Origin of the sequence: Arthrobacter wenxiniae, from assembly GCF_013376105.1 — a bacterium.
GTDB lineage: Bacteria > Actinomycetota > Actinomycetes > Actinomycetales > Micrococcaceae > Specibacter > Specibacter wenxiniae.
This window is the reverse complement of sequence record NZ_JAAMFM010000011.1, coordinates 57,672-107,775: the sequence shown is the minus strand read 5'-3', so window position 1 is coordinate 107,775 and position 50,104 is coordinate 57,672. Positions and strand designations below refer to the sequence as shown.

47 protein-coding genes, 7 tRNA genes, 2 pseudogenes and 2 riboswitches (1 of these 58 running past the window's edge) are annotated in these 50,104 nt (G+C 67.6%); of the genes and pseudogenes, 22 read left to right on the top strand and 34 right to left on the bottom strand.

What is annotated here, in order from left to right:
• A pseudogene (locus G6034_RS19800) lies at positions 1 to 308 on the top strand (transposase); the annotation flags it as partial.
• On the opposite strand, the pseudogene G6034_RS09570 reads toward G6034_RS19800, so the two are convergent.
• Positions 278 to 1,312, bottom strand: a pseudogene (locus tag G6034_RS09570) (IS256 family transposase); the annotation flags it as partial. The pseudogenes G6034_RS19800 and G6034_RS09570 sit on opposite strands and share 31 nt — an antisense overlap.
• Before the next feature lie 105 nt (positions 1,313 to 1,417).
• The gene (locus G6034_RS09565; RefSeq protein WP_176634877.1) at positions 1,418 to 2,782 is read right to left on the bottom strand and encodes an MFS transporter; all 1,365 of its coding nucleotides are present in this window, start codon (positions 2,780 to 2,782) and stop codon (positions 1,418 to 1,420) included.
• Between the two features lie 134 nt (positions 2,783 to 2,916).
• On the opposite strand from G6034_RS09565, the gene G6034_RS09560 reads away from it, so the two are divergent.
• From G6034_RS09560 to G6034_RS09545, 3 genes are all read left to right on the top strand, one after another.
• Positions 2,917 to 3,582 carry a GntR family transcriptional regulator gene (locus G6034_RS09560; RefSeq protein WP_176634876.1) on the top strand — a complete coding sequence of 222 codons (666 nt, stop codon included), beginning with the start codon at positions 2,917 to 2,919 and terminating at the stop codon, positions 3,580 to 3,582.
• Positions 3,583 to 4,428: 846 nt separating this feature from the next.
• A complete protein-coding gene (locus G6034_RS20455) occupies positions 4,429 to 4,812 on the top strand; it encodes a helix-turn-helix domain-containing protein (protein WP_425485493.1) in 384 nt (127 codons plus the stop codon).
• A gap of 3 nt (positions 4,813 to 4,815) precedes the next feature.
• Positions 4,816 to 5,055, top strand: a complete 240-nt coding sequence (locus G6034_RS09545) for a hypothetical protein (protein ID WP_176634873.1) — start codon at positions 4,816 to 4,818, stop codon at positions 5,053 to 5,055.
• 4 nt (positions 5,056 to 5,059) lie between these two features.
• Here the strand turns inward: G6034_RS09545 and G6034_RS09540 are convergent, their stop codons facing one another.
• Together G6034_RS09540 and G6034_RS09535 are read right to left on the bottom strand one after the other, a co-directional pair.
• Positions 5,060 to 6,109, bottom strand: coding sequence for a tyrosine-type recombinase/integrase (locus tag G6034_RS09540; protein ID WP_246295569.1), 1,050 nt, complete (start codon positions 6,107 to 6,109; stop codon positions 5,060 to 5,062).
• A gap of 183 nt (positions 6,110 to 6,292) precedes the next feature.
• Positions 6,293 to 6,373, bottom strand: a tRNA-Leu gene (locus G6034_RS09535).
• Positions 6,374 to 6,560: 187 nt separating this feature from the next.
• On the opposite strand from G6034_RS09535, the gene G6034_RS09530 reads away from it, so the two are divergent.
• A complete protein-coding gene (locus G6034_RS09530; RefSeq protein WP_176634871.1) occupies positions 6,561 to 7,163 on the top strand; it encodes a response regulator in 603 nt (200 codons plus the stop codon).
• Between the two features lie 105 nt (positions 7,164 to 7,268).
• On the opposite strand, the gene pyk is transcribed toward G6034_RS09530, so the two are convergent.
• The 11 genes from pyk to hisI form a co-directional block, all read right to left on the bottom strand.
• Positions 7,269 to 8,753 carry a pyruvate kinase gene (gene pyk / locus G6034_RS09525; protein ID WP_176634870.1) on the bottom strand — a complete coding sequence of 495 codons (1,485 nt, stop codon included), beginning with the start codon at positions 8,751 to 8,753 and terminating at the stop codon, positions 7,269 to 7,271.
• Between the two features lie 69 nt (positions 8,754 to 8,822).
• Positions 8,823 to 10,277, bottom strand: a complete 1,455-nt coding sequence (locus G6034_RS09520; RefSeq protein WP_176634869.1) for a glutamate synthase small subunit — start codon at positions 10,275 to 10,277, stop codon at positions 8,823 to 8,825.
• Positions 10,270 to 14,922, bottom strand: a complete 4,653-nt coding sequence (gene gltB, locus G6034_RS09515) for a glutamate synthase large subunit (protein WP_176634868.1) — start codon at positions 14,920 to 14,922, stop codon at positions 10,270 to 10,272. The genes G6034_RS09520 and gltB overlap by 8 nt, the downstream gene beginning before the upstream one ends.
• An 811-nt stretch (positions 14,923 to 15,733) precedes the next feature.
• Positions 15,734 to 16,930: a prolipoprotein diacylglyceryl transferase gene (gene lgt, locus G6034_RS09510; RefSeq protein ID WP_176634867.1), complete on the bottom strand. Its 1,197-nt coding sequence runs from the start codon at positions 16,928 to 16,930 to the stop codon at positions 15,734 to 15,736.
• Positions 16,927 to 17,793, bottom strand: a complete 867-nt coding sequence (gene trpA, locus G6034_RS09505; protein ID WP_176634866.1) for a tryptophan synthase subunit alpha — start codon at positions 17,791 to 17,793, stop codon at positions 16,927 to 16,929. The genes lgt and trpA overlap by 4 nt, the downstream gene beginning before the upstream one ends.
• Positions 17,786 to 19,219: a tryptophan synthase subunit beta gene (trpB, locus tag G6034_RS09500; RefSeq protein ID WP_176634865.1), complete on the bottom strand. Its 1,434-nt coding sequence runs from the start codon at positions 19,217 to 19,219 to the stop codon at positions 17,786 to 17,788. Before trpB ends, trpA begins: the two co-directional genes overlap by 8 nt.
• Positions 19,220 to 19,319: 100 nt before the next feature.
• On the bottom strand, positions 19,320 to 20,150 hold the full coding sequence (gene trpC / locus G6034_RS09495; protein ID WP_176634864.1) for an indole-3-glycerol phosphate synthase TrpC: 831 nt from the start codon (positions 20,148 to 20,150) through the stop codon (positions 19,320 to 19,322).
• A gap of 2 nt (positions 20,151 to 20,152) precedes the next feature.
• Positions 20,153 to 20,437, bottom strand: coding sequence for an HGxxPAAW family protein (locus G6034_RS09490; protein ID WP_176634863.1), 285 nt, complete (start codon positions 20,435 to 20,437; stop codon positions 20,153 to 20,155).
• A gap of 95 nt (positions 20,438 to 20,532) precedes the next feature.
• Positions 20,533 to 21,126 carry a Trp biosynthesis-associated membrane protein gene (locus G6034_RS09485; RefSeq protein WP_176634862.1) on the bottom strand — a complete coding sequence of 198 codons (594 nt, stop codon included), beginning with the start codon at positions 21,124 to 21,126 and terminating at the stop codon, positions 20,533 to 20,535.
• Positions 21,123 to 22,718: an anthranilate synthase component I gene (locus tag G6034_RS09480; RefSeq protein ID WP_176634861.1), complete on the bottom strand. Its 1,596-nt coding sequence runs from the start codon at positions 22,716 to 22,718 to the stop codon at positions 21,123 to 21,125. The genes G6034_RS09485 and G6034_RS09480 overlap by 4 nt, the downstream gene beginning before the upstream one ends.
• A 45-nt stretch (positions 22,719 to 22,763) precedes the next feature.
• On the bottom strand, positions 22,764 to 23,225 hold the full coding sequence (gene hisI, locus G6034_RS09475; RefSeq protein ID WP_176634860.1) for a phosphoribosyl-AMP cyclohydrolase: 462 nt from the start codon (positions 23,223 to 23,225) through the stop codon (positions 22,764 to 22,766).
• Positions 23,226 to 23,362: 137 nt separating this feature from the next.
• Between hisI and G6034_RS09470 the strand changes: the two genes are divergently transcribed.
• The gene (locus G6034_RS09470) at positions 23,363 to 24,007 is read left to right on the top strand and encodes a TIGR03085 family metal-binding protein (RefSeq protein ID WP_176634888.1); all 645 of its coding nucleotides are present in this window, start codon (positions 23,363 to 23,365) and stop codon (positions 24,005 to 24,007) included.
• Here the strand turns inward: G6034_RS09470 and hisF are convergent.
• The 15 genes from hisF to G6034_RS09395 all read right to left on the bottom strand — a co-directional run bounded on the left by hisF (position 24,004) and on the right by G6034_RS09395 (position 35,945).
• A complete protein-coding gene (gene hisF, locus G6034_RS09465; RefSeq protein WP_176634859.1) occupies positions 24,004 to 24,774 on the bottom strand; it encodes an imidazole glycerol phosphate synthase subunit HisF in 771 nt (256 codons plus the stop codon). The genes G6034_RS09470 and hisF overlap by 4 nt on opposite strands.
• A gap of 11 nt (positions 24,775 to 24,785) precedes the next feature.
• Positions 24,786 to 25,631, bottom strand: a complete 846-nt coding sequence (gene hisG, locus G6034_RS09460; protein WP_176634858.1) for an ATP phosphoribosyltransferase — start codon at positions 25,629 to 25,631, stop codon at positions 24,786 to 24,788.
• Positions 25,632 to 25,714: 83 nt separating this feature from the next.
• Positions 25,715 to 25,978: a phosphoribosyl-ATP diphosphatase gene (locus tag G6034_RS09455; RefSeq protein WP_176634857.1), complete on the bottom strand. Its 264-nt coding sequence runs from the start codon at positions 25,976 to 25,978 to the stop codon at positions 25,715 to 25,717.
• Between the two features lie 260 nt (positions 25,979 to 26,238).
• The gene (gene ribH, locus G6034_RS09450) at positions 26,239 to 26,724 is read right to left on the bottom strand and encodes a 6,7-dimethyl-8-ribityllumazine synthase (RefSeq protein ID WP_176634856.1); all 486 of its coding nucleotides are present in this window, start codon (positions 26,722 to 26,724) and stop codon (positions 26,239 to 26,241) included.
• Positions 26,721 to 27,413 carry a GTP cyclohydrolase II gene (ribA, locus tag G6034_RS09445; RefSeq protein ID WP_176634855.1) on the bottom strand — a complete coding sequence of 231 codons (693 nt, stop codon included), beginning with the start codon at positions 27,411 to 27,413 and terminating at the stop codon, positions 26,721 to 26,723. The genes ribH and ribA overlap by 4 nt, the downstream gene beginning before the upstream one ends.
• A complete protein-coding gene (gene ribB, locus G6034_RS09440; RefSeq protein ID WP_176634854.1) occupies positions 27,406 to 28,086 on the bottom strand; it encodes a 3,4-dihydroxy-2-butanone-4-phosphate synthase in 681 nt (226 codons plus the stop codon). The genes ribA and ribB overlap by 8 nt, the downstream gene beginning before the upstream one ends.
• Positions 28,083 to 28,742 carry a riboflavin synthase gene (locus G6034_RS09435; RefSeq protein WP_176634853.1) on the bottom strand — a complete coding sequence of 220 codons (660 nt, stop codon included), beginning with the start codon at positions 28,740 to 28,742 and terminating at the stop codon, positions 28,083 to 28,085. Before G6034_RS09435 ends, ribB begins: the two co-directional genes overlap by 4 nt.
• A complete protein-coding gene (gene ribD, locus G6034_RS09430) occupies positions 28,743 to 29,816 on the bottom strand; it encodes a bifunctional diaminohydroxyphosphoribosylaminopyrimidine deaminase/5-amino-6-(5-phosphoribosylamino)uracil reductase RibD (RefSeq protein ID WP_176634887.1) in 1,074 nt (357 codons plus the stop codon).
• 56 nt (positions 29,817 to 29,872) lie between these two features.
• Positions 29,873 to 30,616: a nicotinamide riboside transporter PnuC gene (gene pnuC, locus G6034_RS09425; protein WP_176634852.1), complete on the bottom strand. Its 744-nt coding sequence runs from the start codon at positions 30,614 to 30,616 to the stop codon at positions 29,873 to 29,875.
• A gap of 108 nt (positions 30,617 to 30,724) precedes the next feature.
• Positions 30,725 to 30,869: riboswitch (FMN riboswitch) on the bottom strand.
• A 154-nt stretch (positions 30,870 to 31,023) separates the two neighbouring features.
• Positions 31,024 to 31,701 (bottom strand): ribulose-phosphate 3-epimerase, encoded by a 678-nt coding sequence (gene rpe, locus G6034_RS09420; RefSeq protein ID WP_176634851.1) that lies wholly within the window; start codon positions 31,699 to 31,701, stop codon positions 31,024 to 31,026.
• Positions 31,702 to 31,722: 21 nt separating this feature from the next.
• Entirely contained in the window at positions 31,723 to 33,291 is a 1,569-nt protein-coding gene (locus G6034_RS09415) for an RsmB/NOP family class I SAM-dependent RNA methyltransferase (RefSeq protein WP_176634850.1), read from the bottom strand.
• A complete protein-coding gene (gene fmt / locus G6034_RS09410; protein ID WP_176634849.1) occupies positions 33,288 to 34,208 on the bottom strand; it encodes a methionyl-tRNA formyltransferase in 921 nt (306 codons plus the stop codon). Before fmt ends, G6034_RS09415 begins: the two co-directional genes overlap by 4 nt.
• Positions 34,205 to 34,768, bottom strand: coding sequence for a peptide deformylase (gene def / locus G6034_RS09405; protein WP_176634848.1), 564 nt, complete (start codon positions 34,766 to 34,768; stop codon positions 34,205 to 34,207). The genes fmt and def overlap by 4 nt, the downstream gene beginning before the upstream one ends.
• 113 nt (positions 34,769 to 34,881) lie before the next feature.
• Positions 34,882 to 35,724 carry a cytochrome gene (locus tag G6034_RS09400; protein ID WP_176634847.1) on the bottom strand — a complete coding sequence of 281 codons (843 nt, stop codon included), beginning with the start codon at positions 35,722 to 35,724 and terminating at the stop codon, positions 34,882 to 34,884.
• Positions 35,725 to 35,870: 146 nt separating this feature from the next.
• Positions 35,871 to 35,945, bottom strand: a tRNA-Val gene (locus tag G6034_RS09395).
• Between the two features lie 408 nt (positions 35,946 to 36,353).
• On the opposite strand from G6034_RS09395, the gene G6034_RS09390 reads away from it, so the two are divergent.
• From G6034_RS09390 to G6034_RS09370, 5 genes are all read left to right on the top strand, one after another.
• Positions 36,354 to 36,426, top strand: a tRNA-Gly gene (locus G6034_RS09390).
• A 24-nt stretch (positions 36,427 to 36,450) separates the two neighbouring features.
• Positions 36,451 to 36,524: transfer RNA gene (locus G6034_RS09385), tRNA-Cys, on the top strand.
• Positions 36,525 to 36,587: 63 nt separating this feature from the next.
• A tRNA-Val gene (locus tag G6034_RS09380) sits at positions 36,588 to 36,659 on the top strand.
• Positions 36,660 to 36,721: 62 nt separating this feature from the next.
• Positions 36,722 to 36,794: transfer RNA gene (locus G6034_RS09375), tRNA-Gly, on the top strand.
• Positions 36,795 to 36,861: 67 nt separating this feature from the next.
• Positions 36,862 to 36,936, top strand: a tRNA-Val gene (locus tag G6034_RS09370).
• A gap of 65 nt (positions 36,937 to 37,001) precedes the next feature.
• On the opposite strand, the gene G6034_RS09365 is transcribed toward G6034_RS09370, so the two are convergent.
• Together G6034_RS09365 and G6034_RS09360 are read right to left on the bottom strand one after the other, a co-directional pair.
• Positions 37,002 to 37,316 carry a DMT family transporter gene (locus G6034_RS09365; RefSeq protein WP_176634846.1) on the bottom strand — a complete coding sequence of 105 codons (315 nt, stop codon included), beginning with the start codon at positions 37,314 to 37,316 and terminating at the stop codon, positions 37,002 to 37,004.
• A gap of 12 nt (positions 37,317 to 37,328) precedes the next feature.
• Positions 37,329 to 37,390, bottom strand: a riboswitch (guanidine-III (ykkC-III) riboswitch).
• Positions 37,391 to 37,443: 53 nt separating this feature from the next.
• The gene (locus G6034_RS09360) at positions 37,444 to 37,941 is read right to left on the bottom strand and encodes a MarR family winged helix-turn-helix transcriptional regulator (protein WP_246295566.1); all 498 of its coding nucleotides are present in this window, start codon (positions 37,939 to 37,941) and stop codon (positions 37,444 to 37,446) included.
• 88 nt (positions 37,942 to 38,029) lie between these two features.
• Here G6034_RS09360 and G6034_RS09355 point away from each other — a divergent pair, with 88 nt between their 5' ends.
• The gene (locus G6034_RS09355; RefSeq protein ID WP_176634845.1) at positions 38,030 to 40,273 is read left to right on the top strand and encodes an MMPL family transporter; all 2,244 of its coding nucleotides are present in this window, start codon (positions 38,030 to 38,032) and stop codon (positions 40,271 to 40,273) included.
• A gap of 81 nt (positions 40,274 to 40,354) precedes the next feature.
• Positions 40,355 to 40,540, top strand: coding sequence for an antitoxin (locus G6034_RS09350; protein ID WP_176634844.1), 186 nt, complete (start codon positions 40,355 to 40,357; stop codon positions 40,538 to 40,540).
• 102 nt (positions 40,541 to 40,642) lie between these two features.
• Here G6034_RS09350 and zapE read toward each other — a convergent pair whose 3' ends face one another.
• Positions 40,643 to 41,755: a cell division protein ZapE gene (zapE, locus tag G6034_RS09345; RefSeq protein WP_176634843.1), complete on the bottom strand. Its 1,113-nt coding sequence runs from the start codon at positions 41,753 to 41,755 to the stop codon at positions 40,643 to 40,645.
• 253 nt (positions 41,756 to 42,008) lie between these two features.
• Here zapE and G6034_RS09340 point away from each other — a divergent pair, with 253 nt between their 5' ends.
• From G6034_RS09340 to ybaK, 3 genes are all read left to right on the top strand, one after another.
• The gene (locus G6034_RS09340) at positions 42,009 to 42,929 is read left to right on the top strand and encodes a sulfurtransferase (RefSeq protein ID WP_176634842.1); all 921 of its coding nucleotides are present in this window, start codon (positions 42,009 to 42,011) and stop codon (positions 42,927 to 42,929) included.
• 50 nt (positions 42,930 to 42,979) lie between these two features.
• Positions 42,980 to 43,438 carry a SufE family protein gene (locus tag G6034_RS09335; RefSeq protein ID WP_176634841.1) on the top strand — a complete coding sequence of 153 codons (459 nt, stop codon included), beginning with the start codon at positions 42,980 to 42,982 and terminating at the stop codon, positions 43,436 to 43,438.
• 213 nt (positions 43,439 to 43,651) lie between these two features.
• Positions 43,652 to 44,182 carry a Cys-tRNA(Pro) deacylase gene (gene ybaK / locus G6034_RS09330; RefSeq protein ID WP_176634840.1) on the top strand — a complete coding sequence of 177 codons (531 nt, stop codon included), beginning with the start codon at positions 43,652 to 43,654 and terminating at the stop codon, positions 44,180 to 44,182.
• On the opposite strand, the gene G6034_RS09325 is transcribed toward ybaK, so the two are convergent.
• A complete protein-coding gene (locus G6034_RS09325) occupies positions 44,179 to 45,411 on the bottom strand; it encodes an alpha/beta hydrolase family protein (RefSeq protein WP_176634839.1) in 1,233 nt (410 codons plus the stop codon). The genes ybaK and G6034_RS09325 overlap by 4 nt on opposite strands.
• A 124-nt stretch (positions 45,412 to 45,535) precedes the next feature.
• Between G6034_RS09325 and G6034_RS09320 the strand changes: the two genes are divergently transcribed.
• From G6034_RS09320 to G6034_RS09295, 6 genes are all read left to right on the top strand, one after another.
• A complete protein-coding gene (locus G6034_RS09320; RefSeq protein WP_176634838.1) occupies positions 45,536 to 46,027 on the top strand; it encodes a hypothetical protein in 492 nt (163 codons plus the stop codon).
• Positions 46,028 to 46,041: 14 nt separating this feature from the next.
• The gene (msrB, locus tag G6034_RS09315; protein ID WP_176634837.1) at positions 46,042 to 46,461 is read left to right on the top strand and encodes a peptide-methionine (R)-S-oxide reductase MsrB; all 420 of its coding nucleotides are present in this window, start codon (positions 46,042 to 46,044) and stop codon (positions 46,459 to 46,461) included.
• Positions 46,462 to 46,641: 180 nt separating this feature from the next.
• On the top strand, positions 46,642 to 48,027 hold the full coding sequence (locus tag G6034_RS09310) for a DUF6421 family protein (RefSeq protein WP_246295559.1): 1,386 nt from the start codon (positions 46,642 to 46,644) through the stop codon (positions 48,025 to 48,027).
• Positions 48,028 to 48,045: 18 nt separating this feature from the next.
• Positions 48,046 to 48,744, top strand: coding sequence for an SDR family oxidoreductase (locus G6034_RS09305; protein WP_176634836.1), 699 nt, complete (start codon positions 48,046 to 48,048; stop codon positions 48,742 to 48,744).
• Positions 48,745 to 48,754: 10 nt separating this feature from the next.
• Complete coding sequence (locus G6034_RS09300) at positions 48,755 to 49,828, top strand: beta-eliminating lyase-related protein (protein ID WP_176634835.1); 1,074 nt, start codon at positions 48,755 to 48,757, stop codon at positions 49,826 to 49,828.
• A 62-nt stretch (positions 49,829 to 49,890) separates the two neighbouring features.
• A protein-coding gene (locus G6034_RS09295; RefSeq protein ID WP_176634834.1) for a DUF3000 family protein crosses the window boundary here: on the top strand, positions 49,891 to 50,104 show its 5' portion. The gene runs 356 nt beyond the window's last position; the window shows 214 of its 570 coding nt (coding positions 1–214); the start codon lies at positions 49,891 to 49,893; its stop codon lies off the right edge, out of view.

The following is a 50,104-nucleotide window of genomic DNA, read 5'->3' as shown; positions in this document are numbered from 1 at the left end:
CCACCCATTATCCCGATGTCGGCATAACACCCACTACGCGGCGAACCTGATGGCCGCGACACCGAAGAACCTCTGGCCGGCAGTGAAGGCCATGCTGCACTCCGTCTACGACCAGCCGGACCCTGCCAGTGTGAACGCCCAATTCGACCGGCTCCTGGACTAACGTCGAGACGAAATTGCCTAAGGTGTTCGCGCACCTGGACGCTGCCAGGGCGGAGATCCTCGCGTTCACCGCGTTCCCGAAGGACGTCTGGCAGCAGGTCTGGTCAAACAACCCCAACGCGTTGGTGGTGCACACGATCCGTCGGATCTCCCGGTCGAATTGCAGGAACGGGACGAACTCGGCCCACGCGTTCTCCCACAGCCTCACGATCGCCGGATACTTGCCGCCCCACGCCTCGCTGAATTCCAGGAACCGGGTCTCGGCCTCGTCGGCGGTCGCAGCCTGGTAGACCGGCTTCAGGGCCCGGGAGATGGCATCCCAGTCCTTCCGCGACGCGTACTTGAAGCTGTTGCGCATCAGGTGCACAACCCACGTCTGCACGATGGTGTCGGGCCAGACCGCAGCGACGGAGTCGGGCAGCTGCTTTAGGCCGTCGCACACGATCATCAGGATGTCTTCGGCGCCCCGGTTCTTGATCTCGGTGAGCACCTGCAGCCAGTACTTCGCGCCCTCCCCACCGTCCCCGGCCCACAGGCCCAGAATGTCCCGGTTGCCCTCCGCAGTGACGGCAAGGGCGACGTAGATGGGCCGGTTCGCGACTTGGCCGTCCCGGACTTTCACCTGGACCGCGTCGATGAACACAACCGGATACACCGGATCCAGCGGCCGGTTCTGCCACTCCGCCATCCCGTCCAACACCTTGTCGGTGATCGTGGAGATCGTCGTCTTGGACACGTCACTGCCGTAGACGTCGGCCAGGTGCGCGGCGATGTCCCCATGTGTCATCCCCCGCGCCGATAGCGACATGACCACATCCTCTATCGAGCCCAACCGGCGCTGGCGCTTGGCCACGACCGCGGGCTGGAACGTGCCGGCCCGATCCCTGGGCACCTCGATCTGGACCGGGCCGGCGTTGGTCAGCACCGTCTTGGCCCGGGTGCCGTTGCAGGCGTTGCCATCCGCCGAACCGCCGCGCTCGTGCTTGTCGCAGCCGAGGTGGTCGGTGATCTCGCCCTCCAACGCGGACTCCAACACCAGCCGGGTCAACTCAGCCAACAGCCCGCCCTCGCCAGCCACGGACAGCCCCTGCTACCGCGCCCCCTCGACCAGGCTCGCCACCAGCTGCCGGTCCACCGTCGGCGCTGGCACCGGCACCCTCTGCACCCGTTCCTCAACTGCGGCGGCGGCCTCGTAAAGTTCGATGTCGGCGGACGGCCAGATTTACGCACCTGTGCTAAGTAAACGGCATTGGCGTTAGTCCGGGAGTGGCTTACCTCGGGTCTCCTTGAGGAACGGAACCACAACCAGACCGAGAACGTAGACCGATCCCATCCAGATCGCCGCCGGAGCAATGCCGCCGAACAGCAGAACCAGGCTTCCCGTGATGATGGGCCCGATCCATGCGATGAGTCTGGTCCCGTTGAAGATCGTGGAGATCGCGGTGGAACGCACCGCCGTTCCGAACAGCTCCGGTAGGTAGAGCGGCATCCACACGAAACCGCCAAGGGTGAACATGCCGTTGACTGCGGCGACGATGAGGAAGGTCTGGACGTTGCCTGGCCAGAGATAGGTAATCGGCGTCAGTGCCGCGGATCCGATTAGGAAAACCACGATCAAGGCGCGACGTCCAAGCCGGTCGGCGACGAACGCGGCTCCGATGTAGCCGATAATCGAGCCAATCGTGTAGGTGACAACGGCTAGCTGTGCCCAACCGGCGGGATTGGGCACGCCCTGCCGAGTTGCAAGCACCACGGCAAACCTGGGCAGGAACGAAGAGATGGCATACCAGCCGGCAATCGTGACCAGTGACAGCGCGAGGGTCAACAGCACTTTCTTGCGGCTCTCGGGTTCGGCGAATATTCGCGTCAGGGTGAGCTGTCGTATTCTGTGGACAGTCTTGACGGTCGCGTTGAGTTCGCCGCGGGCAACCTTCGTGCCGCGTCGAGTCATGGCGCGCTGCCAGCGTTCCGATTCGGGGACTCGGGTGCGCAGGAAAAGCACTAGTAGTGCGGGGAGCACCCCGATGACGAACATCATCCGCCACGCCCCGGGATCGATACTCGCGATCACAAGCCAGGCGACTGCCGCGAGCAGGGAGCCGATACCAAATCCCGACTGCACGATGGCTGCGCCCTTGGTCCTCGACCGCTCCGGCCAGACTTCTTGGATCAGCGAGGCACCAGTGGCCCACTCGCTGCCGAGGGCAAGTCCGGTAAGAAAGCGCAAAGCGACCAGCATCCAAATCGAGCTACTGAAGGCGGTCAGCCCCGTCAGGATCGAGTATGCCGCGATCGACCAAAGCATCACAGGTTTCCGGCCGACGTAGTCGGCAATCGTTCCACCGATCAGACCACCCACCCCCGACCCCAGCAAGGTGATACCGATAACCAGTCCCGCATACAGGGCGGTGTGGACCTGTTGGTCCGGACTCAACAATTGAGCGAGCGCTGGGCCGACGATAATGATGAGCGCGTAGGTCTCAAAGCCATCAAGGGCCCACCCCAGCATGGCTGCGACGAGGACTCTGCGGTGTGTTCGCGTAAGGCCGCGCCACCACGGGATGTTTGTGCGGCTGTCAATGTCTGGTGGCGTCGGAGAAGTGGCTACTGGTTCGACCATGGGCATCCAATCAACTACGTTGTCGATGAGTTTTGCATACAATGTATGCACAGTGCCTCACGGTATACCATGGGTGACAGCGCACGCAATAGATGATGAGGCCGGTCGCGACGCTAATCTAACAAGGGTGGGACATGCAATTGCACGGTGGGTACGTTCCGCAGGCCGACGGCAATGCGAATGCGGGCGTCGTTGAGCGACTCCGTGAAGCGATCGTCCGGGGCGAAATCGAGCCTGGAGAGCGAATTAGGGAAGCCGAGGTCGCATCGCAGCTTGGGGTGAGCCGCACGCCAGTGCGAGAAGCGTTTCTCGTGCTCGCCGCCGAGGGGTTGTTGACACTGCAGCCGGGGAAGGGTGCTCATGTGCGCGTGTACAGCGCGGAGGACATTCGCATCGTGCACGAGGTTCGCAGCTTGGTGGAGGGTTGTGCGGCGAAGTTCGCGGCCGACCGCATCTCGAACCAGCAATTGGATCTCCTCAGAGAGAGCTGCGAGCGGCTGGAGGCGTTGCCGGACGGCGCCGTCTCCGATTGCAATGAGGAGAATCTTCGCTTCCACAACTTGATCTTCTCCGTCGTCGGCAATGCCCAACTCATGCACGTGGCCCGACATCTGCTGGAGGTTCCTCTTCCGTACAAGCGCGACTACTGGAGCGATCCAGCGAGGAAGCGGCGCTCGGAGCTCGCGCACCGTCGTGTTTACGCCGCGTTGCTCGTCCGGGACGCGTTAGCTGCGGAGGAGGCCATGCGGGAGCACGTGGCAGATGTCGGCCAGGACGTCTCCCAGGTGATTGCGAACTGACAGGGTCCGGCGAGATCGTTGGCCTGCCGCAGTCAGCGGCGCCCGTGCCCGTGCCCGTTGCATCATTTCAGTTACGGCCATGAGTCAAAGGGACTGGGAATCCCCTGCGGCGCTTCTATGTATGCCACGCGTTGTCGAGGGTCGTGGTGTTTGAATTGAAAATGTGGTATAAGCGCCGGGCGAGATAGCACTTGATGCACCGGCGCATTTCCTTGGTGGTGCGTCCTTCGCCTTCTCGTTTCTGCACGTACGGCCTCACCCATTCCATGGCGACGGGCGCTCAACAACTTGACGTGCGCAAAAATCTCGAGCGGCACTCTCATGCGCCCCGCTAGCCACTCCGCGGCCATCGTCGAGCATCGCCACCGCCAACCGTCCCACACCACGCCGCCCCTCACACCAGTTCCACCGACACTCGGCTGTGCTGTTACCACAACCAAAAAATCCTTCACACCTCTTGCATCAACGGTCGTGCCCGTCGACTTCAGCCACGACGGTCACTCACGCTGTAAAGCCCTTCCGGCACCATGAACTGGTATGGATACGAAAATTTGCAGCGAATGCGGGACCGCCTTTGACCCGCGACGTGCCACGCGGCAGTACTGCTCCCCCACGTGCTCCCGGCGTCACCGTGACCGCGAATGGCAGAAACGCAACCGACCCAAGTCCCGGCAAATGCTGCAGACGCAGCTATCCGATACTGCCGTGGAAAGCAGGAGTCATCCAATGGTGGGAGGGCCGAAATTCCCATGCCCACGAATGCTTCCAACGGGCACTTGAGGCCGACCCTGATTACCGGCTGGCCCAACTAACGGACCAGATGCTGGGCGCCCACATCATCGCCCCATGGGCCATGGACCGCAACGCCGCCTACCAGCCACCCATGAACCGCGGACCCGGCATCGAAGGCCTAGACATGGCGTAACAACAGGGCACCGTCATTCCCATCTGCTGGCAATCCGAAAGGAATTTGCGATGACCACTGACCATGGACTAGCCGCCGGCCCCCTTGAACCTGCGAAGTGGATGTCTCCGCGAGATATATGCAACGAGCTCCACATTCCCCGCCAGACCTACTACCAATGGCGGGCCAAGAGGCTGGGGCCGCCCGCCTACAAATTTGGGAAACTCATACGTATCAACAGGGAAGACTTCAACTCCTGGATGGCAAGCCACGCCGAGGTCACACGCGCTGCCGATCATGGCTCCCAGATTGCGAATGAGGCATAAACCATGGATCGAGAATTCTTTGAACCCCAACAAGCTGCGGAATTGCTGCACTGTTCAGAGGCCTGGTTGAGGGCAGGTGCGGCCAACTGCAAATTCCCACATCTTGCCTGGGGCAAAGGAAAAATCGTCTTCACGGACAAGCATTTGGAAGAGATTGTTGATCTCCGCGAGATTCGGGCCCATTCAACCGCTCAAGACATCACCCGCCGGATAGGGACTCGTGCGACTGGCCGGCCCCACTAAAGACTCAGGAGGTCCCCAACGAAGCGTTCCACGATTTGGACGATCTGCCCGTTGCCGTGGCAGCATCCTTCAAGGCTTCAGGCATGAGATGACCGTACACTTGCTCAGTGGTTCGTGTAGACGAATGCCCCAGCCTTCGGGAAATGGTGAAAAGCGACACGCCCTCCTGAATCAGCCAGGAGGCATGGGTATGCCTCAAGTCATGGATCCGAGAATTCTTCTTCAAGCCGTGCGCTTGTGCGGAGGCCACCGCGGGTACCCAATAGTGGTGCCAAAAAAGCTTATGGACGATTCGCCCGCCCGACGGGGCGGCGAAAAGGAGAGCGGTGCGTGGGCGCCCCGCCACCAGCGGCGCCAAGATGTCAACAAGCTGTTGGTCCAGCGAGACCGTCCGATTCCCCGCGCGTGTCTTAGTGGAGCCTATCTCGTACTGGGAGTCTGCCACTCGTTTCCAGGCTTTGTTGATGCGGACGGTGGCCGGATCGGACTGGAGGTCCAAGTCACCCACACTGACGGCCGTTGCCTCACCGAAGCGAGTCCCCGTGGTGACCAGAAAATTAGTGAACGCCTTGTACCTCTCCCCCATGGCATTCATAATCATGGCAAATTCAGCATGACTGAGGAATTGTGCTTCGTCCTCGGCTTTGTCGTCAGAAGGCAGCTCAACTCCGATGCAGGGATTGTCCGGCCGATATTGCAATCTCACCGCTGTCTTCATGGCAGCGAAAATAAGTCCGTGGTTGTTTCGGATTGTCTTAGCCGAGCAGCCTTTGGACTGCATCGTCTTGACCCATTGGGTAAGGTGCCGGTAGTCAAGCTTATCCAAGGGAATGTGGCCAATGACGCCGGCAATGTGCAGGTCGAGCATGGTTTGGTATGTGTGGATCGTGCCAACCGATGGACGCGTCAACAGAATTAGGTGTTCCTGGATGACGGCGGTGAAAGTAGGTTTCTTTTTATCGTTTTCGATGAGTGCCGTCTGGGCAATTTCAAAGGACTGCCCGTTGGTGTCCAGCAGTCTCTTCAGGAGATTGGCTTCGACTTCCGTGGCCATGCTGATCCCGTGGTTTCGTCTCGTCTCAGGGTCCCGCCAACGGACCATGTACGTCCGGGATCCATCCTTTTTGACGCGCTCACTAATGCTTGCCATAGCCAAATTGCTACGCCGCTGTACACAATTTTTGAATTTTTGTACACACTCAGAGGCTCAATATGCCTCTGACCTGGGGTAATACGGTGCCCGAGGTGGGACTCGAACCCACACACCTCTCGATACTGCATTTTGAGTGCAGCGCGTCTGCCATTCCGCCACTCGGGCCAATGCAACAAGGCAAAAAGAACTTCGTTACAAAGATCACGCGCCCGTCCGTGAACCACTCCGTGACGCGTGCGCGAAACTACTCTACATGCCGATAGGCTGTTTCGTAGAACCAAGCGCCACTCGCGTGCCTCGACTTCGGACCCGTGTCCAGATATCGCGGCCCACTGCTTCCAAGGAGCCATCAGTGTCCGAACAATCGGAATCCAGCAACACGACCCCCGCACGCCGCGTCATCGTCGCCGAGGATGAGACCCTGATCCGGCTGGACATCATGGAGATCCTGCGCGGCGAAGGGTACGACGTGGTGGGCGAGGCCGACAACGGTGAAAAAGCTGTGCAGCTGGCCAAGGAGCTCAAGCCCGACCTTGTCCTCATGGACGTCAAGATGCCCGTCATGGACGGCATCACCGCGGCCGAACAGATCGTCAAGGCACGCATCGCCCCCGTCGTCCTGCTGACCGCGTTCAGCCAGAAGGAACTCGTCGAGCGCGCCCGCGACGCCGGCGCCATGGCCTACGTGGTCAAGCCCTTCACCCCCGCGGACCTCATCCCGGCGCTTGAGATAGCACTCTCCCGCCACGAGGAAATCAAGGCCCTCGAAAGCGAAGTCTCCGACCTCCAGGAACAATTCGCCACCCGCAAGCTCGTCGAACGCGCCAAGAGCCTGCTCACCACCAAGATGGGCCTCACCGAGCCGGAGGCGTTCCGCTGGATCCAAAAGACCTCCATGGACCGCCGCCTGAGCATGCGCGAAGTCGCCGAGACCATCATCAACCAGGTCAACTAGGGCTCGACAGGCCCGGCCACCGGCAGGGGCTCGGCCACCGGCAGCACCGATTAACGTACGACGGCGGCACCCGGGAGGGTGCCGCCGTCGTACGTTGCGCCGTGGTTAGGCAGTCGGCCAGGGGCCAACCTTTTCCCTGCCGGCGGCACCGCCGTTGGCACTCTTGCCCGTGTCCGCCGAATCGCCGACCCGGTGGACCGTCACCAAGTTCGTCGAGCCCACCTGTCCGGGAGGCGAACCGGCCGCGATGACCACCATGTCGCCCTCGCTCACCAGCCCCTTCGCCAGGAGGGTGCGGTCCACCTGCGCCGTCATGGCGTCCGTGTGTGAAACGGTCGGCACCAGCACCGGCTCAATGCCCCACGTCAGCGCCAGCTGGTTGCGCACCTGCTCAACCGGGGTGAAGGCAAACACCATCTTGGCGGGACGGAGGCGGGAGAGGCGGCGGGCCGAGTCGCCGGACTGGGTAAACGTGGCCAGGAACTTCGTGTCAAGCTGGTCGGCAATCTGGACGGCCGCCGCGGTGATGACGCCGCCACGGGTGTGCGGCTGCGTGCCGAGGCTCGGGATGCGCTTGAGGCCGTGCTTCTCGGTGGCCTCAATGATCCTGGCCATGGTCTTGACCGTCTCGATGGGGAACTTGCCCACGCTGGTCTCCCCCGACAGCATGACCGCGTCGGCGCCGTCAAGCACGGCGTTGGCGCAGTCGGAGGCCTCGGCCCGGGTGGGGCGGGGGTTGTCGATCATCGACTCCAGGACCTGGGTGGCCACGATGACGGGCTTGGCCCAGCGGCGCGCCAGCTCCACGCAGCGCTTCTGCACCAGGGGCACGTCCTCAAGCGGAAGCTCCACGCCGAGGTCGCCACGGGCCACCATGATGGCGTCAAAGGCATCAACGATGGCTTCGAGGTTGTCCACCGCCTGCGGCTTTTCAATCTTGGCGATCACCGGCACGCGGCGCCCGGCCTCGTCCATGATCTCGTGCACGCGCTTGATGTCGGAGGCGTCACGGACAAAGGACAGCGCCACCAGGTCGACGCCGCATTCCAGCGCCCAGCGCAGGTCGGACTCGTCCTTCCCGCTCAGTGCCGGCACATTGACGGCAACGCCGGGCAGGTTGATGCCCTTGTTGTTTGAGACCTTGCCGGGCACTGTCACCACGGTGACCACCTTGACGCTGTCGACGGCGGTGGCCCGCACGGAAACCTTGCCGTCGTCGATGAGCAGGGTGTCGCCCACCTTGACGTCTTCGGTCAGCGACTTCAGCGTGGTGGAGCAGATGTCCTTGGTGCCGGGGACGTCCTCGGTGGTGATGGTGAAGACGTCGCCCACGGCCAGGTCGTAGCCCTCGCCGTTGGCGAAGCGGCCCAGGCGGATCTTCGGCCCCTGCAGGTCGGCCATGATGGCTACCGTCCGGTGCAGTTCGGCCGAGGCCTTGCGCACATTGTCATACGTGATCTGGTGCACGGAGTAGTCGCCGTGGCTCATGTTCATCCGGGCAACATTCACGCCAGCATCCAGGACGGCCAGGGTGTTCTCATAGCTGGCGATGGCCGGCCCGAACGTGGCCACAATTTTTGCGCGTCTCAATTTACCTACCTAGTGGTGTGGTTGACAGGGGAATTCTTTCGTCCCTGCTTCAAGCCTAGCTGTTAGCCGCTACACACCGATAGCCGAGTCAGTGGGTGAGACGGGCGCGGGAAGAAAGGTCTCCCCCATCAGGAACCTGTCCACTGCGGCCGCGCACGCACGCCCTTCGGCAATGGCCCACACAATCAGCGACTGGCCGCGACCGGCGTCCCCGGCCGCGAACACCCCGGGCCGGCTGGTCATGTAGAAGCCGTCCCGGTCCACGTTGGAGCGCCCGTCCAGCTCAACGGGCAGCTGGTGGGTCAACTCGGCCGTCTCCGGTCCCGTGAAGCCCAGCGAGAGGAACACCAGGTCGGCCGGAATGGTCCGCTCGGTGCCTTCCTTGGGCACGCGCCGGCTCCCCACATATTCCGTCTCCGCAATTTTCAGCCCGGTCAGCACGCCGTTTTTGCCGAGGAACTCGACGGTTGAGGCCAGGTAGGTGCGCTCCCCGCCTTCCTCATGGGCGCTGGCGACCTCAAACAGGTTCGGGAACGTCGGCCACGGCTGGGCGGAGTTGCGCTCCAGCGGCGGCTGCTTCCCGATGGCCAGCGTGGTGACGGACGCCGCCTGCTGGCGGTGCGCCGTGCCCAGGCAGTCGGCCCCGGTGTCGCCGCCGCCCAGGATGATCACGTGCTTGCCGCGGGCGTCAATCTGGTTTTCCACCACATCCCCCGCCACCACCCTGTTGGATTGCACCAGGTAGTCCATGGCAAAGTGCACGCCTTCCAGCGCCCGTCCCGGGATGGGAAGGTCCCGGGGCACCGTGGCACCCGTGCACACCACGACGGCGTCATAGCGCCTTCTCAGTTCCTCCCACCCGATGTCCTTGCCAACCTCGACGCCGGTGCGGAAACGGGTGCCTTCCGCCACCATCTGCTCGAGCCGGCGGTCCAGGGTCTCCTTTTCCAGCTTGAAGTCGGGGATGCCATAGCGCAGGAGCCCGCCAATCCTGTCGTCGCGCTCATACACGGCAACAGTGTGGCCCGTGCGCGTGAGCTGCTGTGCCAGGGCCAGGCCGGCCGGCCCTGAGCCGACGACGGCGACCGTCTTTCCCGTGAGCCGGGCCGGCGGCAGCGGGTGGACCCAGTCCTGGGCGAAGGCCTCGTCGATGATGGAGACCTCCACCTGCTTGATGGTCACGGCCGGCTGGTTGATGCCCAGCACGCAGGCCGCCTCACACGGTGCCGGGCAGAGCCGGCCGGTGAACTCGGGGAAGTTGTTGGTCGAGTGGAGCCGTTCAATGGCCTCCTGCCCCTTGTCCCGCCAGGTGAGGTCGTTCCACTCGGGGATCAGGTTGCCCAGGGGGCAGCCCTGGTGGCAGAACGGCACGCCGCAGTCCATGCAACGGCCGGCCTGTGCCTTCAGCACACCCTTTTCCTGGGACTCGTAGACCTCTTTCCAGTCCATGATCCGGACCGGGACCGGCCTGCGGGCCTGGGTGATGCGTTCCCGATTCTTCAAAAATCCGCGCGGATCAGCCACCGGTAACCTCCAAGATCTTCTGCCAGACGGTGTCGCCGTCCGGATCCTCGCCCAGCCCGGCTGCTGCCATGCGGGTTTCCAAAACTGCTGCGTAGTCGCGCGGGAGCGCCTTCACCAGGCGGGCCACGGTGGCGGGGAAGTCGGCCAACAGCGCCCCGGCCACCTCCGAGCCCGTCTCGTCCCGGTGCTTGGCCAACAGTGCGTGGACAATGTCCGCGTCGCCGGCGTCGAGCGGGCGCAGTTGCAGCTCGCCCGAATCCAGCGCCGACTTGTTGACGTTGGGCACCTGCAGGTCCAGGACATAGGCGGTGCCTCCGGACATGCCGGCGCCGAAGTTGCGCCCGGTGGGGCCCAGGATCAGCGCCGTTCCGCCGGTCATGTATTCGCAGCCGTGGTCGCCGATCCCTTCCACGACGGCCGTGGCACCTGAGTTGCGGACCAGGAAGCGTTCGCCCACCTGGCCGCGCAGGAACATCTCGCCGCTGGTGGCGCCGTAACCGATCACATTGCCGGCGATGACGTTCTCCGCCGCCGTGAACGCGTTGGCCCGGTCGGGCTGGGCCGTGATGCGACCGCCGGAGAGGCCCTTGCCCACGTAGTCGTTGGCGTCGCCGTATAGCCGCAGCGTAATGCCGGCCGGCAGGAACGCGCCAAGCGACTGGCCGGCCTGGCCGGTCAGCGTCACGTCGATCGTGTCCGGCCCCAGCACGTCAATGCCAAACGTTTTCGTGACGTGCCAGCCCAGCATGGTGCCCACCGAGCGGTCCGTGTTGACCACGGGGACGCTGATGCGCACGGGCGCCCGGTCAGCCAGCGCCTCGGCGCTCATGGCGATCAGCTGCTGGTCGAAGTGCTTGTCCAGCTCGTGGTTTTGCGTCGTGAGGTTGCGGACGGGCGTGGACGCGGGGACACCGGCGTCGGACAGGATGGGCGAAAGGTCCAGACCCGCCGTCTTCCAGTGGTTCAGCGCGTCGTGGGTCTCCAGCACTCCGCCCTGGCCAATGGCCTCCTCAAGGCTCCTGAAGCCGAGTTCCGCCAGGATCTCGCGGACTTCCTCCGCCAGGAATTCAAAGAAGTTCACCACAAATTCCGGCTTGCCGCTGAAGCGCTTGCGCAGTTCCGGGTTTTGCGTGGCCACGCCCACCGGGCAGGTGTCCAGGTGGCACACGCGCATCATGACGCAGCCGGACACGACCAGCGGGGCCGTGGCAAAACCGTATTCCTCGGCACCCAGCAGCGCGGCCACCACCACGTCGCGGCCCGTCTTCAGCTGCCCGTCCACCTGCACCACCACGCGGTCGCGCAGCCCGTTCAGGCGCAGCGTCTGCTGCGTCTCGGCCAGGCCCAGCTCCCACGGCATGCCGGCGTGCTTGAGCGAGTTCAGCGGGCTGGCGCCGGTACCGCCGTCGTGCCCGGAAACCAGTACGACGTCGGCCTTGGCCTTGGTCACGCCGGAAGCCACCGTGCCAATCCCCATCTCGGAAACCAGCTTCACATGGACGCGGGCTTCGGGATTGGCGCGCTTGAGGTCGTAGATCAGCTGCGCCAGGTCCTCGATGGAATAGATGTCGTGGTGGGGCGGCGGAGAGATCAGCCCGACCCCCGGGGTGGAATGCCGCGTCTCGGCAATCCACGGGTACACCTTCTTGGCCATGAGCTGGCCGCCCTCCCCAGGCTTCGCGCCCTGGGCCATCTTGATCTGGATGTCCCGGGCGTTCGTCAGGTAGAGGCTCGTGACGCCGAAGCGGCCGGAGGCGACCTGCTTGATGGCGGAGCGGCGCTCCGGGTCCAGCAGGCGGTCCACGTCCTCGCCTCCCTCGCCCGTGTTGGACTTGCCGCCCAGGCGGTTCATGGCAATGGCCAGCGTTTCGTGCGCCTCGCGGGAGATGGAGCCGTAGCTCATGGCGCCCGTGGAGAAGCGCTTGACGATGCTGCTGACCGGTTCCACTTCCTCCAGGGGCACCCGGGGGCGCACGCCGTCGCGGAATTTCAGCAGCCCGCGGAACGTCATGAGCTTCCCGGCCTGGTCGTCGATCCCCTGCGTGTACTTCTTGAAGATGTCATAGCGGCGTTCCCGCGTGGCGTGCTGCAGGCGGAACACCGTGTCCGGGTTGAACAGGTGCGGCTCGCCGTCACGGCGCCACTGGTACTCGCCTCCTCCGGCCAGGGGCTGGTGCGGGACGTCCACGCCGTCGACCGGGTACGCCAGGGTGTGCCGGGCACCCACCTCGGCGGCGATGACGTCCAGGCCGACGCCGCCCAGCTGGGAGACCGTGCCGGTGAAGTAGTCGTTCACGAGTTCCTGGGACAGGCCCAGCGCCTCAAACGTCTGTGCGCCGCAGTAGGAGGCCACCGTGGAGATGCCCATCTTGGACATGATCTTCAGCACGCCCTTGCCCAGGCCCTTGATCAGGTTGTGCACGGCCTGCTCGGCGCTGACGCCGGCAATGTCGCCGTTGCGGACCAGCTCCTCCACGGACTCCATGGCCAGGTAGGGGTTGACGGCCGCCGCGCCAAAGCCGATCAGCACGGCCACATGGTGGACCTCGCGGACGTCGCCGGCCTCCACCACGAGGGAGACCTTGGTGCGGTTGGAACTGCGCAGCAAGTGGTGGTGGACGGCGCTCAGGAGCAGCAGCGACGGGATGGGAGCCCAGGCCGCCGACGAGTCGCGGTCGGACAGCACCAAGTACTGCACACCCCGGTTGATGGCCCCGGAGACCTGCTCACAGATCTCGGTGAGACGGGCGCGCAGGGCGGCCTCGCCGCCGTCGAACTTGTACAGGCCCCGGACCTTCATGGCGATGCGCTCCCCGCCGGTGCCGTCGGCGCTCGCGGGGCTCTCGATGTTGGCGATCTTGGCCAGTTCGTCATTGTTGATCACGGGGAACGTCAGCGCCACCTGCGGCATCCTGACCTTGGCGCGCGAGAGCAGGTTGCCCTGCGGGCCGATGGCCGTGTTCAGGGAGGTGACGAGTTCTTCTCGGATCGAGTCCAGCGGCGGGTTGGTGACCTGCGCAAAGGACTGCACAAAATAGTCAAAAAGCAGGCGCGGGCGCTTGGACAGCACGGCCACGGGCGTGTCCGTGCCCATGGCGCCCAGCGGCTCGCCGCCCGTCTGGGCCATGGGGCCGAGCAGGATTTTCAGTTCCTCGGTGGTGTAGCCGAAGGTGCGCTGGCGGTGGACGACGGACGCGGCGGTGTGCACCACATGCTCGCGCTCGGGCAGATCAGCCAGGCGGATGGTGTTTTCCTTGACCCATTCAGCCCACGGGTTGGCGGCGGCGAGCTGGTTCTTGACCTCCTCATCGCGGATCAGGCGGCCATTTTCGGTGTCCACCACGAACATCCGGCCGGGGGCCACGCGGCCCTTCTCCACGATCTTTTCCGCGGGGATTTCCAGCACGCCCACCTCGGAGGCGAAGACCACCAGGCCGTCCTCGCTCACCCAGTAGCGGAACGGACGCAGCCCGTTGCGGTCCAGGGTGGCGCCCACCTGGGTGCCGTCCGTGAAGGACACCGCGGCGGGCCCGTCCCACGGTTCCATCATCAGGGAGTGGTATTCGTAGAAGGCCTTGCGGTCCGGGTCCATCGTGGCGTGGTTTTCCCAGGCCTCCGGGATCATCATCATGATGGCCTCGGTGATGGGGCGCCCGGAGAGCCACAACAGCTCGGCCACCTCGTCGAACGAGGCGGAGTCCGACGCCCCCGCGGTGCAGATGGGGAACAGTTCCTCGGGAGAGTCGCCCAGCAGCGCGTGGGACATGGTGGACTGGCGGGCCCGCATCCAATTCCGGTTGCCCTTCACGGTGTTGATTTCCCCGTTGTGGGCGATGGCCCGGAACGGCTGCGCCAGCGGCCACGACGGGAACGTATTGGTGGAGAAGCGGGAGTGCACCACCGCAAGCAGGGTCGTGAAGCGCTCGTCGGAGAGGTCAGGGTAGAAGGGTTCGAGCTGGGCCGTGGTCAGCATGCCCTTGTAGACGATGGTCTTGGAGGACAGCGAGGGAAAGTAGACCCCGAACTTGTGCTGGGCGCGCTTGCGCAGCCGGAAGGCCTTCGCGTCCAGGACGTTGGCCTCGCTCTTGGCGGATGCCGGCACGGGGCGTGCGTCCGCGGCGGGGTCCGCCGCCTCACTTTGCGCCAGGAACAGCTGGCTGAAGTGGGGCATGCACTCGCGGGCGCTGGTACCCACCAGGTCAGCCACCACGGGGACCTCACGCCAGCCCAGCACCGTCAGTCCGTCACGTGCGGCCAGCGCCTCGATGCCGGCCCGCGTGGCTGCCAGCTCCTTGGGCTCAGTGGGGAGGAACGCCGTGCCCACCGCGTACTCCCCCACCGGCGGCAGGTCCAGGCCGGCAACGGCGCGGAAGAATTCATCGGGGATCTGGACCAGGATGCCGGCGCCGTCCCCCGTCCCCTCGTCCGCACCCACCGCGCCGCGGTGTTCGAGTTTGCGCAATGCGGTCAGCGCGTTTTGGACAATGTCATGTCCCGGGACGCCGCGCAGGGTGGCCACGATGGCCAGCCCGCAGGCATCCTTTTCGGCCTCGGGGCGGTACAGGCCCTCCTGCTCCGGCAGGGCGGCAAACCGCGAAAACGGCGAAAGTGCGCCGTCGGCGGCCTGCTGTGAAGATCGAGTCATGACTGTGGAGTCCTTCCCCTGGTCGAGCGGTGAAGTCGAGCGGTGAATGGGGACGACGGCGGCCCATGGCGACCTGGGAACATTCCCCGGAAGCGCTTTTGGTGCGCAACTGCGGTGCTGCGCCGCCGCCCACTGTGGCACGCACATCGGGAAGGTTGTTCCTTGGTGCATATGCACAATTGGGCCCGGCTGTGTCCATGCCCCACTGTGCGCGGCGGTTTTCACTATATAGGGCATCAAACGCCAGTGAGTACATCCATTCCGCATCATGAACAGTTATGCATGAACAGTAATACCCGCCGCCCGGAATCTCCATCGCCGGTTGACCCGCCGGTTGCCACTTCAGCGCATTTTCACCGAAACAGGGGCCAACCCGCCAACGCCCCGACAAGATACACCGTCAGTGCGGGTTGGACCCGGCTTCACGGATCGGTCGGGATTTGGACCCGGCTTCGCGGATCGGTCGGGATTTGGGCCCGGCTTCGCGGATCGGTCGGGAGCGGGGGGCGCAGGCTGCCCGGCAGCAGGCGCACCGGCCGGACTGGCGGGAGACCCGGGAGCAGGCGCGCCGGCGGATGCAGGCAATCCGACTGCGGCGGAAGGCCGGGCGAGGGTATAAGCCCGGCGCCCCGGCGCGTTGCCCCGTCCCGCCCGTCATGCAGCTCAGGCAGCCATGGAGCACTCGCGGAAGCACAAGGCGGGGCGCCCCGGCCGCATTGTCGGGGCCGCAGCGCGCAAAAGGGCGGCCCCTTGCGGGGCCGCCCTGGTTCACATGCGGTGCCGGCGGCTGTTGCTGCCGAGGGGCGGGCCGTTAAGCCTCCGGCTTCCGGTGAGCCTCGGCCGCCGACGAACTGGCGGGCCCGGAACTTCCAGCTGCGGAACTTCCCTCTGCGGAGCTTCCAGCTGCGCGACCGCCCTGCGCGTCCCCGCCGGCCGCCGTGGGCGCTGCGTGCCTGGCACCGCCGTCGTCCACGGTGGCTGCCGTGTCGGCGCCGGCCGCGGTGTCCTTGGCCGCGGCATGGCCGGCGGGCGTGGCCGTGGGAGCGGTGCCGTGCGCACCCTTGTCAGCACCATCGGCACCGTCAGGCCCAGCGGCGGCCCCCGCGGGAGCCGGCTCGCGGCCCGGCAGGAAGACCGAGTGGGAGACGGAACTGCGGCGCACGAAGGTCAGGACCAGGAACACCACCAGCGCGGCGGCGAAGACAAAGATGCTGGTCCACACGTTCAGCCGCGCCGTGACGCCAAAGAACGTGATGTGCTCCGCGGCGTCGATCCGCAGCATTTCAATCCACAGGCGGCCGGCCGTGTAGATCATGGCGTACATCAGGAACAGTCGGCCGCGGCGCAGCTTGAAGTGCCTGTCGATGAGCAGCAGCGCCACCACGCCCAGGACGTCCCACACGCATTCGTACAGGAACGTGGGGTGGAACAGGGTGTCGGGGCTGAAGCCGGTCGGCACGAACTGCGGGTCCACGTGCAGGCCCCACGGCAGCGTGGTGGGCCCGCCAAACAGCTCCTGGTTGAAGTAGTTGCCCCAGCGGCCAATGGCCTGCGCCAGCAGGATGCCCGGTGCGGCAGCATCAATGAACGCGGAGATCTTCACCCCGGCACGGCGGCAGCCGATCCATGCACCAACGACGCCCAGGACCACGGCACCCCAGATGCCGAGCCCGCCCAGCCAGATCTGCGGAATCAGCCAGAGGTTTCCGTGGCCGTTGTACCCGGGGCCGAAGTACGCGTCGGGGGAGGAAAACACGTGGTAGAGCCGGCCGCCGATGATGCCGAAGGGGATGGCCCAAATCGCGATGTCCCAGATGGAGCCCTCGGGGCCGCCGCGCCGCTTCCAGCGGATGCTGGTCAGCCAGATCGCGGCAACGATGCCCAGCAGGATGCACAGCGCGTAGGCATGGACGCGCAGCGGGCCGATGTCGAAGCCGGACCACCCCGGTGCAGGAATGGCCGTGGCGGCGGACGCTGCCAGGGATTGGGCGATGTCGGTTGAGGTCACTGGCGGCTGGCTCCCGTGGTGGAGGACGGTGTGGCGGCGGCCGGCACAAAGCCGGTGCTGAGTTCCTTGGCAAGCGCACCGACGGCCGGCACGCCGCCGTCGCGCAGGGCCGCCACGAGGGCGGTGCCGACGATCACGCCGTCGGCGTAGGCGGCGATTTCACGCACGTGCTCGGGCCGGGACACGCCAAGGCCCACGCACACGCGTTCGGCACCGGCCGCATGGGCCGCGGCCACCACGGCCTGGGCGGTGTTGGCGACGGCCGCCCGGGCACCCGTGACGCCCATGATGGACACGGCGTAGACAAATCCGCGGGTGGTCGCCACCGTCATGGCAACGCGTTCCGGGCTGGACGACGGCGCCACAAGGAACACGCGGTCCAGCCCGTACTTGTCCGAGGCGGCGAACCATTCGGCGGCCTCGTCCGGGATGAGGTCCGGGGTGATGAGCCCGGCGCCCCCGGCCTCGGCCAGCCGCCGGGAAAATTCGTCAACGCCCATGCGCAGCACGGGGTTCCAGTAGGTCATGACCAGCACGGCGGCGTCGGTCTCCGCGGTGACGGCGGCGACGATGTCAAAGACGTCGGCCACGCGGAAGCCGTTGGCCAGGGCCTGCGTGGTGGCTGCCTGAATGACGGCGCCGTCCATGACGGGGTCCGAGTACGGGATCCCGATTTCGATGATGTCGGCGCCGTTGCGGGCCACGGCAAGGGCGGCGTCAATGGAGGCCTGCTTGTCGGGGAAACCAGCCGGCAGGTACGCGATCAGGGCCTTGCGGCCCGCGGCCTTGGCGCGGTCGATCGCCGCGGCGGACTTGCTGCCGGCGGACTGGCTGCCGGCGGTCCGTGCGTGTGCTTCACTCATGGGTGGCATCCTCTGCGTTCTCGTCGGCTGTGCGTTCGTCGACGGAACCCGCCGGTGTGGCGCCCTTGGCGGAGCGGGTGGACAGCATGGTCCCCTTGACGTGGCCGTTCTCGTCGAGCATGCCGAACCACTCGGCGGCCGTTTCCACGTCCTTGTCGCCGCGTCCGGACAGGTTGACGATGATGACGATGTCCGACGGCGTTGCCACGGACTCCGTGAGCCGCCTGCCCACCTTGATGGCCCCAGCCAGCGCGTGGGAGGACTCGATGGCGGGGATGATGCCTTCGGTCTGGCTGAGGAGCTTGAAGGCGTCCATGGCCTCCGCGTCGGTGATGGGCTCATAGGTGACGCGGCCGACGTCGTGCAGGTACGAGTGCTCCGGGCCGACGCCCGGGTAGTCCAGGCCGGCGGAGATGGAGTGGGACTCGACGGTCTGGCCGTCGTCGTCCTGCATCAGGTAGGAGCGGGCGCCGTGGAGCACGCCGGGCAGGCCCAGCGTGATGGTGGCCGCGTGGCGGCCGGTTTCAACGCCGTCGCCCCCGGCCTCGAAGCCGTAGATCTTCACTGAGGGGTCGTCCAGGAAGCCGTGGAAGATGCCGATGGCGTTGGAGCCGCCGCCGATGCAGGCACACACGGCGTCGGGCAGGCGGCCGATCTGGTCCAGGATCTGGCCGCGGGCCTCCTCGCCGATGACCTCGTGGAAGAAGCGGACCATGGCGGGGAACGGGTGGGCCCCGGCGGCGGTGCCCAACAGGTAGTGGGTGTTCCCGACGTTGGCCACCCAGTCGCGGAGCGCGTCGTTAATGGCGTCCTTGAGCGTCTGCGAACCGTTGGTCACGGGCACCACCGTGGCGCCGAGCAGCTGCATGCGGGCCACGTTCAGGGACTGGCGGCGGCAGTCCTCGGCCCCCATGTACACGACGCACTCCATTCCGAGCAGGGCGGCTGCGGTGGCGCTGGCCACCCCGTGCTGGCCGGCCCCGGTTTCGGCGATGATGCGGGTCTTGCCCATGCGCCGGGCGAGCAGCGCCTGGCCCAGGACATTGTTGATCTTGTGTGAACCGGTATGGTTCAGGTCCTCGCGCTTGAGGAAGATCCGGGCGCCGCCGGCATGCTCGCTGAAGCGCTTCGCCTCGGTCAGCAGCGATGGGCGGCCCGAGTAGTTCTTGTTCAGCTCGGCGACCTCGGCCAGGAACTCCGGATCGGCCTTGGCCTTTTCAAAGGTGTCCTCAAGCTCGTCCAGGGCGGCGATGAGCGACTCCGGCATCCAGCGCCCGCCGTAGCTGCCGAAGTAGGGGCCCGGCGCATGGCGCAGGGAGTGCGCCGGGACGCCCGCGTCCGGTCCGTGCCCGCCGGCCAGGAACGCCGTTGCGGGATCCTCCATGCCGGCAGGTCCTGATGACGAAGCTGTGGGCTCATGGGCCATCAGTTCCACCGTCCTGTTCGTTGCTCATAGTTTCGAATAAGTCGTTGCCTGGCCGGTGCCGGCCGGGAGCCCGGCGGCACGGCGGGGCCGGGGTCCGCCCCTAGTGCGTCCCCAGGCGGAGGGCCGCGATTGCTTCCGCACCGGCCTGCCTGAATTCAGTGATGCGTTCGCGCGGCGTGGCGTCGCGGACCAAGGCCTCGCCCACCAGGACGGCGTTGGCACCGTGCCCGGCGTAGTGGCGCACGTCCCCGGCGTCGCGCACGCCTGATTCGGCAATGACCACGGGCCCGGCGGGAATGTTGCCGGCCAGGGCGGCAAAGGTGGACCGGTCCACGGCCAGCGTCTTCAGGTTGCGGACGTTGATGCCGATGATCCTGGCGCCTACGGCCACGGCCCGGGCGATTTCCCCGGCCGTGTGCGTTTCGACGATGGCGTCCATGCCGAGCTCGTGGGTGAGCGCCAGGTAGTCGCGCAGTTCACCGTCGTCCAGTGCCGCAACAATGAGCAGGACCAGGTCGGCGCCATGGGCCCGGGCCTCCCAGATCATGTAGGGGTCGCAGGTGAAGTCCTTGCGCAGCACGGGGATGTCCACGGCGGCACGGACCGCGTCCAGGTCGGCCAGGGAGCCGCCAAAGCGGCGTTCCTCGGTCAGGACGCTGATCACGGACGCGCCGCCGCCTGCGTACCGTCCGGCCAGCGCGGCGGGATCGGCGATGCCGGCCAGTTCCCCCTTGGACGGGCTGCGGCGCTTGACCTCGGCAATGACGCGCAGGTCCGGGCGCTCGTCGCGCCCACCTCCCAGGGCCGCAAAGCCGTCCAGGGCCCGGGGCGCCGCGGCGGCCCGGACCTTCAGTTCCTCAAGGGGCAGGGTCCGCCTGCGGGCGTCAAGGTCCTCCCTGACGCCCGCAATGATGTCCTGCAAGACAGTCACGATTAGTGGCCGTTGTTCTTCAGCTTGCTTCCGCCCACGCCGTAGCCGGCGACCTTCATGGCCACGCCGACAACCAGTCCGACGGCGATGATGGCCACGCCGATCCAGAACAGGATCACGGCGCTTTCACCAATGAGGAAGGCAACGCATCCGACGATGACGCCGACAAGCATGACCGTGACACAGGTCCATGCAGCCGGGCTGTTCCCGTGTCCCAGTTCGATGCTGTGGTCAATGGGGCCCTCGGTGCTGACCGTTGCGGACGTGGTGGCCGACTTGTTGCTCATGGTAAATCTCCCTTTGATGCGGATACTCCAATACATTCTGCCATTAGAAGCAGGCGGAAGCCGAAACCCCGCCGCGCCCCGTACGGCGCCGCGGCCTACGCCGTCGGGTCGTCGCCGCGGCTGAGCCGGTCCCAGCTGTCAACTTCGTCGACCGGGCCGCCCGGGGCGGGCTGCGACGCGGCGGTGGCGGCGTCGTACTTGGAGCGCACGGTCCAGCCGCGGCCCACCCACAGGATCAGCGCGGCGGCGGCGGCCAGGACGGCGGCCGCGGCCACGGCGGCCACGGGGAACCAGGTCGTGGCGGCGTTGCTGGCCACGCCGACCACCCCGGTGGCCTTGCCCACCTCGGCCATGGCCGCCGCGGACGGGTCGGCCAGGACCCCCACCACGACGGCGATGATTCCCGCCGCGGCCAGCAGGACGATGGCGCTGGTGATGATCCGTGCGACCCGGCCCGCGATGGTCGCCGCGAGCGCCCCGGCCAGCGCCACGAGCGCCAGCGCCGACACGGCCACGGCGGCCTTGCTGCCCGGAATGTTCAGGGCCGCCTGCTGCACTGCTCCCTGGGTGATGGACACGTGGATCCAGGTTTGCGTCGTGGTGCCAAACACCGCCAGCGCCGCGAGGACCGCGACCATGATCAGCGTGGACTTGCGCTGCCATGCCTGCATGGATGACTTGGCGATCATGACGGGCTCCCGGCGGTGGTTGCGGTGGCTGCTGTTGTTGTGGCGTCTTCCGCGGCGTTGTCCCCCAGCGCCCGCAGGGATGCCGCGGCATGGACGGCGCGCAGCGGCGCGGCGGCCTTGTTCACCGTCTCCTGGGCCTCGGTTTCATTGACGGAGTCCGCCACAATGCCGCCGCCGGCCTGCACGTACGCCATGCCGTCCAGCAGCAGGGCGGAGCGGATGGTGATGGCCATGTCCATGTCGCCCGCAAAGTCCAGGTAGCCCACCACGCCGCCGTAGATGCCGCGGCGGTGGGGCTCCAGTTCATCCAGCAGCCGCAGCGCGCGCGGCTTTGGGGCCCCGGAGAGGGTCCCCGCGGGGAAGGTGGCCGCCAGCACGTCGTAGGCGCTCTTGTGCGGGCTCAACGTTCCCACCACCGTGGAGACCAGGTGCATGATGTGGCTGAAGCGCTCCACCTCCATGAACTGGGTGACATCCACCGTGCCCGGTTCGCACACCTTGGAGAGGTCGTTGCGGGAAAGGTCCACGAGCATCAGGTGCTCGGAGCGCTCCTTGGGGTCGGCCAGCAGGTCCTTGGCCAGGAACGTGTCCTCCTCCACCGACTTCCCGCGCGGGCGCGAACCGGCGATGGGGTGCGTGATGACCTCGCTGCCGCTGACACTCACCAGGGCCTCGGGCGAGGACCCGACAATGGAGTACGGCAGGCCGTGGGCATCCACAAAGCTGTACAGGTACATGTAGGGGCTCGGGTTGGTGTTGCGCAGCACCCGGTACACATCCAGGGCGGAGGCGTTGCATTCCATTTCAAAGCGGCGCGAGATGACCACCTGGAACACCTCGCCGTCCACAATGGCCTCCTTGCCGCGGTCAACCGCCTTCAGGTATTCGTTGCGGTCCCAGCGTTCCCGGACGCTGTCCGAGAAGGAGGCCGCCGGCACGTCCAGGACGGACATCGGCTGGGCGACGGGAGCACGCAGCTGGCCCAGCATGCCGCGGACGCGCGAGACGGCGTCGTGCCAGGCACCGTCCACGTTTTCGTCCGTGCCGTTGACGTTGATGGCATTGGCGATCAACAGCACCGTGCCCTCGGCGTTGTCGTGCACCGCCATGTCGGAAATGAGGTTCAGTGCCAGTTCGGGCAGGTGCAGGTCGTCCTCGGGCGGGGAGGGAAGCCTCTCCCAGTGCCGCACCGACTCCCAGCCCACAAAGCCGACCAGCCCGGAGGTGAAGGGCGGCAGGCCCTCAAATCGCTCGGTGGCCAGCAGCTTCAGCGTGGCTTCCATGGCGTCCACGGGGTTCCCGTCCAGGGGCACGCCCACGGGCGGCTCGCCCTGCCAGTGGGCGGCGCCGTCGTCCGTGGTGAGGGTGGCGACCGACTTCACCCCAATGAAGGAGTAGCGCGACCAGACGCCCCCGGCGGCCGCCGACTCCATCAGGAACGTTCCGGGGGCCTCGGCGGCCAGTGTGCGGTACAGGCCGATCGGGGTTTGCGCGTCGACCAGCACCTTGAGATGGACGGGGACCACCCTGCGGGTCCGGGCGAGCTCACGGAACTCCTCGAGCGTGGGGCTGATGACACCAAGATCTTGCATGAAGTATCTGTACTTTCGTATCAAGCGGGCGGGTGGACGAAGGGGCTACTCCCCGCGGCTGCCAACCACGGCGGCCAGCCCCCGGCCCTCGAAGCAGGTCCGCGTCCCGGTGTGGCAGGCGGCCCCCACCTGGTCGACCGCGACGAGCAGGGCGTCGCCGTCGCAGTCGATGGCCACCGACTTGACGAACTGGTGGTGGCCGGAGGAATCGCCCTTGCGCCAGTAGGACTGGCGGGACCGGGACCAAAAGGTCACCCGGCCCGTCGTCAGGGTGCGCCGCAGGGCCTCGTCGTCCATCCAGCCAAGCATCAAGACCTCGCCCGTGTCGAACTGCTGGATGACGGCGGCCACCAGGCCCGCGGCATCGCGCTTAAGCAGCGCCGCCACGTCATCGGCCAGGACGGCCGGCTCCGGGGCGCCGGGCACGGACGCCCGCGAGGCGGCCTCCACGGATGGGCGGCTGGCGGGCGTCACGGACTCGGGCTGGGGTTCTGGGGTGAGCGGCATCAAGGGCAATTCTAGTGCCAGAAAAACTTTCCCGCGGGCCCCGCCGCAGCTTCCGTGCGACGCACTGAAGGAACGTGGCGCCCATTACGGCGGTTCCTGGTGCCCATGCAGGCCAATACATGCTAATTTCACAAGTGATGCAATTTGTTGAACCGTCCCGTGAAGTCCTCGCCGAGACCCTGCTGGCCGCCGGTCCGGGAGCGCCTACACTCTGTGCCGGATGGCGGACCCAGGAACTGGCGGCGCACCTCTTCCTGCGCGAACACAGCCCGAAGGTTGGCCTCGGACTGGTCATCAGGCCGTGGAACAAGGTTTCCGAGAAGGCCACTGCCAAGCTGGCCGAGGCCGCGTCCACCCCGGCCGCGTTCACCGAGCTCGTGGAGAAGTTCCGCGCCGGCCCGCCCCGGCTGTCCCCGTTTGCGCTCCCGGCGGTGGACCGCAGCGCGAACCTTGTCGAATTTTTTGTCCACACGGAGGACATCCGCCGCGCAACCGACCGGTGGGCACCCCGTGCGCTGGATCCCGGGTATTCAAGCGCCCTGTGGGCCGAGCTGATCAAGCGCGCCGCGATCCTGTACCGCAGCGTCGACTTGGGCGTGGTCCTGGTCAACCCGGACGGTCCGCGCCATGTGGCCAAGCGGGCGCCCGTCTCGGTCGCTATCATTGGCGACCCCGGCGAACTCCTCATGCACGCCAACGGCCGCACCGGACAGGCGCTGGTTTCCTTTGAGGGCCAGGCCGACGCCGTTGCGCTGCTGCGCACGGCCCCCGTCGGCCTTTAGCGGACTTCGTAGCCTGCCTCGCGGATGGCCTGCTTGACCTCGGCGATGGCGTTGTCCGGGCCGAAGTGGAAGATGGACGCCGCCAGCACCGCGTCCGCGCCGGCTGCCACTGCCGGCGGGAAGTGCTCCGGCCTGCCGGCGCCGCCGGAGGCGATGATCGGCACGTGGACCGCGGCGCGGACCAGGCGGATGAGCTCCAGGTCAAACCCTTCCTTGGTGCCGTCGGCATCGATCGAGTTGAGCAGGATCTCCCCCACGCCCCTCTCGGCGGCCTCGCGGGCCCATTCAATCGCGTCGAGGCCCGTGCCCGTGCGCCCGCCGTGCGTGGTCACTTCGAAGCCCGACGGCGTGTGGCCCCCGCGCGTGCGGCGCGCGTCGACGCTGAGCACCAGCACCTGGGAACCGAAACGCCGGGTGATCTCGTCAATCACGGCCGGGCGGGCGATGGCCGCGGTGTTGATGGACGCCTTGTCCGCGCCGCAGCGAAGGAGCTTGTCGACGTCGGAGACCTCGCGGACTCCCCCGCCCACCGTGAGCGGGATGAAAACCTGTTCGGCGGTGCGCGACACCACGTCAAAGGTGGTGTCCCGGTTCCCGGAGGACGCCGTGACGTCCAGGAACGTGAGCTCGTCGGCACCGGCACGGTCGTAGCGCCGGGCCAGTTCGACGGGGTCCCCGGCGTCGCGCAGGTTTTGGAACTTGACGCCCTTGACCACGCGGCCGGCGTCAACGTCAAGGCACGGGATGACGCGGATGGCGACACTCATGGCGGTTCCCCTTAGATGCGGCAGGCGTGGATGTTGCTGACCAGGATGGCGCGCGCCCCGAGGTCATAGAGCTCATCCATGATGCGGTTCGTGTCCTTGGCCAAAACCATGGAACGGACGGCAACCCAGTCGGAATCACGCAGCGGCGAGACCGTCGGCGATTCCAGCCCGGGGGTGAGCGCGGTGGCCTGTTCCATCAGGGCCTTGGGCACGTCGTAGTCGAGCAGGACGTACTGCCTGGCCACCAGGACGCTGTGGAGGCGGCGGATCAGGACCTCGACGCCGGGAGGCGGGGTGACGCCGCGGCGCCCGATCAGCAGCGCCTCGGAATTGAGGATGGCGTCGCCAAAGATTTCCATGCCGGCGGCCTTGAGCGTGCTGCCGGTCTCCACCACGTCGGCAATGGCGTCGGCCACTCCGAGGCGCACCGAGGATTCCACGGCGCCGTCAAGGCGGACCACCTTGGCGTTGATGCCCAGCTCCGTCAGGTATGTGCGCAGGAGCACGTCGTAGCTCGTGGCCAGGCGCTTGCCTTCGAGCTCGGCGGCCGTGGTGAAGTGGCCCACGGGGCCCGCGAAGCGGAAGGTTGAGATGGCGAACCCCAGCGGCAGCAGTTCGTCGGCGTCCACCTGTGCGTCCAGGAGCAGGTCGCGGCCGGTGATGCCGACGTCGAGCGTGCCGGCGCCGACGTACACCGCAATGTCGCGCGGGCGCAGGAAAAAGAATTCAACGTTGTTTTCCGGGTCCACCATGACGAGTTCACGGCTGTCGCGGCGTTGGCGGTAGCCAGCCTCGGCCAGCATGGCGGAGGCGGCTTCGGACAGGGCGCCCTTGTTGGGGACGGCAACTCTAAGCATGGAAAATGTCTTTCAGGTCGGTTCTACGTCGGGCGGCGCCGGGATTCGGCGCCCGTTCAGGCATGCACGGGCCACGAATGTGGCTAGAGATGCTTGTAAACGTCCTGAAGCGTCAATCCCTTGGCGATCATCATGACCTGCAGGTGGTAGAACAGCTGGGAAATCTCCTCGGCGCAGGCCTCGTCCGATTCATATTCGGCGGCCATCCACACCTCGGCGGCTTCCTCGACCACTTTCTTGCCGATGCCGTGGATGCCGGACTCCAGTTCGGCGACGGTACGGGAGCCGGCCGGCCGGGCTGCGGCTTTCTCACGCAGCTCCTCATATAGTGTTTCGAAGGTTTTCACGGTTTCCAGCCTAACGGGTCGCGCCCGGGTTCAAGGATTTCAGGTCGGTCATTGTCCGGCATGTGTGAAATTCGACCACGGGCCGAATGGGTGGCGACTGGCCGGCGCCTGGCGTCTGGGCCTGCCGAAATCATGAAGGTCCCGCCCACGCCGCCGCCAGGAATCCGCTGAGGTTGGAGATAATGACACCTTCGACGCCGGATGGGTGTCATTGTGTCCAACAGGGCGGGCTTTGCTAACGGACAGGCCCGCCGGAGGGGCTAGCCCGCGTGGGCGAGGGTCAGGGCGGTGGCCAGGGCCGCCGTCGCCGCTTCATGGCCCTTGTCCTCCACGGAGCCCGGCAGGCCGGCGCGGTCCAGGCCCTGCTGCTCGGTGTCGCAGGTCAGGACGCCGAAGCCCACGGGCTTGCCGGTCCGCACGCTGACGTCGGTCAGACCCATGGTGGCCGCCTGGCACACATAGTCGAAGTGCGGTGTCCCGCCGCGGATGACCACGCCAAGGGCGACGACGGCGTCGTAGCGCGGTGCCAGCCGCGCCGCGGCAACGGGCAGCTCGAAGCAGCCGGGGACGCGGATGACCGTGGGGTTGTCAATGCCGGCGTCGGCGGCGCCGCGCAGGGCGCCGGCCAGCAGGCCGTCCATGATTTCGGTGTGCCAGCTGGCGGCGACAATGGCCAGCGACAGGCCCGATGCCTGCGACTTTTCCTCGCCGCTGAATCCGATGACGGGTGCTCCGTGGCCGCTCATGTGGTGGGTCCTTCCGTGGGTGTGTGGGGTGCCGGGTAGGGCGAGGTGATGTCGAGGGTGTGGTGCATGCGGTCGCGCTTGGTCTCCAGGTAGTGCAGGTTCTCCGCGCGGGCCGGTACGTGCGTGGGGACGATCTCGGTGACGCTGATGCCGTGGCGCAAAAGGTCCTCCGATTTCAGCGGGTTGTTGCTCAGCAGGCGGATGCTGCCGAGCCCCAGGGCGTGGAGGATGCCCGCCGCGGCGGCGTAGTCGCGCCCGTCCACGGGCAGGCCCAGCTGTTCGTTGGCCTCCACCGTGTCCGCGCCGGCCTCCTGCAGGCTGTAGGCGCGCATCTTGTTGGCCAGCCCGATCCCGCGCCCCTCATGGCCGCGGAGATAGACCAGGGTGCCCCCCTGGCGGTGGATCATTTCCAGCGCATAGTCCAGCTGTTCACCGCAGTCGCAGCGGAAGGAGCCAAAGACGTCGCCGGTGAGGCATTCCGAGTGAAGCCGGACCAGGGGGCCGGACCCGCCAGATTCAGCTTCCCCGCCGGGCGCGCTGAGGCTCAGGTGCTCGGCGCCGGTGGCGGAGTCAACCCAGGCCTGGGCCTGGAAAACCCCGAAAGGCGTGGGCAATGTCACAGCCGGCCCGCCCGTAACAATTGCGTCGGGGGCGGCACCGCCGCGACGTGCCGCGACGGCCTCACTCATGGTGGCCCCCCGCCGCGGCGGCCGTCGTCCCAACTGCCGCGCCGCTCGCATTGAGGTGCGCCACCAGGTCCGCGATGGAGATCAGGACCAGCGAGTTGGCGTCCGCGAACTCCCGGAGGCCGTCGAGCCTGACCATCTGGCCGGCGTCGTCCACCACTTCGGCGATGATCGCGACCGGTTCGCAGCCGGCGAGCCTGCACAACTCGACGGACGCCTCGGTGTGCCCGGGCCGCTGGCGCACCCCCCCGGGGACGGCGCGCAGGGGGAACATGTGCCCCGGCCGGGTGAGGGCGTCGGGCCTGGACGAGGGGTCGGCGAGGACGCTGGCGGTCAGCGACCTGTCGGTGGCGCTGATGCCGGTGCTCACGCCGACGGCGGCGTCGCAGCTGACCGTGTAGGCGGTGCCCTTGGCGTCCTGGTTGTGCGCCACCATGGGCGGCAGCGCCAGGGCGTCGGCCCGGTCGTCTTCCATGGGGACGCAGATGACGCCCGAGCTGTGCCGGATGGTCCAACCCATGAGGGCCGGGGTGCTGTGCTGGGCGGCGAAGATGATGTCGCCCTCGTTTTCGCGCTTCTCGTCGTCCACCACCAGCACGGCCTGCCCGGCGGCGATGGCCGCGACGGCCGCGGACACCGGATCCAGCAGGGTCTCCGGGTTGGTCAGCGCGCTCATGGCAGCACCACCCCGGCGCCGGCGGCGGCGGCCGGGACGGCAAACTGCAGCAGGCGTTCGGCGTACTTGGCCAGCACGTCCACCTCCAGGTTCACCTGCGCCCCCACAGCCTTGCCGCCCAGCCCGGTGTTGGCGAGCGTGACGGGGATCAGGCCCACCTCGAACCACTGCCGCGCGTCCTGCGCCGGGCTCACGGCCGTGACCGTGAGCGAGACGCCGTCGACGGCGATGGAGCCCTTTTCGGCGATGTAGCGGGACAGCGGGGCGGGCACGGAGAACCGCAGCCGGTCCCAATTGCCCTGGCTTTCGCGTTCCAGCAGGGCGCCCACGCCGTCCACATGGCCCTGGACCACGTGCCCGTCCAGGCGTCCGCCGGCCGGCACGCAGCGTTCCAGGTTCACGGTGGCGCCAACGGCCAGCGCACCCGTGGTGGTGCGCTGGAGGGTCTCGCCCATGACGTCCACCTCCACCACGGTGCCGTCGATCCGCACGGCCGTCAGGCAGACGCCGTTGACGGCGAGGGAGCCGCCCAGGGGCAGCCCGCGGATGGTGTCGCCCGACGTTGCGGTGTCCAGGACCAGCGTCGCGCTGTCCGAGTCCGGGGTGGTCTGGAGCCGGACCACGGTGCCGCGGCCTTCAATAATTCCGGTAAACATTTACTCGCGTCCTTCTGTGGTGGTGTGGGCAGCGGTGCTGCCGGCACGTGCGTTGGTGGCCGGCTGCCTGGCCGGCATGAGCGTGAGCTTGAGGTCGGGGCCCAGCCGCTCGACGGGGCCGGAGGTGGTGTCGTCCCATTCCCACTGCTGCGCGTCGGCCAGCGTGCCGATGCCCAGGTCGTTCAGGGCCGGGATCCCGGACCCCAGGAGGGTGGGTGCCAGGTAGACGATGAGCTCGTCCACCAGGCCTGCGGCCAGGAAGGCGGCACTCACCTTCGAGCCGCCCTCGATCATGAGGTGCCCCACCCCGCGGCTGTGGAGTTCGTGCACGACGACGGCGGGGTCGTGGGTGTGCAGCTGCAGGAATCCGGGGGCGGTGCGCAGCCGCACCGCGGCGTCCCCGGGGACGTCGCGCAGGCCCATGACGACGCGCAGCGGCTGGTGCCCGGCGTCGCCGCCGTCGGCGTCGCGCGCCGTCAGGCGCGGGTTGTCCCCGAAGATGGTGCCCGTTCCCACCACGATGGCGTCCACCCGGGCCCGCAGCTTGTGCGAATCCTCCCGGGATTCCGCCGAGGTGATCCACTGGCTGGTGCCGTCGGCCGCGGCGATCCGGCTGTCCACGGTCTGGGCAAGCCGGGCAGTGACAAAGGGCCGGCCAGCCCTGACCGCGGCAAACCACTGCCGGTTAAGCTCCAGCGCCTGGTCCGCCATGAGGCCCGAGCGGACGTTGATGCCTTCGCGGCGCAGCTTCTCCCCCCCTCCCGCGGCCGGTGCGTGGGGATCATCCACCGCATAGACCACGTTGCCAATGCCGGCCTCGATGATGGCCTGGGAGCAGGGGGACGTGCGGCCCTGGTGGTTGCACGGTTCGAGCGTGACCACCATGGTGGCCGCCGAGAGGTCCCGGCGGGTCCCGCGCAGGGAGTTGATGGCGTCAGCCTCGGCGTGCGGCGTGCCGGCCCCGAGGTGCCGGCCGATGGCCAGGACGGTGCCGTCGGCGTCGATGATGACGGCGCCCACCAGGGGGTTCGCGCCGCGCACGCCCTGCCGTGCCACCGCCAGGGCCGTCTCCATCGCGACCACGACCGCGTCGCTGAAGGCCTCCGTGTCATGGCGCCGTGTGGTGGGATTCACTGGACTGCCCTCGTTTCCGACGGTGCCGGGGACGGCCACGCCGGCGCAGTTGCGGCGCCCGCGGACCCGGCGGATGCGGCATTGCGCCCCGCTCTCCACCAGACGAAGAATCCGGCCAGCGTGAACGCCCCGTAGAAGATGTACATGAAGGCGGAGGCGTAGTAGCCGGCACTGAAAAGCAGCGGCACGCCCACAAGGTCCACGGCCACCCAGATGAGCCAGAATTCCACCCAGCCCTTGGCCATGCCGTACGTGGCCAGCAGCGAGCCCATGAAGATCCAGGCATCCGCCCCCACGGGTTCGTAGGAGCCCAGGGCGCGGAACACGGGGGTGAGGACCGCCGTGCCGCCGATCATGGCGGCCACCAGGAGCCAGCGCGTCCGGGTCCCGGCCCAACGCGGGGCGACGGCCGCGCCCGGGGAGCCACCGGCGTCGTGCTTCAGGGCGCGGGACTGGCGCCAGCGCTGCCAGCCGTAGATGGAGACGGCGATGAACATGACCTGTCGCCCGGCCTGTCCCAGCAGGTTCGCATAGACGGGCGAGCCGAAGACCGAGCCCATGAAGACCGTGAAGAGGAGCGCGTTGCCGACGATGCCCACCGGCCAGGCCCAGATTTTACGGCGCATGCCGCCGAGGGCGCTGGCGAGCCCAAAGAGATTGCCCATGACTTCACGCCAGAGGAGGAACCCGCCGCCGGCGAATTCATACTTGGCGTCAAAGAGCCATCGCAGAAAGTCCACTGTTACCCACCCTTTCGAACCGCGATGGCTCCGGGGGTAACGTACAGATTTGGCGCCGCCGCGAACGTGCCGCCTGTTGCGGCACACTTTGGCGGCAAGCCAAAAGTGTTCGTGCTTCTCCCATCCAGACTTTAACTGTCGGTACTGGAATTTCACCAGATCAACCGTGCGCCGCCTGCTGTTTCCAGCCTGCTGCGCGCGGGTCGCGGACTATAACCGCCGGTTCGGAATTACACCGACCCCGGAGCACGTTGATGTTGCTTTGAATTTGGTACTGCCTGGCGTCCGCCGTGGTGGCGGACGTCCCCTTCATTATGGCACCTCCGCCCGTGCCGCCAAATTCGGCGGCGGCATCCCTGCCTGCAGGGGTGCCGACACGGCCCCGCCCGTTTCCATTTCCGGCGGGTTCAGCCGAAGGCGAGTCGGCCCTTGGCGCGCAGGGACTCGATGGCCTCCGCCGGGGAAGGCTTCCCGTACACGGCTGAGCCGGCGACGAAGACGTTCGCCCCGGCCTCCGCGGCGCGGGTGATGGTCTCCTCCGTGATGCCGCCGTCCACCTGGATGGCCACGTCCACCCCCGCGCCGTCGACGGCGGCGCGCGCCCGGCGGATCTTGGGCAGCATGACGTCCAGGAACGCCTGGCCGCCGAAGCCCGGCTCCACGGTCATGATCAGCAACATGTCCAGCTCCGGGAGCATGTCCAGGTAGGGCTCCACCGGGGTCGCCGGGCGCAGGGCCATGCCTGCCCTGGCCCCGCGGGCGCGCAGTTCACGGGCCAGCCGGATGGGGGCGTCGGAGGCCTCGACATGAAATGTCACGGACGCCAGCCCGGCGTCCGCGAACTGCGGCGCCCAGCGGTCCACGTCTGCAATCATCAGGTGGGCGTCCAGGGGCACCGGGCTGACCTTTTGCAGCCGTTCCACCACGGGCAGGCCGATGGTCAGGTTCGGCACAAAGTGGTTGTCCATGACGTCAACATGGGCGGCGTCGGCGTTGGCGATGCGGGCCAGTTCGGCCTCAAGGTTGGCGAAGTCGGCGGAGAGGATGCTGGGGTTGATGCAGCACTGCAGCGCGGAGCTGGGCATGGTGCCTGCCTTTCGGTACGGTCAGAGCTTGCGGATGAGGGCCAGGAACATGGCGTCGGTCTGGTGCAGGTGCGGCCACAGCTGGGCCGTCATCCGGTGGGTGGGCAGCGGGGACAGTACATTGCCTGCGGCCTTGCCTGCGGCGTTGCCGGCGCCGAGGTCCCCGGTCAGGCTGGCGGCGTCCAGGGCGGCGCCCGCGTCGAGCAGTTCCAGGTCGTCGCGCCTGCGCAGGGCGTCGTCCACCACTGCGATGGTTTCCGCCGCGTGCGGCGAGCACGTCACGTAGGCGACCACCCCCCCGGGCTTGACGGCGTCCAGCGCCGAGTTGAGGAGTTCGCGCTGCAGCGGGCCCAGTTCGGAGACGTCGGAGAGCTGGCGGCGCCAGCGGGATTCGGGGCGGCGGCGCAGGGCGCCGAGCCCGGTGCAGGGGGCGTCCACCAGGATCCTGTCGAACGACGCCGGATGGTCGCGTCCCACGTCGCGGCCGTCACCCGTGCGCACCGTCCAGGCGTCCTCGGGGACGGCAGCCATGGCCTGGGCCACCAGCTTGGCGCGGTGGGCGGAGGGCTCGTTGGCCAGGATCCAGGCGCCCCTTTCGGCGGCCAGGGCGGCGAGCAGCGCGGCCTTCCCGCCGGGGCCGGCGCACATGTCGAGCCAGCGCTCCTCGCCGCCGTCGAGCCCGGACTTCAACTCCACGCCGGCCAGGGCGCGGGCAACCAGCTGCGAGCCCGCGTCCTGGACGCGGACGGTGCCCCCGCGGACGCTGGCCAGACGGCCCGGGTCCCCGCCGGAGGACAGGGCCGAGTCGATGACGAGCGGGCCGGGGGTGAATCCGGCGTCGAACGCCTCCTCCAGGCTGCCGATCCCGGGCAGCGCCACGAGGTTCACCACGGGGGCGGCGTTGTCGGCCTCAAGCACCGCCGTGATTTCGGAGACGTCGCGGCCGTGGGCCACCAGCGCCTGGCGCAGCGCCCGGACAATCCATTCGGGGTGGGAATGCACCAGGGAGGCGATCTTGACCTCATCCGTGAGCCCGGCGGTCAATTCCGCGAGCCACGCGGGCAGGTCCCGGGCCGCGACCTTGCGCAGCACGGCGTTGACCAGCGCGGACGGGCCGGCGCCGATGACGGCGCGGGCCAGGCCCACCGTCTGGTCGAGGGCCGCATGGGCCGGGACGCGCATGGCCACGAGCTGGTGGACGCCAATGCGCAGTGCGTCAAGGACGGCCGGGTCCAGCTCGGCCAGCGGGCGGTCCACGCAGCGGGCCAGGATGGCGTCGTAGGTGCCCTGGCCGCGCAGGGCGCCGTACGCAAGCTCCGTGGCAAAGCCGGCGTCGCGCCGGTCCAGGTGGTGGTTCCTGATGCGCGCCGGCAGGACCAGGTTGGCGTAGGCGTCGTCGCCGGAAACGGCCCGGAGCACTTCAAAGGCGACCAGGCGGGCGGGGTCCGCCGCGCGGGTTCGCTGGGACGGTGCCGACTCCGTGCGGTTGCGCCCGGTGCCCCGGTTGCGTTCACGTCCGGCATCGTCGCGTCGCCGGACACCGCCGGGCCGGTTGGACCGGCCCGAAGGCCCGCCTTGCTCGCTGGTCATTCAAACACCACATCTTCCTTGTTGGCCAGGCCGCGGGCCCAGTCGCCTGCCTTCATGGATTTCTTGCCGGCCGGCTGGACCATGCCCAGTTCGACGGCGTGGGAGCCTGTGCCCACCAGGACGGCCCTGGGGTCCACCCGCAGCTGCCCGGGCGCCAGCCCCCTGACATCCGGACGCACCGTGACGGGGCGGAGCTTGACGCGCTGGCCACGCAGCCGCGTCCAGGCGCCCGGCTCGGCGGTGACGCCGCGGACCCTGCGGTCGATGGCCGTCGCGGGCTCCTGCCAGTTCACGTGGCCGTCTTCCAGCGCAAGCTTCGGCGCCAGGGAGACCCCGCCCTCCTGCGGAACGGCGGTGAGGCGTCCGGCGGCCAGGCCGTCAATGGTCTGGGCCAGCAGCACCGCGCCGCTGTGCGAAAGACGCTCCAGCAGTGCCTCGCTGGTGTCGTCGGGGCGGATGGCTTCGGTCATGGTGCCGTAGACATCCCCGGTGTCCAGGCCCTTGTCGAGGAGGAAGGTGGACGCGCCGGTGAGGTCGTCGCCGTGGATCACGGCGTGCTGCACGGGGGCGGCCCCGCGCCAGGCAGGCAGCAGGGAAAAGTGCAGGTTGACCCACCCGCGCTCCGGGATGGACAGTGCGGATTCAGGCACGAGGGCGCCGTACGCCACAATGGCGGCCACCTCGGGACGGGCGGCCGCGATGGCCTCCCGCGCAGCGGCGTCGACCTTGTCCGCCTTGATGACGGGCAGGGCGAGCTCGGCGGCCCGCACTGCGACGGGCGACGGCGTGAGGACCCTTTTGCGGCCGAGCGGCGCGTCCGGGCGGGTCAGGACCGCGACAATCTCATGCCCGGCGGCCCGGAGCGCCTCGAGGGACGGCAGGGCGACGGCGGGGGTCCCGGCAAACAACACCCTCATCCGGCGGCACCGGCGCCGAACGCGGAGCCGACGGTGCGGGCACGCTTGGTAAGGGTCTGGGCCGTGACGTTGTGGTAATTGGCCGTGCGGATGGAGCGCAGGGCGGCCTTGCGGTCCTCGCCTTCGAGCCGGTCCACATAGAGCTTCCCGTCCAGGTGGTCCGTTTCATGCTGAAAACACTTCGCCAGCATGCCGGTGGCTTCCATGTCCAGCGGCTGGCCGTTCATGTCGACGCCGGTGAGCCGCACCCAGCGGTGCCGGCGGACGCGGAAGCCAAGGCCGGGGACTGACAGGCAGCCCTCGGGCTCGTCGGGGGCGAAGTCGTCGCTGGCGGCAATCACGGGGTTGATGACGTGGCCCTCGTGGCCGTCCACCGCGTAGGTGAAGATGCGCCTGCTGATGCCGACCTGCGGTGCGGCGAGCCCGGCGCCGCTGACATCGGCCATGGTCTCGGCCATGTCCTCGACCAGCTTGGCCAGCTCCGGGCCAAACTCAGTCACATCCGAGGCTGGGGTCCGCAGGACGGGGTCGCCAATGAGGCGAATGCTCAAGATGGCCATGGGTGGGACCTCACTTTGCTTCAGGTGCGTGCCGTTGCGGGCTGCGGGACAGCTCCGCCATCCAGTCTAGTTGGCCCGTCCCGGGTGCCTGCGCGCCGACGGCGGCCGGGCGCTCAGCCGGCGGGCGGGGCGATGGGCAGCAGTGGCGCCCCGGCCTGGGCCGCGTCCAGCGACGTCTGCCAGACGCGGCGCAGGGAGGCGAACTTGAACCAGTGCTGCTTGAGCACGGCCGGGTTGGCGCGCAGCGTGCGGACCTCGGTTTCACCGACGGCCACCCCGAGCAGCACGGGGTCCTGGCCGTACTTCCAGGCTTCCCAGGCGCCGGCGGACTCGTCCACGATGGACTCCTCGGCCTTCATGCCCGCCACGAGTTGCATGACCACCTTGGCGTCGAGGCTTTTCACCTGGCCGTTGCGGTCCGTGCCCTTGGTCTTGTAGTCGATGATGCACAGCTTGCCGCCGATGACGGCCACCAGGTCCAGGGTGCCTGCATAGCCAAGGGTTTCATTCCACACCGTGATTTCCGGCGCCAGCGGCTGGACCTTGTACTCGTCCCACCAGGAGTCGAAGCGGACGGCGAAATTTTCCTCGCCTTGTTCGGCCAGCTCGGCCCGCGCCTCCGGCATTTGGTGCGGACGGCCCAGGGCGCGCAGCGCCACCTGTTCGCAGTAGTGGTGGACCCGGTCCCCGCGCGACGCGGCCGCGTCGCGGTATTGTTCGGCCGCGTTTGAACTGTCCCGCACCACGGTGCGCATTTGGCCCGGGTTGCCCACTGCGGCGGCCAGGTCCGGGTGCCCCGCCACGGCCTTGGCGGCCATGTAGCCGATCCAGCCGTCCAGGCTCGCTGCCTGCTGGCCTATCACCGTGGTGATGGAGGGGACCTTGGGCGGGTCCGTGAGGGAGCGGGCGTACATGCGCCCCAGGTCGGTGGTGTGTGCCAATGCTGGTGCCGTCATGGTTCCACTATTTCACTACCCGCCGACACTCTGCGGGCCGGCAGCGTCCGGCTGTGGATAACACCCGCTGTGGATAACACCCGGGGCGTGGCACGGAAAAGCCCCGCTCCCCTGCGTTGACGGCAGGCCGGCGGGGCTGTACTTCCTGGTGGGCGATACTGGGTTCGAACCAGTGACCTCTTCGGTGTGAACGAAGCGCGCTACCACTGCGCCAATCGCCCAAAGTTGTCCGTTTGGATGCTTTCGGATCCTGCGGCATTCCCTGGTGCGTTCAAAAGAATAGCCCAAATTTCCCAGGTCTGCATAATCGGGCCAAAACTGCGCGCGCCCTGGGGCGGACCGCGCCGCGGGACGCCAGAACCGGGAGCGGCCACACTGTCCGATGGTCCGGGGCCGGGGCCGCAAGCCCCTCCCCCAGGGCCGCCAAACGCCCTCGAATCACAGCCCTGTAATTCAGGTCGACGGTCCAACTTCCGCGCCGTTGCTGCGATCCGCTGCCACAGCCCCGCCGGGGCGCGGGTGGGCGCCCCGTTCGATTTGGCGTTTGGGAAATAGCTCGGGTACAGTTTTCATCGCAGCAACACGGAACACCGGGGCGGAAACGCGTCGGGCTGGGAAATGATGCTTCTGCGGTTGTAGCTCAGCTGGTAGAGCACCACCTTGCCAAGGTGGATGTCGCGAGTTCGAATCTCGTCAACCGCTCGCAGGACACCGTTCAGCACTCACGGTGGGGTGGCCGAGAGGCGAGGCAACGGCCTGCAAAGCCGTGTACACGGGTTCGAATCCCGTTCCCACCTCCATTTTAGGCTGAACCAAGGTATGTCACGGCACTGTTGATCTGAACAGTGCCGGTGGGATGCATTGGGCGATTGGCGCAGCGGTAGCGCGCTTCCCTGACACGGAAGAGGTCACTGGTTCGATCCCAGTATCGCCCACGGATGAACCGGAAAGTTCATTCTGCTGGTGAAAGTCGGCTAAAGTAGTGCAGCAACATGATGCGGTTGTAGCTCAGCTGGTAGAGCACCACCTTGCCAAGGTGGATGTCGCGAGTTCGAATCTCGTCAACCGCTCGGATGTAACGGAAGGAACTGCCGGAGTCCTCGGATTCCGGCAGTTTTTCCGATCCACCACCCCTTGGGGCGATTGGCGCAGCGGTAGCGCGCTTCCCTGACACGGAAGAGGTCACTGGTTCGATCCCAGTATCGCCCACCATCCAGACGTACGACGGCGACGCAAGCCTTGCGTCGCCGTCGTGCGTTAAGCGGCGTACGTTTAAGCTAGTGGGCCAGCTTCAGCCCCACAATGCAGCCGACCAGGCCCCCCAGGAGCAGCACCTTCAGCAGGGACACGGCCTCCGTGCCGGTGGCCATGGCGTAGGCGACGGTCAGGGCCGCGCCGATGCCCACCCACACAGCGTAGGACGTGCCGACAGGCAGCGTCCGCATGGCCCAGGCAAGGCCACCCATGCTGGCCCCGAGGGCCGCCACGAAGACGATGCTGGGCAGCAGTTTGCTCAAGCCCTCGCTCTTGCCCAGGGCAGTGGCCCATACGGCCTCAAGGACTCCGGAGACAATCAAGACAAGCCACGCCATGGGAATTCCTCCACCACGCCGTCTTGTCGCTGGCCGGGTACGGCGCACCTCGTCCGGGTGCCTGCTGGCTCCTGCCATCTTGGCACACCCGGCGGTGCCGGGGGGAATCGCCCCGGGCGCACCAGACTTAGCTCGCCGGCGCGTCCGGTGTCCCGGCTGCGGGCACTGTGAGGGCATTCCGCGCCGCTTCCGTGGCCGAGGTCATGTCCAGCAGGAAGCGCGTCACGAGCTCAATCTCCGGGGCCGTGTACTTCTCCGCGGCGCCTCGCAGCTGCTGCGCCAGCGGCGTGAACAAAGCGCGCCCGACGTCCCGCGCATGGTTCGTCATGGCCAGCTCGACCTGCCGCCGGTCGGACTGGCTGCGCCGGCGGTTCACGTGGCCCGAGCGTTCCAGCCTGTCCACGAGGGCCGTGGTGGCCGGGGAGCTCAGGTTCAGGGCCTCCCCCAGTCTTCCCGGGGTCAGCGGGCGCTCCGGGGTGCTGGGGCGGATGAGGAACCCCAGGGCATTCAAGTCCGTGCGGTGCAGTCCGTGCAATGCGGCGGTCCGTTCCACATAGCGGTCTGATTCATATGTGAACCCGCGCATGGCAGCCATGAGTTCTCCTGTGGGGTCATGTGGTTCCATGGGACCCATCTTCCGCCATTCTCGGCTCAAAGGCATCATTTTTCTCTTCATCTTCAAATATCTTGATTATGGAAGTACTATGTCGACCATGGATCTTCGCAACCGTTCACCCAGGAAGTGGCTGCGGCTGACGCTGCCGGCAGTGCTGATCGTCATCTGGCTGTTGATAGCCGGCGTGGGCGGGCCCACCTTTGGCAAGATCTCCGACGTCTCCACCAACGACCAGGCCTCCTTCCTGCCCGCCAGCGCCGAATCGACCGCCGTCCAGGACTGGCAGAGGCGCTTCGTGGACAGCAGCACGATCCCGGCCGTGGTGCTCGTCACCTCCGGGACGGAGTTCAGCCCGGCGCAGCTGGCACGGCTGGCGGCCCTGCCGGACAAGCTGGGCGCCGTGCCCGGCGTCCGGACGGCCTCGGGCGGGGCGGCTGCCGGGATTGCCGGCCCCATCCCGTCGCGGGACAAGCTCGCGGTGGAGTTCATCGTTCCCGTCGCCGACGCCGGTGAACTGAAGACCGTGGTCGACGGGCTCCGCGCGGTCCTGGCGGCGCAGGTGACGGAGGGCATGAGCTACTACGTCACGGGGCCGGCCGGGCTCACCGCGGACCTTATCGGGGCCTTTGCCGGGATCGACGGCGTGCTGCTGCTGGTGGCGCTGCTGGCCGTCTTTGTGATCCTGCTGGTCGTCTACCGCTCCGTGGTCCTGCCGGTCCTGGTGCTCTTCACCTCCGTCGTGGCCCTCTGCGCGGCGATCCTGGTGGTGTACGCCCTGGCCAGCGCGGACGTGATCAAGCTGAGCGGGCAAAGCCAGGGCATCCTGTCCATTCTGGTCATCGGCGCCGCGACCGACTATTCGCTGCTGCTGGTGGCGCGCTTCCGGGAAGGCCTGCACGAGGTGGAGTCATCCTGGACCGCCATGGGACGGGCCCTCCGCAGCGCCTGGGAACCGATCACCGCCTCCGGCACCACCGTGATCCTGGCCCTGCTGTGCCTGTTGGTCTCCGACTTGAATTCCAACCGCAGCCTGGGGCCCATCGCCGCCATCGGCATCTTCTTTTCCCTGCTGGCCGCGCTCACCTGCCTCCCGGCCCTGCTGGCGCTCTTTGGCCGCGCGGCCTTTTGGCCGTTCCGGCCCAAGGTTGGACCCGGGCACTCCCACAAGCACGCCGCGGACGGCACGGCCGCCCCGGCCCCGTCCAAGGGCGACGACGTGGCGCGCGGCCTCGCCGGCATTGGCGGGCTGTGGCGCCTTGTGGGCCTGCTGGTGGCCCGCCGGCCGAACCTGACCTGGGTGATCACCCTGGGCGTGCTTGTCCTGGCCAGCAGCGGCGTACTGCAGCTCCAGGCGCACGGGGTGTCCCAGACCCAGGTCATCCTGGGCCCGAGCAACGCCGTGGACGGCCAGGCGGCGCTGGCACGGCACTTCGACGCCGGCAGCGGCAGCCCCGTGGTGATCGTCGCCGACGCGGACAAGCAGCGCGAGGTCCTCGCCGCCGTCGAACGCGTGGCCGGGGTCGCGGGCGCGGCCGTCCAGACCGAAGGAGGGCGGCCCGGCACCGGAGCACCCGCCGTGGTCAGGGACGGGCGCGTGCTGATCAATGCCACCCTGGCGGACCAGGCCGATTCCGACCGCGCCGAACAGGTGGTGGCCAACCTCCGGTCCGGGCTGCCCAAGGTCGACCCGGGTGTGCTGGTGGGCGGCGTCACGGCCATCGCCCTGGACACCAACACGACGGCGCAAAACGACCTGGTGAAAATCGTTCCCCTGGTCCTGGCGGTCATCCTGCTGGTGCTCATGGCGCTGCTGCGCTCCCTTGTGGCGCCGCTGGTCCTGATCGGTTCCGTGATCGTCTCCTACACGGCGACCATGGGCGTGTCCGCGCTGGTGTTCAACCACGTCTTTGGCTTTCCCGGCGCCGACGCGACGGTTCCGCTCTTTGGCTTTGTGTTCCTGGTGGCCCTCGGCGTCGACTACAACATCTTCCTCATGACCCGGGTCCGCGAGGAGTCCCAGCTCATGGGAACCCGCGCCGGGGTCCTGCGCGGGCTCGGCAAGACCGGCGGGGTCATCACGTCGGCCGGCGTGGTGCTGGCCGCCACGTTCGCCGCCTTGGGCGTCATACCCCTGCTGTTCCTGGCGCAGCTGGCGTTCATCGTCGCCTTCGGCGTGCTGCTGGACACCGTCATTGTCCGGTCGCTGCTGGTCCCGGCGCTGTCCTACGCCATCGGCAGGCGCATGTGGTGGCCGTCGCGGGCCGGGCGCGGGCCCGGCCCGGCACCCGCCCGCGCCGACGGCGCCCCGCAACTTCACGCCCGGCAGAGCCCCCGGGGATGAGCTGTTGACATCCCCGCCGCACCCACTAGCCTGATTGGAGGTTGGGGCGCGAATGGCCCCAGGAGCGAAGGGAGGTGCCCATTGTCTATTTTTGACGATATCAAGGGCAGGGCCGAGGGGCTGTTGCGGGGACACGAAGTTCAGGTCAAGGACGGCATCCAGAAGGCTGGCGATTTCATCGACAGCAAGACCGGTGAGAAGTTCAAGGACCAGATCGACGGCGTCCAGCAGGCGGCTTCGGATTTTGTGGACAGGCCCAAGGCCTGATTCCGCTCCTTCGCCCCTGACATGGCGTCAAGGCAGGCGCCGGTCCCGTCGAGAGACGGCACCGGCGCCTTGCGCGTTTAAATCCGGTCCGGCGGGCGGCGGCTACGCGCCGCGGCCGGCGGGCTGCGGCTCGGACACCGCCGGGCCGGGAATGGCCTCCGCGGAAGGCGCCCCCTGCGCCTCGCGGGCCAGGGCCATCAGCCGGGACACTGCGCGGAAATACTTCTTTTGGTAGCCTCCGGCCATCATCTCGGGGGTGAAGAGTGCGTCCAGGGGGGCGCCGCTGCCCAGGATCGGCACGTCCTTGTCATACAGGCGGTCGGCCAGCACCACAAAGCGGAGGGCAACCGACTGCTCGGTGATGGTGTGCACGTTGCGCCAGACGACGGCGTCGATCCCGTCAAGGAGCTGCCGGTACCGGGACGGGTGAACGCCGGCCAGGTGGTCCACCAGGGTGCCGAAATCGTCCACGGCCACCGTCTTGTCCTCAAACTCCCGGCGCATGGTGGCGTCAAGGTCGCTGTTGAGCAGCGGCTCGGGCGGGGTGGGCAGGCCGCGGTGGCGGAAGTCCTCGCCATCGATGTGCAGGATCTCGAACTGGTCCGCCAGCACCTGGATCTCCCGCTGGAAGTCGACCGCCGCGAACCGACCGTCGCCCAGGGCGCCCGGCAGGGTGTTGGACGTGGCCGCCAGCTTGACGCCGGCGTCGGCCAGTTCCCGCATGAGCCGGGACATCAGCACGGTGTCGCCGGGATCGTCCAGTTCAAACTCGTCGATGCACACCAGCTTGTAGCTGCTCAGCGCCTCCACCGTCTTTCGAAAGGACAGGGCCCCCACCAGGTTGGTGTACTCGACAAAGGTGCCGATGGCCTTGGGGCCCTCCACCTGGTGCCACAGCGAGGACAGCAGGTGGGTCTTTCCGACGCCAAAACCGCCGTCAAGGTAGATGCCGGCCCGGGAACCGGGCTTCCTGGTCCCGTCGCCAAAGAGCTTGCCGCCGAATAACCGCCGCAGGCCTCCCGCCGGTTTCGAGGCAACCTGGCTGCCGAAGTCTTCCAGCACCCGCACGGCCTCGGCCTGAGACGGCTGGGCCGGGTCCGGGCGGTAGCTGGCGAAGGAAACCTCGCCAAAGCGTGGCGAGGGGACGAATCCCTTCAGCAGTTCCTCCACCGACACCGCCGGCCGGCGGGTGGAAAGTTGCTCAACGTGTACCAAGGACTGATCCGTTCATCGAAAGGAATTTTCGTGCGTGCTTCACGGCGCCGCAGGGGCCCCTCCAAGAATACCCACTTAGATGTTGCGCCACGTTAACGCGAGGGAGTAATCCCGGCCCGGCCGTGGTTACTGTAAGGGAGAGGACAGGCCGCCGCGTGTGCAAGCTGCGGCCGGCAAATCCCGCCTTCGCCCCACGGACTGTGCCGGACGTTCCCGGTGCCGCCTGGTGCGAGCCGTCCATGAAAGGGGCACCATGCCTGTTGCAGTTGATACAAATAAGAAGTTCGCGTCCTATGCGCACCCGGAGCGGCTGGTTTCCACCGATTGGCTGGCCGAGGCCCTTGCCAGCGGTGCCACGAAGGACGGCCGCCTGGTGGTTGTCGAATCCGACGAGGACGTCCTGCTGTACGAGACCGGCCACATTCCCGGTTCGGTCAAGATTGACTGGCACACCGACCTGAACGACGACGTTACCCGCGATTACATCGACGGCGCCGCGTTCGCCGCGCTTGCCGCCGCCAAGGGCATCTCCCGCGACACGACCGTGGTGGTGTACGGCGACAAGTCCAACTGGTGGGCCGCGTACGCCCTGTGGGTCTTCACCCTGTTCGGCCATGAGGATGTCCGGCTGCTCGACGGCGGCCGGGACAAGTGGATTGCCGAAGGCCGCGAGCTGACCACTGACGCCACGGAGGTCACCCCCGCCGCCGGCTACCCCGTGGTGGAGCGCAACGACGCCCCCATCCGCGCCTACAAGGAAGATGTCCTGGCCCACCTGGGCAAGCCGCTGATCGACGTCCGCTCCCCCGAGGAGTACTCGGGCGAGCGCACCCACATGCCCGCCTACCCGCAGGAGGGAACGCTGCGCGGCGGCCACATCCCCACCGCGGCGTCCATCCCGTGGGGCCGTGCCGCGGACACCGACGGCACGTACCGCAGCCGCGAAGAGCTCGAAGCCCTGTACCTGGGCGAGGCCGGGCTGAAGGCAGGCGACGACGTGGTGGCCTACTGCCGCATCGGTGAGCGTTCCAGCCACACCTGGTTCGCGCTGAAGTACCTGCTGGGCTTCGACACCGTCCGCAACTACGACGGCTCCTGGACCGAGTGGGGCAACAGCGTCCGCGTCCCGATCGCCAAGGGAACCGAGCGCGGCGAACTGCCCTCGTCAAACTAGCTCCTGTCGCAGTTGCTCCCTTCCCCGAAAAGAAACGTACGCTTTAGTTGATGACTACTTTTCAAGCACTTCCGCCGGCGCTGGCCGAGATCGTGAAAGATTTCCAGGAACTGGAGGAGCGCGACCGTCTCACGCTCCTCCTGGAATTCTCCCGGTCCCTGCCGGCCCTGCCGGAACGTTTAACGTCCCACCCCGAGCTGCTCGAGCAGGTGGTGGAATGCCAGTCGCCGCTGTTCCTGACGGTCGAGGCGGAAAAAACCGACCACGGCGACGTGGTCCGGCTGTTCTTCCAGGCCCCGCCGGAGGCGCCCACGACGCGCGGATTTGCTTCGGTCCTCCACGAGGGACTGGACGGGCTGACAGCGGAGGAGATCCTGGCGGTGCCGGACGACATGCCGGAACAGCTCGGCCTTACGCGCGCCATTTCCCCCCTGCGCATGCGCGGCATGTCCGCCATGCTGGGCCGGGTCAAGCGCAAGATTGCCGGCGGACTCCGCCCGGCAGCCTAGGGCGGCAGTTTGGCATTGCAGCCGGCGTTGAACGGGCGGCAGATGCGGGTGTCCGGGTTGCCGTGACGTTGAAATGGCAGCAGCTGCGGATGTTCGCCCGCAGCTGCTGCCTTTTCATTGCCTGGCGGGCCCCACCGGGCCGCCCCGGAAGTTCGCGTCCCGTCGCCACAACACTCGCGGCAGCAGTGGGCAGCCCGCTGCAATAATGGGCCCATGGGAAAGAAAAAGCGTGCCGACACCGCGCCGGCGACAAGCGCCAGCACCCCCGCAACGGTCGCGCTGGCCGCGGCCGGGGTGCCTTTCACTGGCCACGCCTATAGGCATGATCCCGCAGCAGCCAGCTATGGCATGGAGGCGGCCGATGTCCTCGGCGTCGCACCGGAAAGGGTCTTCAAGACCCTCATGGCGGACGTCGACGGGACGCTCACCGTGGCGGTGGTCCCCGTCAACGGCTCGCTCGACCTCAAGGCCCTCGCCCATGCCGTGGGCCGAAAGAAGGCCGCCATGGCCGACCCCGCCGTGGCCCAGCGCCGCACGGGCTACGTCCTGGGCGGCATCTCCCCCCTGGGCCAGCGCCAGCACTCCCCCACCGTCCTGGACGAATCGGCGCTCCAATTTGAGACCATCTACGTCTCCGGCGGCAGGCGCGGCTTCGACGTGGAACTCGCCCCCGCCGACCTCATCGCGCTGACCCGGGCAGCCACGGCCCCCCTCGGCCATCCGGCGCAGCGGGCCGGCACCTAGTCGCGGGGCAGGGTGTAGCGGGGCAGGGTGTAGCGGGCCAGCCGGGGGCGCAGCCACCCTTCGACCGCGTTGTCCCAGCGCTCCGGGTCAACGTTCCATTCCTTGGTGTGCCGGGCCTTGCTGAAGGGCTCGAACGTGACCATTTCCGGGTTGCGCCGGGCGAGCTCCGAGGTGGGCTCGTAGGGCACAAAGTCGTCGTCGACACTGTGCAGGACGAGGGTGGGGGTGCGCAGTTCGACGGCGCGGGAGACCCAGTCCATGCTCTTGAGGTCCACGGGCGCGGCCAGTCCCGTGATGCGCCGCCCCACCGGGTGGCTGAGCATGAGCTGGCTGTAGCGCCCCACGTAGTCGGGGATCCGGTTGAGCTGCGCCTGGTGGGCCAGGACGTTGACCCAGTTGATGACGGGGGCGTCCAGGACCATGGCCAGGATGTGCCGGCGGTTGCGGGCGAGGTCGGCGGCCTGCAGGCTGATGGACCCTCCCATGGAGTAGCCGAACAGCACCACGTCCTTGGCGCCATGGGCCACGGCATAGTCGATGGCCGCCTCCACGTCCCGCCACTCGGTGACCCCCAGCCCATACCGGCGGTCGGGCGCGTAGGGGGCGTCGCCGTCGTTCCGGTAGGAGATGAGCAGGGCGTTCATGCCCAGCAGATGGGCGGCGGGGACGGCCCGCAGGCCCTCGCTGCGGGTGGCGCCGCGGCCGTGGACCATGATGGCCCAGGTGGCCAGGGCGTTGGGCGCACGCATCAGCCAGGCGGGGGCGGGGCCGACGGGCAGCTCGATGGTGACGTCCTCGGCGTCCAGGCCCAGTTCCTGCGGGTGGGCGTAGACGCTGCCGGACCACCAGCCGCGCGTGGCGGTGCGCAGGTCCCCGCCCACCACCTCCAGCACCTCCCGGGTGATGCTGCCTTCGCGCGGGACGTACGCGATGATCCGCCCCACCACGGCATGGGCGCGCCCCCCGTCAAAATAAATGGCGTAGCGGCCTTCGACAGTCGTGTCGGGCGTGGCGTCGAGCACCACCTGCAGCTCGGGCCCGTTGGGAATCACGGCCAGGATGGAGACGTCGTCCGCGCGCGACTTTTCAGGGGTGACCACCCTGCGGGCAAAGTAGGCGGCCAGCGCCGAGGTGGCCGTCACGACGGAGAAGGCTGCCGCCCCGGCCGCCCCGGCACCGAGAATGCCCCACTTGACCCAATGCCCGGGCTGCTGCGCAGAAGTTGCCATGCCCCCATTCTGCCCACGTGCCGGCGGGAGCGTCGAGCGGCGCACCGGCCCGGGCCGAACAAACACCCGCAACATTTTGGCCACAGGCGCCGTTTTGGCCCGCCATCCGCCCTAAGCTGGTGCCATGAGCGACGTGATCATTATCCTGACGGAAGAACCCCTCGGTCCCGGCGATGCCGCCAACATCACCGAGCTGTACAGCCCGGGCGACGACGTCGAGCTGCTGCTGCTCGTCCCGGCCGACACCAGGCGGCATTTGCTGGTGGACGTCATTGACCAGCTGACCATGCTGGACGTGCCCGCCGCCCTGCGCGAGTTCCGCGAAAAGCCGGACGCGGCAACCGTGCGCGCCACCGCGGAGGAGACGCTGCAGGCGTCGCTGGCCGTACTGCTGGCATCGGGGGCCAAGGCCACCGGCCGTGTTGCCGAGGGCGACGCCGTCTCCTCCCTGGTCGCCCAGGTCACCGACTCCGGCGCCCGGCAGGCAGTGGTGGTCACCCGCCCGCATGCCGTGGCCGACACCTTCCGGCAGGACTGGGCGCACCAGGCCCAGCGCAAGCTGGGACTGCCCGTGCTGCACCTGTACGCCGGCTCGGGATTTATTGGCGACTCGTAGGTGTTGAGGATTACATGAGCGATTTTGTTGCACCGACAGTTGTGAAGACCGACGAAGAGTGGAAGCGGGAGCTGAGTCCAGAGGAGTACGCCGTGCTGCGCCAGGCCGGGACGGAACGGCCGTACACGGGCGAGTACTGGGATTCCACGGAGGAGGGCGTGTACGCGTGCCGCGCCTGCGGTGCGGAACTGTTCACGTCCCGGGAGAAGTTTTCCTCGCACTGCGGCTGGCCGTCCTTCTTTGCCCCCCTGGCCGACGGAACCGTGCGTTACCTGCACGACAACTCCTTGGGCATGGAGCGCATTGAAGTCCGCTGCGCCGCCTGCGACTCCCACCTTGGCCACCTGTTCAAGGGCGAGGGCTACGACACCCCCACCGACGAACGCTTCTGCATCAACTCGGTCTCGCTGAAGCTAAGGCAGGCCGGGGCCTAGCAGGCGCCACTGCGGCGCGGACGAGCATATGCAACGCTTGGGCCGCGCCGCTTTTTCATGCCCTCGAGCATGACTGTTTCTAATGCTTAGGAATATCAAACATAAGATTTCCTGTTCCATTGATAGTCTCGGAAAATTGCCGCAGGCGGCAGACCACACCTCAGGAAAGGATGACTCACCATGAGCATCACCGCGGAAGCACGGGACACCGCCCCCGGAACCAACCACCAGGGTCTGGCCACCGACCCCTCGTGGCTTGCCCTCAAGCAGGCCGCCACGAGCCTGCAGGGACTCCAGGCCAAGGACGGCTCGGTTCCCGACCCGGACGTCCGTGCCCGCGCCCAGAAGCTTGTCGAGACCATCACCGGCTCCATCCAGGCCCTGGCGCCGCATTTCCCCCACGACGCCGACTACCTGCGCCTTGCGGTGGAGGACTTCAACAAGTGGGTGGCGGCAGGCCTGGGCGTGCCCGACTTCCTGGACTCCCTGCTCGCGTTCAAGCCGCAGGAGCACCGGGTGGACGGCCTGGGCCACCTGGTGGTATTCCCCATGTACACCCAGAACGGGTCCACCTCCCGCTTCGTGGAGGCCGTCCTGGTGGAGGTCATCTGGCCCGAGTTCATCGGCGAACTGGAAGCCGGCAGCTACTCCAACAAGCTCTTTGTCCCGCTGCGCTTCATCGACTTCACCCCCGGCTACGACAGCAACTCGGCCGTGCTGTTCCCGGAAAGCGTGGCCGTCCGCGAAACCCCCACCTTCACCTGGGGGGCCATCTTCCAGGACCGCGAGGCCGCGCGCTTCCGCCGCGTGGTCCGGGAGGCCGCCTCCGTGACCCGGCTGGATTTGCCGGCGGACGCCGTCGAACTTTTGGACAGCCAGGCGCTCACGCAGGAAACGTTCGTCATGTGGGACCTGATCCACGACCGCACGCACATGCGCGGGGACCTGCCCTTTGATCCGTTCATGATCAAGCAGCGCATGCCCTACTTCCTCTACTCCCTCGAGGAACTGAGATGCGACCTGACCGCGTACCGCGAATCCGTGGCCGTGGAAGGCGACGAGAACGCCTCCCCCGAGGCCCGCCGGCACGCGAAGCTGGTCCAGTACGCCGTGATCTTTGACAGGATCTTCCGCTTCGCCATCACCGGCAGCCGGGTCCGCAATTACGACGGGCTCGGCGGGCAGCTGCTCTTCGCCTGGCTCCACCAGCACCACGTGCTGCACTGGACGGACACCAAGCTCACCATCGACTGGGCCGAGGTGCCCGACGTCGTGATCGCCCTGGGCCACGCGATCGAGGAGCTGTACTGGCGCTCGATCGACCGGCCCAAGCTGGCCCACTGGTTGGCCGCCTACGAGCTGGTCTCCGGCACGCTGACCCCGAACCCGGCCTCCATCTGGGCCAAGGGCCCCGACGCGCTGCCGCTGACGGCCCCGCTGCGCGAGGTCACCGACCAGGTCATGGATGACGAATTCCCGCTTTCCATGTTCTACGAGGCCCTCGCCAAGAAAATGCGCGGCGTCATTGAATCGACCTCCGGCATCACCGGCGCCAGCGAAGCGTAGGTGGGTACTGTTGTAGGCATGAGCGAATCTCCCCTTGTGCTGGTGGCCGGCGGCAGCAGCGCCGCCGGCATCGCGGTTGCCTCCGCGCTGGTGTCCGCCGGTTTCCGTGTCCTCACGGTGGGGTCCGACGCCGGACGCATCGGGGCGGCGGCCGCCCTGACCGGCGGCGCCGTCCCCCTCGTGTGCGACCTCGCGGACCCGGAGGCCGTCGCCGCCATGGGGGACAGTATCCACCGCGAGCATGGCCCCGTCGGAGGCCTGGTCCACCTGGTGGGCGGCTGGCGCGGCGGCAAGGGCCTGGCCGCGCAAAGCGACGCCGACTGGGACTTCCTGCACCGCTCAGTGCTCACCACCCTGCGCAACACCACGCGCGCGTTTTACGACGAGATTGCGGCCTCCGGCTCCGGCCGCATCGCGATCGTCTCCTCCACCTCCGTCACGGCACCCACCCCCGGCAACGCCAACTACGCAGCCGTCAAGGCGGCCGCGGAAACCTGGGTCCGGGCATTGGCCGCGGGGTTCGCCCAGGACGCCAGTCCCGGGCCGGCCGCCGTCGTGCTGGTGGTGAAGGCCCTGGTGGACGACGCCATGCGGGCCGCCTCCCCCGAACGGAAATTTCCCGGTTTCACCGACGTTGCCGTCCTGGGGCAGACTGTGGTGGGGCTCTTTTCCACTCCCGCGGTGCAGCTCAACGGCCACCGCATCGAACTCAACTAGAAGGCTTGCAGTGACCACTGACACCGTTTCCACCCGCGCACGGCTCCACGACCCGGCTGTCCGCAGCTTTGCCTCCGACAACTACTCGGGCGTGCACCCGGAAGTGCTGGCCGCGCTGGCCGCCGCCAACGAGGGCCACCAGGTGTCCTACGGCGAGGACGTCTACACCGCGCGGCTGCAGGAAAAGCTGGTGGAGCTGTTCGGCAGGCCGGTGGAGGTGTTCCCCGTCTTCAACGGCACGGGCGCGAACGTCACCGCCCTCCAGTCACTGCTGCCGCGTTGGGGGGCCGTGGTGTGTGCGCAGACGGCCCACATCAACTGCGACGAAAACGGGGCGCCGGAGCGGGTGGGCGGCATGAAGCTGCTGGCCGTTCCCGCCCCGGACGGCAAGCTGACGCCGGAGCTGATCGACAGGGAGGCCTGGGGCTTCGGCGACGAACACCGCGCCCAGCCGCTGGCGGTCTCCATCACCCAGACCACCGAACTGGGCACCTGCTACACGCCGGCGGAGGTCAAGGCCATCTGCGACCACGCCCACTCGCTGGGCATGAAGGTCCACATGGACGGCGCCCGGCTGGCCAATGCCGCGGCCTTCCTGGACGTGCCCGTGCGCGAATTCACCGCGGACGCCGGTGTGGACATCCTCTCCTTTGGCGGCACGAAGAACGGCATCATGTTTGGCGAGGCCGTGGTGGCCCTGAACCCGGAGGCCGCGGACGGGCTGATCTACCTGCGCAAGATGAACATGCAGCTGGCCTCCAAGATGCGCTTCATTTCCGCGCAGCTGCTGGCCCTGCTGGAGGACGGCCTGTGGCTGAAGTCCGCCGGGCATGCCAACGCCATGGCAGCGAGGCTGCGTGCCGCCGTCGACGCGATCCCCGGCGTGCAGCCCACCCAGGCCACCGAGTCCAACGGCATCTTCGCCGTGCTGCCGCCCGGCGTGGCGGACCGCCTGCGCAGAAGGTTCCGCTTCTATGACTGGAATGAGGCCGCCCGCGAGGTGCGCTGGATGTGCTCCTTCGACACGACCGAGGAAGACATTGACAGCTTTGTGGCCGCCATCCGCGAAGAGGTTGGCGCCTAGGCGCAGGCGCCCCGGCGGCGCGCCTTCACCGATTGGGGGCGGGAACGCCATAGCCTGCCAAGGTGAGCGCACAACCGCAGCTTCCGGCCGAATTCCAGGCAGCCCTGGCCTCGCTGCGTGCCGCCCGCAACCGCCCCGAGCTCAAGCTCGCGGAAATCCCCGCACCGTCCCGGCTTGCACCCTACGGTGTGGCCCTCGGGGCCGAAGTCATGGCCGACGGCGAGGAAGCCGCCACCGGACGGTTCATCCTGCTGCACGACCCCAACGGTTCCTCGC

Bases quoted from the DNA above. Each gene is read 5' to 3' on its own strand.
- gltB (WP_176634868.1), bottom strand. From the start codon at position 14,922: ATGACTCGATCTTCACAGCAGGCCGCCGACGGCGCACTTTCGCCGTTT.
- G6034_RS09485 (WP_176634862.1), bottom strand. From the start codon at position 21,126: ATGATCGCCAAGTCATCCATGCAGGCATGGCAGCGCAAGTCCACGCTG.
- G6034_RS20455 (WP_425485493.1), top strand. From the start codon at position 4,429: ATGGGCCATGGACCGCAACGCCGCCTACCAGCCACCCATGAACCGCGG.
- trpA (WP_176634866.1), bottom strand. From the start codon at position 17,793: ATGAGTGAAGCACACGCACGGACCGCCGGCAGCCAGTCCGCCGGCAGC.
- fmt (WP_176634849.1), bottom strand. From the start codon at position 34,208: ATGAGGGTGTTGTTTGCCGGGACCCCCGCCGTCGCCCTGCCGTCCCTC.
- def (WP_176634848.1), bottom strand. From the start codon at position 34,768: ATGGCCATCTTGAGCATTCGCCTCATTGGCGACCCCGTCCTGCGGACC.
- G6034_RS09340 (WP_176634842.1), top strand. From the start codon at position 42,009: ATGCCTGTTGCAGTTGATACAAATAAGAAGTTCGCGTCCTATGCGCAC.
- hisG (WP_176634858.1), bottom strand. From the start codon at position 25,631: ATGCTTAGAGTTGCCGTCCCCAACAAGGGCGCCCTGTCCGAAGCCGCC.
- hisI (WP_176634860.1), bottom strand. From the start codon at position 23,225: ATGCCGCTCACCCCAGAACCCCAGCCCGAGTCCGTGACGCCCGCCAGC.
- G6034_RS09415 (WP_176634850.1), bottom strand. From the start codon at position 33,291: ATGACCAGCGAGCAAGGCGGGCCTTCGGGCCGGTCCAACCGGCCCGGC.
- G6034_RS09365 (WP_176634846.1), bottom strand. From the start codon at position 37,316: ATGGCGTGGCTTGTCTTGATTGTCTCCGGAGTCCTTGAGGCCGTATGG.
- ribH (WP_176634856.1), bottom strand. From the start codon at position 26,724: ATGAGCGGCCACGGAGCACCCGTCATCGGATTCAGCGGCGAGGAAAAG.
- G6034_RS09360 (WP_246295566.1), bottom strand. From the start codon at position 37,941: ATGGAACCACATGACCCCACAGGAGAACTCATGGCTGCCATGCGCGGG.
- ybaK (WP_176634840.1), top strand. From the start codon at position 43,652: ATGGGAAAGAAAAAGCGTGCCGACACCGCGCCGGCGACAAGCGCCAGC.
- G6034_RS09335 (WP_176634841.1), top strand. From the start codon at position 42,980: ATGACTACTTTTCAAGCACTTCCGCCGGCGCTGGCCGAGATCGTGAAA.
- hisF (WP_176634859.1), bottom strand. From the start codon at position 24,774: ATGAGTGTCGCCATCCGCGTCATCCCGTGCCTTGACGTTGACGCCGGC.
- G6034_RS09545 (WP_176634873.1), top strand. From the start codon at position 4,816: ATGGATCGAGAATTCTTTGAACCCCAACAAGCTGCGGAATTGCTGCAC.
- G6034_RS09310 (WP_246295559.1), top strand. From the start codon at position 46,642: ATGAGCATCACCGCGGAAGCACGGGACACCGCCCCCGGAACCAACCAC.
- G6034_RS09305 (WP_176634836.1), top strand. From the start codon at position 48,046: ATGAGCGAATCTCCCCTTGTGCTGGTGGCCGGCGGCAGCAGCGCCGCC.
- G6034_RS09540 (WP_246295569.1), bottom strand. From the start codon at position 6,109: ATGGCCACGGAAGTCGAAGCCAATCTCCTGAAGAGACTGCTGGACACC.
- G6034_RS09355 (WP_176634845.1), top strand. From the start codon at position 38,030: ATGGATCTTCGCAACCGTTCACCCAGGAAGTGGCTGCGGCTGACGCTG.
- G6034_RS09320 (WP_176634838.1), top strand. From the start codon at position 45,536: ATGAGCGACGTGATCATTATCCTGACGGAAGAACCCCTCGGTCCCGGC.
- G6034_RS09480 (WP_176634861.1), bottom strand. From the start codon at position 22,718: ATGCAAGATCTTGGTGTCATCAGCCCCACGCTCGAGGAGTTCCGTGAG.
- ribB (WP_176634854.1), bottom strand. From the start codon at position 28,086: ATGAGCGCGCTGACCAACCCGGAGACCCTGCTGGATCCGGTGTCCGCG.
- G6034_RS09565 (WP_176634877.1), bottom strand. From the start codon at position 2,782: ATGGTCGAACCAGTAGCCACTTCTCCGACGCCACCAGACATTGACAGC.
- rpe (WP_176634851.1), bottom strand. From the start codon at position 31,701: ATGCCCAGCTCCGCGCTGCAGTGCTGCATCAACCCCAGCATCCTCTCC.
- msrB (WP_176634837.1), top strand. From the start codon at position 46,042: ATGAGCGATTTTGTTGCACCGACAGTTGTGAAGACCGACGAAGAGTGG.
- trpB (WP_176634865.1), bottom strand. From the start codon at position 19,219: ATGGCCCATGAGCCCACAGCTTCGTCATCAGGACCTGCCGGCATGGAG.
- ribD (WP_176634887.1), bottom strand. From the start codon at position 29,816: ATGGAGACGGCCCTGGCGGTGGCACGGCAGGGCGTGCGCGGCGCGAAC.
- G6034_RS09490 (WP_176634863.1), bottom strand. From the start codon at position 20,437: ATGAGCAACAAGTCGGCCACCACGTCCGCAACGGTCAGCACCGAGGGC.
- ribA (WP_176634855.1), bottom strand. From the start codon at position 27,413: ATGAGTGAGGCCGTCGCGGCACGTCGCGGCGGTGCCGCCCCCGACGCA.
- G6034_RS09325 (WP_176634839.1), bottom strand. From the start codon at position 45,411: ATGGCAACTTCTGCGCAGCAGCCCGGGCATTGGGTCAAGTGGGGCATT.
- G6034_RS09435 (WP_176634853.1), bottom strand. From the start codon at position 28,742: ATGTTTACCGGAATTATTGAAGGCCGCGGCACCGTGGTCCGGCTCCAG.
- G6034_RS09470 (WP_176634888.1), top strand. From the start codon at position 23,363: ATGCAATTTGTTGAACCGTCCCGTGAAGTCCTCGCCGAGACCCTGCTG.
- G6034_RS09400 (WP_176634847.1), bottom strand. From the start codon at position 35,724: ATGACGGCACCAGCATTGGCACACACCACCGACCTGGGGCGCATGTAC.
- G6034_RS09560 (WP_176634876.1), top strand. From the start codon at position 2,917: ATGCAATTGCACGGTGGGTACGTTCCGCAGGCCGACGGCAATGCGAAT.